This is a genomic window from Novosphingobium lindaniclasticum LE124, from assembly GCF_000445125.1.
Lineage (GTDB): Bacteria > Pseudomonadota > Alphaproteobacteria > Sphingomonadales > Sphingomonadaceae > Novosphingobium > Novosphingobium lindaniclasticum.
Window position 1 is genome coordinate 1 of record NZ_ATHL01000042.1, and the last position, 54,999, is coordinate 54,999.

Below are 54,999 nucleotides of genomic sequence, written 5' to 3' on the forward strand. Positions count from 1 at the left end.
ACCGACCGGGGCCGGATCGCCTTCCGGCCACTTGTGCGCAGAGGAGCCATTTGCCCGCTCGTGCGCTGTTCCATGGTCACCGCCCCGCGTGGCGAGCAACGATCAGGAGAGCGACATGAGCATCAAGGGTCAAGCCAAGGAAGCTGCCGGCTATGTGAAGGAGGAAGCCTTCGAGCACGGCGATTCGCCCGAAAGCAAGCAGAAGGCCCAGGAGGGCCGCGACCTGCGCAACGAGGGCCGCATCGAGGACGGCAAGGCGCCCAAGCCCGGCACCCCCGGCACCGAAAAGCCTTGATCGAGCAGCACCGCCCGGCCTTTACAGGACCGGGCGGTTCTTCGCCGAAGGTCATGAGCAGCCTCTGCGCCGATCCTGCGTTCATCTCCGCATGATCACTGTCCACCACCTAGAAAACTCGCGCTCGCAGCGCGTCCTCTGGCTGCTGGAGGAACTGGGCCTCCCTTATGCGGTCCGCCGCTACGAGCGGGACGAGAAGACCATGCTCGCGCCGCCCCAGCTTCGCCGCGTCCATCCCCTGGGCAAATCGCCGGCGATCGTCGACGATGAGGAAGAGGCACAAGGCTCGCCGCGTACGGTCGCTGAAACCGGCGCCATCATCGAGTATCTCACGGACAAGGCAGGCGGCAGGCTCGGCCCGCCGGCGGAGCGCGAAGAGGCACTGCGCTATCGCCATTTCCTGCATTATGCGGAAGGCTCGCTGATGCCGCCGCTGCTGGTCGGGCTGGTGCTGGGCCGCGTTCCCCTGTTCGGCCGGGCGGCGCGAAAGCGGCTGCAACCGATGATCGACGTCCACCTCGACTTCGTGGAACGAGAGCTTGCCGGGCGCCAATGGTTTGCCGGAGATGCCTTCACCGCCGCTGACGTGATGATGAGCTTCCCCCTGGAGGCCGCCCACGCCCGCGCCGGACTGGGCGGCTCTCGTCCCGCAACGATGGCCTGGCTGGAGCGGATCCATGCTCGCCCGGCCTACCAAGCGGCCCTCGCCAGCGGCGGCCCTTACCGTTACGCCTGAGCTGCGCTTCATCCGCCCGGCGAATTGACAGGCCCGGAAACGGCGGAGCAAAGCGGGATACGGCGCGTTTCAGCGCGTGACGATTTCCAAGGGGGTTCTTCCACACATGACCATGAACCGCGCACGCGTCGAGAACGGGGGCCTGATCCTCTTCCTGGCGGCGATCACCATCGCGCTCACGCTCGTCGTGTCCAGCTTCATCGGCGCCCTGCTCTGGGCGGCGCTTGCGGCGCTGCTGTTCCAGCCGCTGTTTCAGCGGCTGCTGTCCCGTTGGCCCGAACGGCGCAACCTCGCTGCGGCGCTGGCGCTCTTAGTGATCTCGGTGGCGGTGGTGATCCCGGCGCTGATCGTCACCAGCCTCGTGGTCGAACAGGCGGCCGGGGTCTACGCCCAGATGCGCGACGGCCAGATCAACTTCGCGGAGTATTTCCAGAAGATCCACGACGCCCTGCCCCTGCGCATCCAGCAGACGCTGGACGGCTTCGGGTTCAATTCCTTCGAACGCGCGCAGGCCCGCATCAGCGAGGCCATCAGCAACAGCGTCAGCGTGATCGCCAGCCGCGCGCTCGCGATCGGTGCGAACGCGGCCTCCTTCATGCTCGCCTTCGGCGTGGGCCTCTACGTCACCTTCTTCCTGCTGCGGGACGGCGAGCGGATCGGCCCGGCCGTAGTGCGAGCCCTGCCGCTGGAGCACGGAGTTGCCTCGCGCCTGGCCGAGCGCTTCGCCACGGTCGTGCGCGCGACGGTCAAGGGGTCGGGTCTCGTCGCTCTGGCGCAAGGCGCGCTGGGAGCGATCACTTTCGCGATCGTGGGATTGCCGGCCGCCCTGCTGTGGGGGGTGCTCATGGCCATTGCCGCGCTGCTTCCTGCCATCGGGCCGGCCATCATCTGGGGGCCGGTGGCAGTCTACCTGCTGGCCACGGGGGCGATCTGGCAAGCCGCCGTCGTGATCGGCTCCGGCATTCTCGTGATCGGTCTGGCCGACAACGTGCTTCGTCCCATGCTCGTCGGCCGGGACACCGGCATCCCCGATTGGCTCGTGCTGGTGACGACTCTGGGCGGCATCGAACTCGTGGGGCTGAGCGGCATCGTGATCGGCCCATTGGCGGGCGCGCTGTTCATGACCGGATGGACCATCATGACCGAACAGCGCATCGGCCACGAACTTTAAGCGAGCATCGGACGGGGCCTCCGGAAATCCGCCCAAGCGGATCTCCGGAGGCCCCGTCCGATCTCGATCAGTCCACCAGGAAGCTGGTCGTGGCGATACGATGCAGCACGGCGACTTCGCCCACCGACGTGTCGAAAGCGCCTTCGTCCTTCTGCGAACTCGTCAGCAGATAGCGGCCTTTCCCGCGAACGGGCACGGTGACGACGCCCTGCGCATCGGCCCTCAGCGCCTTGGTCCATTTGTCGGGCGAAATCACCGTTACCTCCGCCCCGGCAACAGGCTTGCCGTCGCGGACGACCGTAAAGCGATCACCTCCGGCACTGACCGGAGCGATCTCGAACGGCATGACCGCGCGGGCATCGGCGCGGCCAGCCCGCGCGTAATAGGCGACCGCTTCCTTCTTGCCCTCTTCGCCCCAGGGGTCGAAGACGCTGTCGTCCTGCGCGCGAACGTCACCGGCAGGCACTGCGACTTCCAGATAACCCGCCTTGCGCGCCATCGGGGCCGTGCTCGCGGGAACCAGCTTCGGCGCCTTGAGATGGTCGAACTCCGGATCGCCACCGGGTGGCAATGCCTCGGCCGGCTCGCCCAGATAGATCCGCGCCGGACCGGCACCATCGCGCTCGATCCAGACTTCGTGCGCCTGGGCGGCCGGCGCGAAAACGGCCAGCAAGAGCGGCGCCAGGTACTTTGCCTTCATGTCAGGCTCCTTCGAGTTGCAGGACCGGATTCCGAAATCGTCGCGGCCGCCGAAACCAAGTCGGCCAACCAACGATGCGGCGAATGGCGTGATCGCCCGGTCTTCCCAACGCGGCATAGCAAACGAATTATCGCGAGTCACTCGCAACAACGCGAAAACGAAGCATTCTGTCCAGTTATCAGCGACTTCGAAAGGCAGACCGCTCCGCTCAACGCGCCCCCGCCGATGCTGTTACCAACACCGGTGTTGCTAGCTTTCGGAGAGGTTTTTCCCGGCGTACGCCAGGCGATCCGATTCCCCATGCCCCGCCTTGTACCCCATGACACCCCCTGCAGAGAAGGAACAAGACGGGATCGATTGGGACAAGGTATAGACGACAGAACGCAGGAATTCAGCCCCTTGCGGGACTGCTTTGGGCTGATCTGGATAGATAAGTGGCGGAGAGGGTGGGATTCGAACCCACGGTACGGTTGCCCGTACACTGCATTTCGAGTGCAGCGCATTCGACCACTCTGCCACCTCTCCGCTAGAGATGCGATGCAGCGGACAGGGCCGCCGGGTCGGGAAGCGCGCCACTAGCCTGACCTTTCCGGCTTGCCAACCCCTTCTTTTCAAAAATGGGGATTATCCACAAGCATTCCTTGTGAGCACCCCGCCGGAAACCTATATTTCCCGCATGAACAAGGCCTCATTTTTTTCTCCGACGGCCGGCCGCATCATCGATGCACCGCGTGAAACAAAGGCGCGATTTGGAATCGGCGATGTCGTTCGCCACAAGAATCACGACTTTCGCGGTGTGATCTTCGATATCGATCCGGTCTTCGCGAACAGCGAGGAATGGTACGAATCCATCCCTCTGAACGTGCGTCCGCGGCGCGACCAGCCTTACTACCACCTCCTCGCCGAGAACGAGGAATCGAGCTACGTCGCCTATGTCAGCCAGCAGAACCTGATGGACGATGCGGAGGGCGGCCCGGTCGATCACCCGTCGCTTTCGCAGATCTTCGAGGATTTCGACAATGGCCGCTATCATCTGCGGCGCGGGTTGACGCACTGAGCAGGCATGAAAAACCCCGACCGGAAGTCCGGCCGGGGTCTATTGGGCTATAAGCGCGCAAGGCGACTGATCAGCCCTTGATCTTCCAGCCCGAGCGCAGAACCATGTAGACGATGCCGGCCAGAACGGCATCCAGCAGGCCCATGCCCAGCGCACTGTGCAACACGGCCATGTTGGTGTCGCCGATGTCGCTGACGCCCAGGAAGCCGAAGCGGAAGCCGGAGATGACATAGAAGAACGGATTGAGGCGGCTGATCGCCTGGAAGGCCGGTGCGAGGTTGTCGATCACGTAGAACGTACCGGAAAGCAGCGAGAGCGGCGCGATCACGAAGTTGGTAACGGCGGCGTTGTGATCGAACTTCTCGGCCCAGATGGACGAGAGCAGGCCCAGCAGCGAAAGGAAGATCGATCCTGCCAGGCCGAACCAGACGACGGCCCAGGGATGCGCCATCGAAAGACTGACGCCCGGCCAGAGCAGCATGGCCCCGGTCAGCGCCAGACCGACGAGCACGGCGCGGGTCACCGAGGCGCCGATCATCGCCAGCATGAGTTCCCCTTCGCTGAGCGGCGGCATCAGGTAGTCGATGATCGTACCCTGGATCTTGCCGGCGAGGAACGCAAAGGCGGCATTGGCGAAGGCGTTTTGCATCATGCCCATGACGATGAGGCCAGGCGCCACGAAGGTCGCGAAGTTGACGCCGAGCACTTCGCGCCCGCCCCGGCCCATCGCCACCGTGAAGATCACCAGGAACAGCAGGGTGGTAATCGCCGGCGCCCAGATCGTCTGGGTCTGGACCTTGAAGAAGCGCCTGACCTCCTTCATATAAAGGGTCTTGAGCCCCTCCCAGTTCACCTGATGGATCTGGGGGTCTCCCTTCGCCGGGAACTGGCGGGCCGAAACCGCCCGAGGCGCGATGCTTTCGGGTGCGGTCCTTTCGGACGTCGGCAGTTCGGTCGAATTCGTTTGATCGCGCATGGACCGGCGAGTATCGGCTGCAGCTTTCCAAGGCAAGCCGCGCCACGGAATTTAGAGGCGATTCCCACTTCGCCCGATGAAGAGATGGAACACGAATGAGCTGGACGGACGAGCGGATCGAGAAGCTGACCAAGATGTGGGAGGGTGGTGCCACTGCCAGCCAGATCGCGGACGAGCTTGGCGGCGTCAGCCGCAACGCAGTGATCGGCAAGGCCCACCGCCTCGGCCTCAAGGCCCGCCCTTCCCCGGTCAAGGCCAACGAAAAGCCCGTGCGCCCGGCGCCGGCGCCCAAGAAGCCGAAGCCGGTTGAAGCCGCGCCTGCTGCACCCGAGGCCAAGGTGGAAGCCCCGGTCGTGCGCGCCGCGCCGCCGCCGGTCGCTCCTGCCCCCCGCGCGCCGGAACCCGCTGCGCCCCCAGTCGCTGCCGAGGATGTCGCGCCTGTCGCGCCCAAGGGCCCGAGGGTGGTTTCGGTCGGTCCCGGCGGCTTCCTGCGCCAGGGGCCGGGCGATCAGCAGCAGCCGATCCCGCCGGCTCCGCCGCGCCGCCTGGTGCCCGCCAAGCCGAGCGCCGAAATTGCCGACAAGACCAGCCTGCTCGACCTCAACGACCGCGTCTGCCGCTGGCCGATGGGTCACCCCGGCGAGCCGGACTTCCACTTCTGCGGAGACAAGGTGAACCCCGGGTTCCCCTATTGCGTCGAGCATTGCGGCCGGGCCTATCAGGCCCAGCTTCCGCGCGGCGCGCGCCGTCCTCCTCCGCCCCTGCCCTTCGGCGGCCCGCGGGTCCGCTGAGCTTATGACGAGGGCGCGGCACATGGCTCGGTCGATCCGGCTTGCCGCCGTGTCCTTCGTCGTGGCGGCCTGTGCCGCGCTGGCCGGGGCTGCATCCGCGCAGGATCTTCCCCCGGCGGCCGCTGCGGAAGCGGCCGTGCCGGTCGAGCACGTCTACGTCGCCCTTACCACCAGCACGGGCGTCATCGTCCTGGATCTGGACAAGACCCATGCGCCGCTGACGGTGGCCAACTTCCTCAAGTACGTGGACGGCAAGCGCTTCGACGGCGCGACCTTCTACCGTGCCATGCATCTCGATTGGGGCGATAAGCCCAGCGGCCTCCTTCAGGGCGGTCTTCAAGGCGTCGACGTCTTTCCTCCGGTCGCGCACGAGCCGACCGATGTAACGGGCATCAGCCACAAGGCCGGCACGATTTCCATGGCGCGCTTTGCGCCCGGCAGCGCCACGGCCGACTTCACCATAATGCTGAGCGACATCCCCTCGCTCGATGCGCAGCCGGCATCCGAGAACCCCGACAGCCGCGCCGGCTTTGCTGCCTTCGGCCATGTCGTATCGGGCATGGATGTGGTGCGACGGATCTGGGACGAACCCCGCTCGCCCACCAAGGGCGAAGGGGTGATGAAGGGCCAGATCCTGGAGCCGGCGATCAAAATCGTCAGCGCCCGCCGCGTGCCGGCTCCGCCGCCGGCATCCTGACGAGCCGCACGCCCAACACGTTATGAACCCCGGCGATCGGGTCCGAACCGTCTCTGCAGGAGGCGCTTCTCGGGCCTTTCCGGAGCCGGCCCGCCCCCCTTACCAAATTTTCACCGCCGCACACGACGTCAGCTGCTAGGGACACGCGCTCTTCCGGCCATGCGCGGCGATTCGAATTTCCTGTAATTTCAACGCCGCAAAGCGCCATTAGTCACTCTCAAGCCTGGATTTCCCTGCGGGTAAGAAAGAGTTTACCTTCTTTCTTATGCGATACGGGAAATCCCTTAGTTGGTCCTGATGGTCCGTACAGCCATTGCTCGCGCAGGGGTTGTCTTATCCTCTCAGGTCCGGGGGCACGGACTGCATTTACTCGGTTCGCTGTACTATTGAGAGTGCGATGGTAGAAAATTTACCTTGGAATTGCGCTGGCGAAGCCGGCCCAAATGTCGTTTCGCACGAAGAGTTCTGGTTTTCGCTGAAGGTGCGGGTGGATTCAACATCCCAGCTTTGGCAGGCAGCCGCGCTTCGCTGCATGAGCCATTCGGACATGTCCTATGAGGAGGTCGACGAATTGATCGGCCCGATCGAGGACCCGTCGATCGCCGAGTGCCTGATGGTCCTGGCCCTGCCCGACCGCATACCCGGCTGTACGCGGCTCGACGTGGCACTGCAGGCCTCCGAAAGCCCGCCGCTCGCGACGGTCTCCGGCACGGACAGCTGTCGCAGCACGGTAGGCCAGGCCTGAACAAGAAAAACCCCTGGACCGGATGGCGGTTCAGGGGTTTTGCTTCGCCTTTGCGCCTGCTGCGGGAGAGCCCCCTTCCAGGCACTCTCCCGCTCCGTGTCAGGTGTCGATGTTCGTTCCCGCCGCCGCGATCGCGACGAGGCCGGAGGCCGACATGCGGATACCGTTCACGCCCAGCATGATGTTGCTGCCGTCGGTCACGACGTCGCTGACGATCGCGACCGAATTGATCGTGGTATCCAGCTTGTTGCCCACGCTGTCGGTCGCCTCGACGGAAAGCGTGTAGGCGCCCTCCGCGGCCTTGGAGCCGTCCGCCAGGGTTCCGTCCCACTTGTAGGTGCCCTGCGACTCGGCATCCAGCTTCACCGTGTTCACGACCTTGCCCGACGAGTCCTTGATCGTCGCGGTCAGCGCCGCCGGGGTGCCGTCGACGTAGTAGGTCCAGTGGGCAGGCGCATCGCCCAGGCCCGCCACCGGGGAGTCGAAGCGCGCTTCCCGGCCGATGTAGCTGGAAGCCTGCGACATCTGCTGCGACGCCAGCTGGCTCAGGATATCCTTGAGCTTGCCGGTCTGCTGGATCGACTGCTCGACCTGCGAATACTGCACCAGCTGCTGGGTATATTCCGAGGTATCCATCGGATCGAGCGGATCCTGGTGGGTCATCTGCGTGGTCAGCAGCTTGAGGAACAGGTTGTAGTCCGCCAAGAGGCCGGAATCGGCCGCCGGCGTGGTGCCGTTCGTCGCCGTGGACGAAGTGCCTGAAACGGTCGTCATGTCTGTTCTGCCTTATGCCATGAGATCGACATGGCCGCTGCTTCTCAGCGGCCGATAGATCGGGTCTTCGCTCCCGCCGAAACCGTCACCGGCCCCGCCGTGGGAATGGATGCCGGCCTGTCGCTGGCCCTGCTCTCCCTGCCAGCGCTGACCGCCCTGCCCGCCCGAACGGCTGTCGAAGCGCAGGGACTGCCCGTCGGAACGGATGCCGGCATCGGCCAGGGCGCGGCCCAGATCGGTGCTCTCGCGGCGCAGCATGTCCAGCGAGGAGGCGCTGTCGGCGGAGAGGACCGCGCGAAGCACGCCGTCGTGATCGAAGGAGAGCCGCACGTCGATCCGGCCCATGTGACGGGGATCGAGGCGGATGAGCAAGTCGTCGCCGCCCTTGTCGAGCGCGCGGGCGATTTCCACGCCGATATCGTTGCCGAACTGGCCCTGCTGCACGGAAACCGTGGCGCTCTGCAGCGCCGACTGCGCCGGAGGCGCGTAGGGCAAAGCGGCGGGGCGGCTCGCGGTGCCGGTCAGGGTCTGGCTGAACAGCGGCGCGGAGAGGTTCGCGTCGGACGAAGCCGGGCCCTGGTCGGGCGCGCGCTCGGCGGTCGTGCCGGCACCGGCCGCGGCATTCTGGCTGCGCGCGCCGGATGGCTCCTGCGCAGCCTGCCCGTGAGCAAGGGATGACGCTGCCGCACCGGGCTTGGCAAGCTTGCCGGAGATCCCGGCGCTGCCTTCGCCGTTGTCCTTTCCGGCCTCGGGCTCGGCAGCCCCCTCGCCGTGCGCAGACGGCGGCGCGACCGCGAGCTGCGGCTGGATCGAGGGCGCTGCGGTCGGCTGAGTTTGGGAAACCGGGACCTGGAGAGCCAGTGCGGCGGCGGCGTCACCCTGATCGTGCTTTGCGGCCGGCAGGTCGGCATCGTCCTGCGCGGAGGGATCGTCTGCAGCGCCGTCCGATGGCGCGGTCGATGCCGTGGGCTCGGCGGAAGCGGCCTGCTCGACGAGTTGCGGCAGGATCGGCTGATCCGCGGCGACTTGCGGCTTGATGTGATCGGCAGCGGGAGCGGCATCGGCGTCACCGGGCTTGCTGTCCGCCGGTTTGGCATCCGCAGGTCTGGCCTGCTGTGCGCTCGTCGGCGGCTGGGCCTCGGCTGTCATCGGCGGCAGCAGCGCCGGATCGCCTGCCAGGGTGTCGGCGGGGGTAGCCGGAGCCGTCGCCAGCTCGCTCGCGGCAGCCTGCTCGCTGCCGGAACCTGCCGCCGCCTCGCCGGGCGTTCCGGCGATCGACGACGACGCCTGGGTCATGCCGAGCAGCGACTGGAACGATCCCGCAGCCTGTTTCGCACTCGTCAGGGAGCCGTTGCCGGCAAGACCGTCAGCGGCTGCGGCGCCGCTCGGCTGCGCCATGGGAAACAGGGAACTCACGGAAACCGGCATTACAAGACGTCTCCCGGCCGGCGACATGCGGCCATCACTTCATCATAGAGGAATTGCGGGCGGCCCGGTCGCGCCTGGGCCATTAGCCCAACGTGCCCAGGCTGCGCAGCCGGGCGCGCGGGTGGATCTCGTTCTGAGAGAGCACGACCGTCGCGGGGCGGACGCGTTCGATGATCGAGCGGACGAATGGCCGCAGGGGCGGGCTCGTCAGCAGGCACGGGATCTCGCCCTGCCCCGCGAGGCGGTCGTAAGTGTCGCGCACCGTAGCGATGAAAGCCTGGAGCTGCGAAGGCGCCATGGCGAGGTGACGATCGTCGCCCTGGCCGACAATGGCCTCGCCGAAAGCCTCGTCCCACTCGCCGCCGAGGGTGACGATGGGGATCGTCCCGTCGAACGTCTGCTGCGCCGAGATCTGCCGGGCCAGCCGGGCGCGGACATGTTCGGTCACCTGGGTGAGGTTGCCGGTCATTGCCGTCGCTTCGGCCACGCCTTCCAGGATCGTGGGAACGTCGCGGATCGAGATGCCTTCGGACAGCAGGTTCTGGAGCACGCGCTGGACGCCGGAGATCGAGATCTTGCTCGGAATCAGGTCCGCGATCAGCTTCTCGGTGTCCTTGTGGACCTCGTTCAGCAGCTTCTGCGTCTCGGTGTAGGAGAGCAGGTCCGCGATGTTGTCCTTGACGATCTCGGTCAGGTGGGTGGTGACGACCGTGCCGCAATCGACCACGGTGAGGCCGCGGAAGCCGGCTTCCTGCCGCATGTCGCGGTCGATCCAGAGCGCAGGAAGCTGGAACACCGGCTCCTTCGTCGGCTCGCCGCGGATGCCGACGTCCTGGCCGCCGGCGTTGATCACCAGCAGCTTGCCGATGCGCAGTTCGCCGCGCGCGATCTCCGTCTCCTTGACGTAGACGATGTATTCGTTGGGCTTGAGCGCCATGTTGTCGAGGATGCGGACCGAAGGCAGCACGAAGCCGTAGTCGATAGCCATCTGGCGGCGAAGCGCACGGACCTGGTCGTCCAGGCGCGGCTCGGCCTGGGAATCGTTGATGAGCGGCAGCAGGCCATAGCCCAGCTCGATACGCAGCGCGTCGATGGCCAGCGTGCGCGAGATCGGCTCCTCGGCCTGCGCCTCCATCTGTTGCTGCTCGGCCATGGCCTCCTGCATGCGCTCCTGCGCGGCATTGGCCTCGGCCTTGCGCGCCATCGACCAGGCTGCCCATCCGCAGAGCCCCGCCATCGCCGCGAAAGGAACGAACGGCAGCCCCGGCATCAGCGCCAGCACGCCCATCAGCACCGCGACGATGCCGAACGCCTTGGGATAGCGGCCGAGCTGGTCGCCCAGCGCCGCGCCGGTCTTGCCGACGACGCCGCCCTTTGACACCAGCAGGCCCGCAGCCGTGGAGACGATCAGCGCCGGGATCTGGCTGACCAGGCCGTCGCCCACGGTGAGGATGGTGTACGTGGTGAAGGCTTCGCCGAACGGCACGCCGTGGATGGCGACGCCGATGATCAGGCCGACCACGATATTGATCGCGGTGATCAGCAGACCGGCGACGGCATCGCCCTTCACGAACTTCGAGGCACCGTCCATGGCGCCGTAGAAGCCGCTCTCCGCCTCGATCTCGGCGCGGCGTTCGCGCGCCTGGGTTTCGGTGATGGTGCCGGCGTTGAGGTCGGCGTCGATCGCCATCTGCTTGCCGGGCATGGCATCGAGGCTGAAGCGCGCCGCCACTTCGGCGATCCGGCCCGCGCCCTTGGTGATGACCACGAAGTTGATGACGATGAGGATCGCGAAGATGGTGAGGCCGATGACGGTCTCGCCGCCCATGAGGAACTCGCCGAAGGCCGCGATCACGCCGCCCGCCGCCTGGTGCCCCTCGTGCCCATGGCCGAGGATCAGGCGAGTCGAGGCGAGGTTGAGGCCCAGACGCAGCATCGTCACGATCAGCAGGATCGTCGGGAAGCTCGAAAGTTGCAGCGGCTTCTCGATGAACAGCGCCGTCATCAGGATCAGCACCGAGGCGGTGATCGACAGGGCCAGGCCCATGTCCAGCATCCAGCCCGGCATCGGCAGGATCAGCATGCCGATGATGGCACTGACGCCCAGCGCCAGCGCGAGATCACGGCTGGGGCCGAGGCGGGTCAGCAACTGCTCCAGCCTTTGAGAGACGATTGCGTTCATCGCTTAACCGGGTTCCGAAAGTTCAGTGACGGATCAGGCCGGGCGGCACCGGAACGCCGTCGGACAGGAAAGTGCGCAGCTTGTTGCGCATGGTGCGAACCGAAATGCCGAGCATGGACGCTGCACTGGTGCGGTTGCCCCGGCAATGCTCCAGCGTCTTGAGGATCAGTTCCCGCTCGACGTCGGCGATGTTCTGGCCCACCAGCTCGGAGACCGCCATGCCGACCGAAGGCGCGGCCGAAGCTGCACCTTCGCGAGAAAGCCGCTCCCCGCGCAGGCGGGAAAGGACGTCCTCCAGGTTCACGGCGATATCGACGACCACCAGGTCATCGCGCGCCCGGTGCCAGTCCTCCAGCACCGTGGATGTGGCCGTGCCCACGGCGATGCTGGCGGCGGAACCGCGCACCATCTCCACCGCGAGACCCATCGCGTTTCCGAGATCGCCGACCAGCATCAGCCGGGTGGGATCGGTTTCGGAAACGGGCATCATGCCTCCTGCCGGACGATTTCGGTGAGCGTGATGCCCAGCGTGCTGTCGATCAGCACGACTTCGCCGCGCGCGATCAGGCGGTTGTTGACGAAGATGTCCACCGGCTCGCCGACGCGGCGGTCGAGTTCCACCACCATGCCCGGCTTCAGGCGCAGCAGTTCGCCGATGTCCATCCGCGAACGGCCGAGCACGGCCTGGACTTTCACCGGCACGTCGAACACGGCCTGGAGATCGTCAGGGGTAGGCGGCGTGGTCGGACGCGGCGGAATGGCCGTCTCTTCCAGGTTCACGTCTGCGGGCATTTCGTCGGTCAGGTGAGCAGGCGCCAGTTGGCGCGGCTCGAGCTCGTCGCTCATGGTCATACCTTTCAGCTGTTCATCCACTGACGGATTACGGATGCGGATTCTGCGGGACTGGCCGAGATGGCGTCACCTATGCGGCGCAGGGCGGAGAGCTTGATACGCCCGTCCACTTGCGCCAGCGCGATTTCCTGGTCGAGCATCTCGCCCTCGGCCGCGCGCTTTTCCTCAAGCTGGCGCAGGGCCTCCTCGTCGCCTTCGGCGGCACGCTCGTTGAGCGCCATCAGTTCGGCCTCGTCCGCCGTCAGGCGCTGCTCGACCACGCCTTCGACCAGCGGCGGCGGGGCCAGCTTGGGCTTCAGCATCTTGATGGCGAAGAGGATCACGCCGCCGACGATCAGGACCTTCAGAACGTCGAAGATGCGCTCCCAGGTGAGGCCGAAGGGCAGGCCGCCGCTCGCACCCTCAAGGTCGGTCGGCGCATTGAAGGCCATGTTCTCGACCACGACGCTGTCGCCGCGCTCGGCATCGAAGCCCACCGCGTTTTCGACCAGGCGCTGGAGGCGCTGCACTTGCGCCGCCGGCAGGCCCTGCGGGCCGCCGTCGACCATGACTGCCACGGTCAGGCGCTTGACCTGGCCGGGCGTGCGCACCGCGACCTTCTGGGTGCGGCTGTTCTGGTAGGTGACGTCTTCCGAAGTCTCGTTCTGCGCCGAACGGCGCGCGTCGCCGCCATTGCCGTTGACGTTGCCCTGGTTGTCGGGAAGCTGCGCGCCCACCGTGACGCCTTCGGCGCCCGCGGAGTTCTCGTCGCTTTGGTTGCTTGATTCCACGGTGGTCTGATGCGCGATGACCTGGGTGTCGGGATCGAAGACTTCCGATTCCTCGCGCACCTGGTCGCGTTCGAGCACGGCGGCCACTTCGGCGCGCACTTTGCCCTGGCCGACGATCGGCTCGATCATCGACTCGATCTCGCTGCGCAGGCGCGCTTCGACCGAGTTCTGGCGATCTTCCAGATTGCCCGCGCCGGCGTCGCCGCCCTCGCCCGCCCGCGCCAGCAGCGCGCCGGTCTGGTCCACGATCGAAACCGCCTCGGGATTGAGATCGGGCACGGCGGAGGCGACGAGGTAGCGAATCGCCTGGATCTGCTCGCCGGAAAGGCGGCCGTTGGTCTTCACCGTAACGGCGGCGCTGGCCTTGCGCGGATCGGTTTCGAACATCGCGCGCTCGGGCATGACGACGTGGACGCGGGCCTTGCTGACCTTTTCCAGGCTCTCGATCGAACGGACCAGTTCGCCTTCGATGGCGCGCGTCTCGTTCAGCTTGGCGCGCGACGAGGAGATGCCGAATGGCTCCTCCGCGTCGAGCACGTCATAGCCGATCTTGCCGCCGAGCTGCTCCGACGCCATCGACATGCGCAGCTGGGCGAGCTTGTCGACCGGGGCCATGACGGCGGTGCCATCGGCCGAGATCTGGAAGGGAACGTTCTGCCCCTTCAGCTTCTCGGTGATCGACTGGGCGGCCGAGGGATCGAGGTCGGTATAGAGATAGCCCATCTCCGCCGCAGGACTGCGGAAGGCCATCCATCCAAGCCCGACCAGCATGGCCAGGGCCACGCCGCCCATCAGCAGGGCCCGACGGGGGCCGATCTGCTCGATAAAGTTCCGCAACGGGTTCAAAAGTCGCCTCGTATGTCAGCGGCGTCACCCCGTGGTGTCGCCCCTGACATTATAGGATAATCGGCTAGGCAACTCTTGCCGGTATCGCGAAAAGTTTATTCGCCCGCTTCCTGCCCCGATCGGTCGCCCGTTTGCGGCGCCAGAACGCCGGCCAGTTCGGCCAGGACCGCCGCGCGTCGCGCGCCCGCATCGACGTTGAGACCGCCTTCCGCCCAGCCAATATGGGCATCGCCCAGGGGCAGGGCATCATCGTCGACGACGACGATCGACATCGACCGACGCTCACGCGCGCGGCGCTCCTCGACGAGGCGCTCGATGTCCTCGCGCATTGCCGGATTGGCGCGGATTGCCAGCGCGGTATCGCGCGAGACCTGATCGAGCGCGCGCGTCAGCGCCTCGTCGATGGCGCGGGCGGGCTGCGCGGCGATGACATGGCCGGCCAGCAGTTCCGCCGCCTGAAGCGCGATCGCTCCCGCTTCGGCGACGACCTGGTCCATCACCGCATCGAAGCGGCGCTCGACATCGTCGATCGAGGCATGGAGCGCATCGGTGGCGGCCAGCATGGCTTCCGCCCGCTCGCCACGCGCCTGCTCCAGCCCGGCTTCGAAACCGTCTACCCGTGCCCGCGCGAGTTCGGCGACGTGATCCTCGTGCAGGCGTTCGATCCGCGCCTGGAGTTCCTCGACATGTTCGCGCAACGCGTCATGCCGCCCCTCGTCGACAACCGGCTCGTTGGTATCGAAACGGAATATCCTGTCGAAACCGAATGGCTGAATGGTCATGGGATCCTCCATCATCGCCGCACCCTCGGAATTCGTGAACGGTATCATTAGCCTAGCTCGCGCCAGGACGAAACAGGCATCCGCCTGTCTCGAGCGGCGTGAGCTTGGACAAAGACATCAATAAATCATCGCGTCGTCGCTCTTGGGATCGACGAGCATGATCTCGCCGCGGTCGCCCAGCGACTTGGCCAGACGCACGAGCGAGGTCTGCGCTTCCTCGCATTCGCGTGCGCGGACCGGGCCCATGGCGGCCATGTCGTCGCGCATCAGCTTGGCGGCGCGCTCGGTCATGGCACCGAAGAACATCTTCTTCATCTCGTCCGGCGCGCCCTTGAGCGCCAGCGCCAGTTCGCGCTTGTTGCAATTGCGCACGATCGTCTGGATCGCGCCCGGCAGCAGGTTGCCGAGGTCCTCGAAGGTGAACATGAGCGCGCGGATGCGTTCGGCCGATTCCGGCGCCTTCTCGTCGAGCGCGCCGAGCATGGCTTCCTCGGTTGAGCGGTCCAGCGCGTTGAACAGTTCGGCCATGGTCTCGTGCGGATCGCGGCGCTGGGCACGCGACAGATTGGTCATGAACTCGCTCTTGAGCGTCTGTTCGACCTGGACGATCACGTCCTTCTGCACGGTGTCCATGCGCAGCATGCGCATGACGACGTCGGTGGCGAATTCGCGCGGCAGTTCCGACAGCACGCGCGCGGCATGGTCCGGGCGCAGCTTGTGCAGGATCACCGCAACGGTCTGCGGATATTCGTTCTTGAGATAGCCCGCGAGCACCGCCTCGCTGACGTTGGACAGCTTGTCCCACATCGTGCGACCGGAAGGACCGCGAATGTCCTCCATGATCTCCTTGACGCGATCTGCCGAGAGAATGCCTTCGAGCAGGCGCTCGGTCGTCTCGTAGGAGCCGTGGAGCGAGGCCATGCTCGACACTTCGCCGGAGAACTGCACCAGCAGATGCTCGACCACGACCGAGGGCACCCGGCCGAGCTGGGCGATCGTGGCGGACAGCTCCTTGATCTCGTCGGTATTGAGCTGCTCCCAGATCGGACCGCCATGGTCGCGGCCGAGAGCGAGCATCAGCGCGGCGGCGCGCTGCATTCCCGAGTATTTCTTGAGCTCCGGCGGCTCAACCACCGCGGCCATCATGGTCACTTCGATACCCCCGAAAAATTGCTCGATTCCGCACGGTTTGGGCGTTGTTCCCTCTATTTATAGGAGGAAGACGAAGCGCAACTGCCCGATGGAGACAGAATTGGCGATAAATATAAACAATGGGTTGATCGGCCTGTCGATTCTCGGCGGAGCGAGTTCCTATTCCGCCCTGTCCTCCTCCCTCGCCAGCATGGAAAGCGCCGCGGTGCTCAAGGCCAAGAAGGCGTTCACCACCGCCCTGCCGAGCACCACGCCGCCCTGGCAGGAAGATGCCGACACCCGCCCGGTCAGCGCGCAGATCCTGGCGATCAAGAAGATGCTGTCGATCGTCGACACCAAGAAGGACGGTTCCCTCGAAGACCTTCCGGACGTCCAGACCGCCTTCACCACCTACAAGGCGCTGGATCGTCTTCGCATCCTGGCCGAAAGCGCGGCCAAGGCCTCGACCTCCTCTTCGGAACGCGCCTCGCTCCAGAAGGCTTTCGCGCAGGGCCTGCGCGATCTCCAGTCCTTCCTGGGATCGGCCGACAGCGATCTCGTCACGCTGAACTTCGGCACCCAGACCAGCAATGCCAAGTCGGTCGCCGTCAAGGCGGGGAACTCCAGCGGAACCGTCGTCGGCGAAGGCGTGTCCAAGACGCGCGACGCCGCGCTCGCCGGGATGACCGGCGATGAAGTGCTGCAGATCAAGCTGACCAGAGGCAGCACCACCGAGACGGTGACGGTCGATCTGTCCCAGACGACCAAGCCGCCCACGCTCGATTCGGTGGCTGCGGCGCTGAACGCGGCGATCGCGGGCACCCAGGCGACGGACACGAGCGGCAGTCCGGTAGTGGATGCCGATGGAAATCCCGTCAGCAAGTGGAAGTCGAACTTCACCGTCGCCAAGAACGATGGCAAGTGGGGCCTCGTCTTCAACCCTTCGGGAAGCGAGAAAGTCGCGATCGACCAGGTCGGCGGCAGCGATGCCCTGATGATCGCCAGCGGCGAGACGGCAAAGGACGGGCCGACCGCCGCGCGCGTCTACCGCGTGGAGGACCTTGCCGATTCGCTGTCCTGGCAGCGCCTGAGCAAGCTCAACGCCATCGACAGCACGGCCACGGCGGAAGCCAAGGCCTCCGCAACGCCAAGCGATTTCGAGGGCAAGGACTACACGGTCACCTCCCCCACGCAGGCCAAGGCGATCGCGACCGACGCCGAAGGCTTCAGCTATGTCGTCGGCACTACGGCCGGCGATGTCGGCACGCGCATTTCGGACGGCTCGGACGACCTCTTCCTCACCAAAGTGGACAGCGAAGGCCATGTCGTCTGGCAGCGCAGCCTGGGCGCCGCCGGCAGCGCCGAGGGCGCGGCGGTGACGATCGCGGCCAACGGCGATATCGTCGTCGCCGGCACCGTCAGCGGCGCCTACAACGGCGGCGACGACAGCCAGACCGACATGCTGGTCGCGCGCTACAACATCAAGGGCGAGCAGCTCTCGTCCACGGTCATCCGCCAGGTCGGCAACGAGACCGCAAGCGCGGTGACGGTGGGCGACGACGGCAGCATCTACGTCGCAGGCAAATCCTCCACCGGTGGCGGCGACGCCTTCATCGCCAAGCTCGATGCCGCCGGTAAATTCCAGGAACGTCGTACGATCGACAGCGGCGGCCCGGATTCAGTCACCTCGCTCGCCATCGACAACGACGGCAACCTGCTGGCGCTCACCAGCGAGAACGGCATGGCGACCATCCGCCGGATCGATTCGACTTCGCTCGGCAACGACCTCGGCTCGATCGCGCTGGGGAACGTGACGGCGCGCGCCATCGCCATTTCCGACGCGGGCGAGATCGCCGTCGTCGGCACCACCAGCACGGCGGTGAACGGCGCCCAGGTCAACGGCATCAACGGCGGGCAGGACGCCTTCGTCACCCGCATCGATGCGGCGATGTCCTCGGCCAGCACGACCTATATCGGCACTTCGGCGACCGACCAGGCCGACAGCGTCACCTACCTGAACGGCACGCTCTATGTCGGCGGACGCACGGCGGGCGACCTGTCCGGCGCCAAGTCCGGCAGCGTCGACGGCTTCGTCGCGCGCATCGACGCCGCCACCGGCACGATCGAGAAGGTTTCCCAGTGGGGCCTGCATTCCGCCACCACCGAGCCGGTGAAGATCTCGGCCGTCGCGGGCGGATCGACCGTGCTCGGCGCGCTGGGCCTCAACCGGGGTACGCTCAACGACCAGGAGTCGACCACCCTCTTCTCCCAGACCAGCCTGCAGGCGGGCGACCAGTTCACCCTGCGCGTGGATGGCGGTGCCACCCGCACCATCACGATCGCCAAGGACGAGACGATGGCCACGCTGTCGCAGAAGATCCAGCGGATCACCGGCACCAAGGCCACCATCACCACGCCGCGCGTCGATGGACAGAGCACGCTCAAGATCCAGGTCAAATCCGGCTTCAAGATCGAGCTCGGCTCCGGGGCCGACGGCAAGGATGCGCTGTCCAAGCTGGGGATAGACCCGGTGCGCCTCGTCTCCTCCAAGGCGCCCGATCCCGATGGGCCGAAAGTCACCCCCGGCGGCAACTACAGCCTGGGCCTTGCCAATACGCTCTCGCTGACGGACGCCAAGACGGCCGCCGTGGCCCTGTCGAAGATCAATTCGGCTCTCTCCATGACGCAGTCCGCCTATCGTTCGCTCTACTGGGACTCCACCAAGGCGACACTGGTGGACGGCGCGATCACCGGCGGCGGCACCGCCTATCAGCAGAAGCAGCTCGCCAACTACCAGGCCGCGCTTTCGCGCCTTACCGGCTATTGAGGAAATCCTTCATGTCTTCTCTTCCTCCTATTTTCGACGGCATGGCCCAGTCGATGAAGTTCATGGCCGAGCACCAGCGCGTGATCGCCGAGAACATCGCCAACAACGAAACGCCCGGCTTCAAGGCACGCACGGTGGAGGCGCCGGACTTCTCCTCGCTCGTCTCGCAATATGGGGGAGCAGGCGGCACCCCGCGCGTCTCGCGGCCCAAGGTGGAGCTGTCCGGCGGCATGACGGCGCTCGGCGCGCGGCCACCCCAGGCGGGGAGCCGCGTGATCGCCGATAGCAATACGACCGAGACGAAGCCGGACGGCAACAACGTCACTCTGGAAGACCAGTTGCTCAACCTCGGGCAGGTCCAGGCCGATTTCGCGGCGATGACCAACCTCTACCGCAAGCAGATCGGCCTGATGAAGACGGCGCTCGGCCGAGGCTGATCCCGATTTGCCGACGATTTGAAGGAAGGGCGCGGTTCGGTGGAACTGGCGCCCTTTTTCGTTCGTGCATCGGCGCGGCACCGTTCATCCTGCCTTCAACGGGAATCGATATTATCCCATAAAATCGACGAACCGAGTGGATAGGATGGAACTGGATGAGCGCGGACGACGTTCCCTGAATAAATATATCATTCCAGCTTTTTAACACCGCCCTTGCGGGACGAGGATTCTCCCGGACAGCCAGAACTTGGTAGGAAAGTTTTTCCTGCAATGAAACTGCGTTCTCCTGGAAACACGACAGAACTAGCCAATATGGTGCAAAACAGGGAGCCAAATGGTGGAAGTTATTGCCGAGAATGACAATTCGACCCACTTTGGTACGATATACATAATGGTTTATTGACCAAGTGTCCGATCCGTGGAAAAAATTCGGCGTCCATAGCCAAGTAAGAGCTTCAATGACCCACAAACCGCTTGGCCAAAAAGCGCTTTCCCACAAATCGCCGGAATTGCAGAAGCGGGGCGCGAAAGCGCTTGCCGCGGTGCCTGCGGCGATCGAGATCGATGCTTATCGCACGCTCGTGTTCCCCAACCGCATCCGCAAATTCCGCAAGCAGCTTAATATTGGATCGCTGCTCGAATTGTCGGAGAAGCTTCCAGCGATAACCTATATCCGGCTCTCGAAGATCGAGCGGGGAGAAATCTTCGCGCGCGCCGGCGAGTTGCGGGACATTGCAGGCGCCTTGGGCATCGATGCCGAAGAATTGCTGATCGACATCGACGATACGGATTTCGACATCGCTGCCTGGGCCGATCCACTGCATGGCGGAGACCGGACCGACCCGGAAGCCGAACGCTTCGCCGTGCTGCTGGCGGCCGCCCTGCGCCGCCGCCGCGCGGCCGACGATACGCTGACCATCGCCGCGCTCGAACAGGAATATGGGATCGCTCCTGTGATCCTGTCGCGCATCGAGAATGCGCTGAAACCCTTCGAGCGCTGGAACGAAGAGATCCGCACCTCCCTGCGCCGCCTGTTCGCCGCTTCGGACGATGCCGAACTGGTCGCGATCGTCAACGATGCGCACATGCGCGGCGATCTCGACGCGGTTTTGCCCATGGTGGCGAACCCGCAGCTTCGCATCACCAAGTCGCGCAACCGCATCGCCGCCCTGCGGAACGAACTGTCCGCTGCACCGCGCGAAGACCTGGAATCCCCGGCACCGGCGGGCACGGGCGGCCTGCGGGCGGCACCGGGCGAACGCGGCGCTTCCCGTCGCACGGCGCTGGAACGGCCGCTTCTCGATCAGCCTCTCGGCAAGCGGGCGGCACCCTCGCCCGCCGTTTCCGCGGAAGAGATCGCCGCACAGCATGCCCCGCTCCACCTCGTCCCGGTATATGGCAGCCCGCTTCCCGATGGCCTGATCGCGCGCACGCCCGCCGGCACGCAAGTCGAAGCCCCGCGCAGTTCGGGGCCGCGCACCTATGGTCTGCGGCTGGGCCGCCCCACGCTCGGCGCCGGACTGCCCGGACGGTCGATCCTCCTGGTCGATCCCGATCGCTTTCCCTCGGCCGGCGGCCTTGCCGTCGTCACCGAAGAGCAGGGGTTGCGGGTTCTGTCGGTCACGCTGGACCGCCAGGGCCGCATGCTGGGCTATAGCGAAAACCCCGATCTCGAAATCGCGATAGACGAGATCGATCCCGTCAACCTCGGCACGGTCGTAGCCGCTCTGTTCGAATAAGTGACAGCAATTGACATGAAGCCGGGCCCGTAGCACGGGGCGGCGCCATATAATGGTATGTCGGACGTCCCGGAAGGCATGATGCGCATACCGAATCTGTTGAAGCCGAAGGGCAAGCGGCGCTCGCCGTCGCCCGCGGCCGGTCTGGCGCCGTCACTTTCGAACGCGCGTGGATCCCCGCTGCGCCTGATCGAGCAGGCCCTGGCCGGCGTTCAGGCGGCCTCACCGCAAGGCGCCGCGCTCGCGGCAACCGACGGCGGAGCCGGCGTGGATGGCAATGCCCTCTCCCGCCCCGCCGTGCTGCTGATCGTCAATCTCGATCGCTTCAAGCTCATCAACGACCTCTGCGGCCCTGCCGCCGGCGACCGGCTGATCGAGATCATCCATCACCGGCTGACCGGCATCCTCGATCGCTCGCCCGTCATCCATCTCGGCGCCGACGAATTCGCATGCCTGCTGACAGAGCCTCCTTCGCAGGACCGAGCCGAGCAACTTGCGGCCACGCTGCTGGCGGCGATCGGCGATCCCGTCAGCCTTGGCCGCCACATGGTCCATCTCACCGCCTCCATCGGCATCGCCAGCGGCACCTCCCATGTCATGGCGGCCGAGGAACTGCTGCGCGCCGCCTCCATCGCCCTGTCCCACGCCAAGGACGCGGGCGGCGGGCACATCCTGCGCTTCTCGCCCGAGATGTTCTCCAGTCTCGCCGAGCGGGCCGCGCTGGAGGAAGACTTGCGCGGCGGTCTGCTGCGCGGCGAAATCAGGCCGTACTACCAGCCCATCGTCGCGCTCCCTTCCGGCGAAGTCATGCGCTTCGAGGCTCTGGTGCGCTGGCACCATCCGCAGCGCGGCATGCTCGGACCCGGCCGCTTCCTGTCGATCGCCGAGGATGTCGGCCTTGACGACGACCTGCTCTACGCCATGGCCCGCCAGTCCTGCCGCGACGGGCGCGACTGGCCGGAGCGGATCGGCCTGTCGCTCAACATGTCGCCCCGCCAGATCTGCAACCCTTGCGTCGTCGCGCAGGTCATGCGGATCGTCTTTGCCAGCGGCCTGGCCCCGGAGCGGCTCACGATCGAAATCACCGAGGATGCGGTGATCCACAATGTCGCCGCCGCGCAGGCCGCTGTGGCCACCTTGCGCCAGGCGGGGGTCGGGATAGCGCTGGATGACTTCGGCACCGGCTACGCCAGCCTCAGCCGGATCTGCACGCTGCCGCTCGACATGATCAAGATAGACCGCACGCTCGTGCAATCGCTGGATGACGACGCCGGGCGCAAGCTGGTCAAGGTCGTGATGGATCTGGGCCAGAGCCTGTCGATGCCGGTGACCGCCGAAGGGATCGAGACGGCGCGGCAGGCGCGCGACCTCACCGCTCTGGGCTGCACTTTCGGACAGGGCTATCTGTTCGGTCGGCCGGCATCCGCCAGGGATACGGCGGAACTGCTCGCGAGTAGCGAAGCGGTCAGCATCGACTGCTGAAGGTGTGAAGAGAGGGCTGCCCGATCCCGATCACGGGAAACCTTCTCCCATTGCGTTTCAGGCGCTCAATACTCGCTGTTGAACGAGATGGGCGTGGTCAGGTCGAGCCGCGCGATGTCGCCTTTCGATCCATAAGTGTATGTGCGGTTGCCCGAAAGACGCTTGGCCTCGCTGGCGATGGCGCCCATCATCTCCATCGACAAGTCGATCTGCCGCTCCAGCAGCGCGGAATTGACCAGCGAGGCGGCCCGCAGTTCGCCCAGGGCTTCGGCCAGGCGCTCGCGCGTCTCGTCGTCCATCTGCTCGGTCCACTCCGGCTCGAGCCGGTTGCGACGCGCCAGCACTTCTTCCAGCGACGCCACGAGCCGGGTCTTCGCCGCCGCGAGTTCCGCCAGATCGAGCGCGCGTTCGCGGCCTTCCAGGCGCTCCGTCTCCTCGCGCATGACCATGGACAGCGAGGTCATGATCTCGATCAGTTCATTCGGCACTGCGGCTACCTCCCTGCATACGGATGATCTGGGCCTCCACGGCCGAGGCGATGCCCAGGCCCCTGCCCTTGGCGATCTGGTTGCCCAGCTGCTCGGCCAGCACCCCGCGGAACATCTCCTCACCGTGACCGCCCGAGAATTCATCGCCCCGTTCGACGGTTTCCAGCATGATCTTGGTGATCTGGCCGGCGAAGACACCCTCGAACTCGCGCGCGACTTTGGCCGGGCTGCGGTCTGGCGTCTGCACCACGGGACGGGACGGAAGCGAGCGAAGAACCGGATCTGCCATCTTACTGTACCGCGATTTCGGCCTGCAGGGCGCCTGCGGTGCGCAGGGCCTGGAGGATAGTGATGAGGTCGCGCGGGCTGACGCCCAGCGCATTGAGCCCGGCCACGAGCGTCTGCAGCGAGGTTCCGCCGTTCAGCACTGCCAGATGCGCGCCGCTGCCGTCGTCCGCCTCCACGCGGGTGCGCGGCACCACGGTGGTCTCGCCATTGGAGAAGGGCGCGGGCTGCGATACGATCGGCGTCTCGGTAACGCTGATGGTCAGGCCGCCCTGGGCGATCGCCACCGGGCTGACGCGCACGTCGGCGCCCATGACCACGGTGCCGGCCGCCTCGTTGATGACGATCCGCGCGACCTGGTCCACCTGGACCGGCAGGTTTTCGACGCGGGTGATGAGATCGATCACCGAACCGCCGGCCGGATTCAGCTCCACCGTGCCGGGATCGAGCACTTGCGCCGCGCCGGGAGCTTCCCGGTTGATGGTGGCCGCGATCTGGCGCGCCGTGGTGAAATCGGGGTTCTTCAGCGCCAGCTTCAGCGTCTGGGCGGAACGCAAGTCGTAAGGGACTTCGCGCTCGACGATGGCACCGCCGGCGATGCGCGCGGTGGTCATGACGCCGCGGCTGAGCTTGGCCGCCGCACCCTGGGCCTTGAAGCCCGACACCGCCACCGGTCCTTGCGCCACGGCGTAGATCTCGCCGTCCAGCGCGCGCAGCGAGGAGACGAGCAGGATGCCGCCTTGCAGGCTCGTGGAGTCCCCGAGCGCGGAAACCTGCACGTCGATCGAGGACCCGGCGCGGGCATAAGGCGGCATCGTGGCCGTCACCGTCACGGCGGCGACGTTCTGCGTCAGCATCTGCGTGCCGCGGATGTTGACGCCCATGCGTTCCAGCATCGCCTGCAAGGTCTCCTCGGTGAAGGGGATATTGCGGATGCGGTCGCCGGTGCCCTGAAGGCCGACCACAAGCCCGTAGCCGACCAATTGGTTCGGCCGCACGTTCTCGACATCGACGATGTCCTTGATGCGCGGCTGCGGTCCCGCGACCGCCGCCGTTGGCGCGAGCGCCAGTGCCAGCGCCCCCAGCCCCGTCGTCAGGGCGAAAAGCGGACCGGACATCCTCGATTTGAAACGCTGGGGCATCACTGACCTTATAGGATGGTTGAAGCGACAGACGGCGGGCAGGTTTGGGATTTTCACCTCAGTTCCGTCCGGTCCTGGCGAGCCGCATGACGTAGCCGATGATCTCGGCCACGGCGGCGTAGTGCTCGATCGGAATCGGCCGGTCGATGTCTACGGCGGCGTAGAGCGCGCGGGCGAGCGGCGGGCTCTCGACAATCGGCACCTTGGATTCGGTGGCGATTTCGCGGATGCGCAGGGCGATCGCGTCCACGCCTTTCGCCACCACCACCGGCGCCGCCATGGCGCCGTGGTCGTACTTGAGCGCAATGGCGTAGTGCGTCGGGTTGGTGATGATCACGCTGGCCTCGGGCACCGCCGCCATCATACGCTTGCGAGAACTCTGCATCTGGATCTGGCGGATCTTGGCCTTGATCTTGGGATCGCCGTCGCTCTGCTTGTGCTCGTCCTTCACTTCCTGCAGCGTCATCATCATGCGCTTCATGAAAGCACGGCGCTGGTAGATGAAATCGAACAGCGCCAGCGCGACCACCAGCAGCAGCACGGCACGGATCGCCTCGAAGGCCATCTGCCCGGCTGCCGCGCCGACCGCCCCCGGCGTAAAGCCCACAAGCTGGTCGAACCCGGTCATGCGCGGCTTCAGCACCAGCAACACGACGAGGCCGATGGCGCTGAACTTGGCCAATGTCTTGGCGAACTCCACCATCGCCCGCATGCCGAAAATGCGCTTGATCCCGCTGGCCGGGTTGAGCTTGGACCATTTCGGCTTCAGGCGCGACCAGCTCAGCATCGCGCGGCTCTGGAGGAAGATGGTGGCGACGGCACAGGCGAAGAGCACGCCAAGCACCGGCAGCAGCGAAAATGCGAAATGACGCGCGACGCCTGTCATCAGGTTCTGCGCACCGTCCGAATCGAGCGGATAGTCCTCGGCACTGCCCCAGAGGCGCGTCATCATCATGCCGAGATGGCGCATCGTGGAAATGCCGACCCAGCCGGTGACGATCAGCGCGCCGGCCATCATCGCGGCATGGCGCACTTCCGGCGCCATCGCCACTTCGCCGCGCTTGCGGGCATCCTCAAGCTTCTTCTGGGTCGGCTCGTGTGTCCGCTGGTCCTTGTCGCTCTCGGCCATGGCGCTAGAGGCTCCATCCGTTCTGCATGAAGCTGCCCATGGCTGTCGCAAAAGCCGTCAGCATCGTGCCCAGGGTCATCGCCAGCACCGAAATGCCGAGCAGCAGGTTCAGCGGCTGGGTGATGAAGAAGACCTGGATCGAAGGCGCCACGCGCGCCGCCAGGCCGAGGCCTACGTTGAACAGCGCGCCATAGAGGATCAGCGGCGCCGACAGGCTGACGCCCAGTGCCAGAGACTGGCCGGTGACTTTCACCGCAAGGTCGGCAAACTGCGCGGCGGGCGGAAGGCCCCCGACCGGGAAGACGCTATAGGACTGGAAGATCGAGGCGATCCACAAGTGGTGGACGCCCAGGCTCATGCAGACGATCACCGCTGCAATCCCGAACAGGCGCGAGAGCAGCGGCGCCTGGCCGCCCATCGAGGGATCGGCGACGAGCGCGGAGGCCAGGCCGACCTGCTGGCTGGCGATGGACCCGGCGATGGCGGCGGCGCTGAACAGGATCTTCACGATCATGCCCATGGCGATGCCCACCAGCATTTCCCCGATCACCAGAAGCGGCAGCGAAACGTCCGACTTTACAGCTTGCGCGACCGGTCCCTGCAGCATGCCGTAGAGGCCGAGCGTGAAGCCAAGCGCCATCACCAGCCTGATCTGCGGCGGAATGGAATCCTCCGAGAATGCAGGCAGCAGCATGATCACCGCACCGACCCGGCAGAACAGGATGAGGAAGGTCGCCGCGTCGATCGGCAGCGCCGCCAGCGTGGCCATGTCGAGGGAAGCGCCGCCCATGACGTCAGCCGGTGATGATGGCGTCGGCGATGCGGTCCATGAAGGCGCCGAGCGCATGGCCGATCATCGGCAGCGAAAGCAGCATGACGACCCCCAGGACCAAGATCTTGGGCACAAACGTCAGCGTCATCTCCTGCACTTGCGTAAGCGCCTGGAGCAGGCCGATGACGACGCCGACGATCAGCGCGGCGATCAGCATCGGGCCGGCGATGGTCAGCACCAGCACCAGCGCCGCGCGCGCGATCTCGATGGCTTCGGGTGAGGTCATGATGGCCGACTCTCGTGAAACTACGTCAGGACAGGACTAGATCTGCATCCGCATGATGTCGGAGTAGGCATTCACCACGCGGTCGCGCACGGCGACCACGGTGTCGAGCGCGGTCTCGGCGGCGCCGATCGCGGTGACCACATCGATCAGGTCGCCCTTGCCGGCCACCTGCTTGGCGCTTTCCGCCTCGGCGGTGCGCAGCGAGGTCGAGGCGTCGGTCACCATGGATTCCACCATGCCGGCGAAGTTGCCGCCAGTGCCGGCACCAGCCGCGGACAGGCCGGCGAGGCCGCCTGCGGCGCCGCTCGAGGGCGCAGCCGTCTTCATCGCGCGGCCGTAGGCGGCCGCGGCGTCGAGTGCTCCGATTGCCATGGAAGTGTTCCTTACTTGAGCAGGTCGATCGTGCGCATGGTCATGCCGCGCGCGGATTCGATCGCATTGAGATTGGCTTCGTAGGATCGCTGCGCGGCCTTCATGTCGGCCGCCTCGATCAGCGGATTGACGTTGGGCTGGCTGACATAGCCCTGCACGTCGGCGGCCGGGCTGCCCGGCTGGTAGACACGCCCGAACTGGCTCTTATCGCCTTCGATCGACTTGACGGCCACCTGGGTGGCGCCGCTCGCACGGTCGACTTCGGCAGTGAACGTGGCGACCCGGCGGCGATAGGGATCGGCATCCGGCGTCTTCGCCACGGAGTCCGAGTTCGCCAGGTTTTCCGCGATCACGCGCATCCGCAGCGACTGGGCGCGAAGGCCCGATGCCGAGACGCCGATCGAGTTGTTCAGTTCCATCAAGACAGCTCCTGCCCTGCCTTCGTGGCAGTCAGCATCCTTATAGGCATTTTTTGCCTAGTCGCGGCATGATCCTATAAATTTAATTCCTATAAGCAGGCTTGAAAGGAGACGCGCCATGTCCGTCCTCGAAGGCATTCCCATCGACATGTCGATCGTACTCGGATCGACCAGCATCCCCATCCGCCAGGTCCTCAAGATGAGCCGAGGCGCGATGATCCCGCTCGACTGCGGTCACAACGATCCGACCCGCGTCTACGTCAACGACCAGCTTGTGGCCGAAGGCAAGATCCTGATGAACGGCGAGATGATGTCGCTGGAAATCACCAAGGTCGTCGAGCGCGAGCGCTGAACGCATGGACTTTCTCTCTCTCCTGCGGACTCTCGGCGCGCTGGGCGTGGTGCTCGGCATGCTGGTCGGCGCGCTATGGCTGGTGCGCCGCTACGACCTGAAGCTGCCGCAGAAGTGGCTTAACGGCCAGCTTTTCGCCGGCATCGGTTCAGACCGGTCCGACCGGCGGCTCGAACTGATCGAGCGCCTGGCCATCGACCCGCGCCGCTCCGTCGTCCTCATTCGCCGCGACTACCGCGAGATCAGCCTGCTGATTTCGCCCGAAGGCGTCGTCATGCTCGATTCCGCGCCGTGCATCGGCCCGATCACTCCGAAAGCTCCTGCCGATGCGTAAGTCTTATGCCGTCGCCGCCGCACTCTGCGGGGCGACCGTTCTTGCCTTCCTGCCCGAAGCCGCCATGGCGCAGAAAGTCGCCGGTGCGCTGGGTGAAGGCGCCCTGTCCGGCCCTATGTCAGGACGCGTGATCCAGCTTGTCCTGCTGATGACGGTGCTGAGCCTGGCGCCCGGCATCCTGATGACGATCACCTCGTTCACGCGCATCATCGTCGCCCTGTCGCTGCTGCGCTCGGGCCTTGGCGTGCAGGGCGTCCCGCCCAATCCCGTGGTGATCAGCCTGGCACTGTTCCTGTCGTTCTTCGTCATGGCGCCGACGTTCGACGCGGCCTGGAAGGACGGCATGGTTCCCTATAACCAGGGCCGCATCAACGAGACCCAGGCGCTGGAGCGCGCCAGCAAGCCGTTCCACACCTTCATGCTCAAGCAGGTGCGGGAGGACGACGTGAAGCTGTTCGTCCAGCTCTCCGGCAAAGTGCCCGCCTCGCGCGCGGAACTGCCGATGACGACGCTGATGCCGGCTTTCATGATCTCCGAACTGCGCCGCGCCTTCGAGATCGGCTTCCTGCTGCTGCTGCCGTTCCTGGTGATCGACCTCGCCGTAGCCGCCGTGCTGATGGCCATGGGCATGATGATGCTCCCACCCGCGACGATCTCGCTGCCGATGAAGATCATCTTCTTCGTGCTGGTGGACGGCTGGGCCTTGATCGCCGGGTCGCTGGTGAAGAGTTTCGGTGTGCCGGGATAGCGGTATTTCGTCGTCCCGGACTTGATCCGGGACGACGGATATGAGGCCTCATTCGCCGTAGCGCAGAGGGCGATCAATCAGCCAAGCGCCGAAATCTGCGAAAGCCAGCGGCTCCAGGAACGAGAGGCCATAGGCGCCCTCGCCTACCCAGCGCACCGCAGCCTCCCGCTCGCCGAGGCCGGGCACCGCCAGCGTGACGATGCTGTCCTGCGCCAGATGCACCTCGGCGACGAAACGGGCGCCGCCCTGCGAGAGGTCGATCAGGCGACCGTCATGCCGCTGATGGGCGGCGCGCAATTGGGCGGCGCAATCGACATCGAATCGAGGGCCGCGGGCGACACCTTCGGGACCGACGCGATTGGCGACATGGCCGAGCAGTCCCGCAACGTTCACCGGCGTGTCGAATTCCATGCCGATGCGACCATTGAGCGCCCACCGCACTGTGCCGCGTAAAACGTCGCCTGCCTTCAGGGTTACGTGAACCTGCTGGTCTACAGCGAAGATGCCGTGAACTTCGGCCATGAGATCGAGATCGGAGATGTTGCGGATGCGGCAGATCGTCTCGCCGGACCGGCTCGCCAGCTTGCCGATCAGCAGGATCGTCGTGACCCGCGGCCCGCGCGGAGTACGAGGCGCGGCAAGCGGCATGGGGCCGCCGCTCTGCGACAGGGCGGAAGAGGACGCGGGCATCGCTTTCTTCGGCTCCTCGACGCTCAGACCGGCGCGGCCTGGGTGACGACCACGCGCCGCACCAGGTCCTTGCCGTAGACTTCGACGGCGGCATCCATCACCACGCGGCGGAATGCCTCGACACCCGGGATCAGGCCGTCCGGCCCGCTGGCCAGAGGCGTGCGATAGGTGCGCATGTTCACGGCATTGAGCAGCAGCGGAAGCTGGCCGGTGACGTCCTCGGCCTTGCCCTTGGCGACTTCGACCTGGCACTCGAACGAGACATAGCCGGAGAGCCGGCCATCGGGGAAGGTCAGGGGCGCCAGGATGGTGCCGGTGGGTACGAATTCCGTTTCCACTTTGGTCGGCCCCAGGTCCGGCATCGCCTGCGGAAGGAATTGCCGGGCGGCATAGGCCCCGCCGATGCCGACGCCGGTTCCGGCGGCCAGCGCCGCCAGGCCGATCACGATCCGCTTGATCACGGTATTCTCCGATCCAGATTGCTCGATTGCCCGCAAGTCCGCCCGGACTGGGCCGCATCGCGGGGAAGAGTCGTCATCTTCAGAACTTAAAGCTCGCGTCGCGGGGCAGCGCGGAAGGCTCTGCCATGACGACGATGGTGATGCGGCGGTTCTCGGGCCGGTCCGGACGGTCGGGATAGACCGGCTCGGTGCCGGCCTTGGCCACGACTTCGGCAAATCGGTCCGCCGGAAGCCCCGCCGCGATCATCGCCGCGCGGGCGGAAAGGGCGCGCTGCGCGGACAGGTTCCAGTTGGCCTCGCTCTGGCCGCCCGAACTGTCGGTATGGCCTTCGATGGCGACCTGCGCCCCGGTGCCCGCCAGCTTCTGCGCGACGCGGCCCAGCAGATTGCGGGCATAGTCGTTGAGCTGCGCCGTCGGACCCTTGAACATCGAGCGATTGGCATTGTCCATCAGATGGATGCGGAATCCGTCGCGATCGGGCTGGACGTCGATGCTGCGCTTGCCCTGATCGGCATCGACCGGTGGGTCGAGCGAGAGCTGCATTTCCTGCGCCATCACGCGCAGCGCCGCTTCGGGTATATCCGCCGTACCGCCGCGCGCAGCGCCTTTGGTGCCGGCTTCGGCCGAGGGCTGCCCCACGGATACGGTGTCGGCCGACTGGGCGCGGCGGCTATGCCCGCCCATGCCGGGCTGCGATCCGGGCTGGTTGGTCAGCGTGGTCGCCGGAGAAGACCGATCGGCATTGGGCGAGAAATACTCCGCCAGGCCCTTGAGCTGCTCCTTGTCCGGATTGGCCAGCAGCCAGAGCAGCATGAAGAATGCCATCATCGCCGTCACGAAGTCGGCATAGGCGACTTTCCAGGCGCCGCCGTGGTGCCCCCCGTGCGCGTGCTTCTTGACCTTGCGGATGACGATCGTGGGATGATCGTCGTTGGCCCGTGCCACGTTCTAAGTCCTCAATCCAGAGCGGCGCGCAGCCGGTCCTGCATGACGCTGAGCCGGACGGCTCCAACGGCATCGTCGGGGCTTTGGCCGCCGGCCACACGGTCCAGGAGGGCGGCGCTTTCGTCCACATGCTGGGCGATCAGATCGAAAGCCTGCAGCTGGTCGATGTAGTCGAGCACGAAGCGCTCGTCGTTCACCAGCACGCCGGCGAGTTGCTCCAGCAGCTCGCGGGCGACGCGCATTTCCTGCGCGAGCGCCTGCCAGAGCGGCGCCGCCGCCGATCCATCGGCCGACGCTTCCATCGGAATTGTCATTACTTCCCCCTGAATATCGATCCGCTGCGCCATGATCAGAACAGCTCCAGCTCGCCGGTCGGCTGGGACACCGGAACCGGTTTCGGCCGTTCGACCGGCGGCAGCGGCTGGTCCTGCACCAGCGTCGCGCGCACGCGCCCTTCGAAGGGCATGAACTCCACCTTGCGCGCCTGGGTGCCGCCGAGATCGCAGTGATCCAGCGCGATGCCTTCTGTCTGCATGAAATTGCGGGCGAACTGCGCGTTCTTGGTGCCGATGCCGCCGAGCCCGGCGACGATGTTGGCGCCGCCATAGAGGTGGCCGCGCAGCCGCGTGCGCTGCGCTCCGTGCTTCATCAGGGCGTTGATCAGCAGTTCCATCGCATGAACACCGTAGCGCTGCATGTCCGCCGGGTTGACCGGGGCGTCGGCGCCCGGCTCTCCCAGCAGGAAATGGTTCATCCCGCCGACGCGCGCGACCGGATCCTGCAAGCAGGCCGCGACGCACGAGCCCAGCAGCGTCGAGATGACGACGCCGGACTGATGGACGACGTGATATTCCCCCTGAACGATGGCAACGCGGCGCATGACTTCAGACCAGTTCGCCGAAGACGCGTTCGATCTTTTCCTTCAGTGCCGCCGGCGCGAAGGGCTTCACCACGTAGTTGTTCACGCCCAGGGCCGCGGCCTTCTGAACCACTTCCTTGTCCGCCGAACCGGTGAGCATGATGAACACGGTCTTGCCGATCACCGGATCGTTGCGAACCGCTTCCAGGAACTCGAGACCGTCCATCTCGGGCATGTTGTAGTCCGAGATGACGAGATGGACGCGATCGGTCTTGATCGACGCCAGCGCTTCCACGGCGCCGCCCTTGTCGCGAATGTCCTTGAAACCCAGATCCTGTAGCGAGCGACGGATCATCGCGCGCATGGACGTCTGATCGTCGACCACCATTACTTTTATTGCAGACGCTGCCGGCATGAACCGCTCCATTTATCGCCGACACGCGCCGAGGATAGCCTCGGGCATGGCGGACAAACTGAATTCCTTTTCCACCGCACCCGCCTCGAGGGCGGAACGCGGCATTCCGTAGACCACGCAGGTCTCGCGATTTTGTCCCAGCGTGCGGGCTCCGGCATCGCGCATGGCCTTGAGGCCCAAGGCGCCGTCCGAGCCCATCCCGGTCAGGATGACGCCCACCGCGCGCGAGCCGAGCCGGGCCACCGAACGGAACAGCACGTCCACCGAGGGACGATGCCCGCTGACGGTATCGCCCGCCACGAGCTTGATCTGCCCGCTGGTGCCGCCCAGCAGTTCCATGTGCTGGCCGCCGCCCGGCGCGAGATAGACCGTGCCCCGGCGCAGGTTCATGCCGTGCTGGGCTTCCAGCACCTGCACCCGCGCGGCCTTGTCGAGCCGGGTCGCGAAGCTGCCGGTGAAGGCCGCGGGCATGTGCTGGACCACCAGGACCGGCGGGCAATCGGGCGGAAGGGCGCCGATGATCGAGAACAGGGCTTCCACCCCGCCGGTCGAAGCACCCACGGCGATGACCACGTCGCGCAAGGTGCCCTGCGCCACATTGACCGGCGCGGGCGGGCTGGCGGTGCGGCGCACCGAGGACCGCGCCGCGGCCTTGACGATCTTGCGCAGCAGCGCACCGTCCTGGGCGATTTCCAGCGGATTGCCGGAAGGCTTGGCGATGCAGTCCACGGCGCCGAGACGCATGGCCTCGATGGTGGACTCGGTGCCGCGCGCGGTCAGCGTCGAGCACATGACCACCGGCATCGGACGCAGGCGCATGATGCGTTCCAGAAAGGACAGGCCGTCCATCCCCGGCATCTCGATATCGAGCGTGACCACGTCGGGATTGAGCGACTTGATCATCTCGCGCGCGGCATGCGGCTCGGGCGCCATGCCGACGACCTCGATGGCGGGATCGTGGCTCAGCAGCTTGTTCAGCAGCGCACGCATCGCCGCGCTGTCGTCGACGATAAGAACACGGGTCTTCTCGGGAGCCACCGTCATGCGGGGCCGCCATCGTTGCGCGCGTAGATCGTCTGGCCCACCGGCTTCATCAACCGCGCAGCGGGGCCGATCAGGCGTTCGGAATGGCCGATGTAGAGCGTGCCGCCAGGCGCCAGCATCTCGACGAATCGCGCCTCCAGCTCGGCCTTGGCGGTATCGTCGAAGTAGATCATCACGTTGCGGCAGAAGATCACGTCGTACTTGCGCCGCATCGGCCAGGTATCGAACAGGTTGAGCACCCGCGCGGCGACGAGTTCCCGCAGAGGATCGGCCACCACATGGTCGCCGTTCGCTTCGGCGCGCATCCAGCGCCTGCGGTAGCTTTCCGGGATCGGCTCCACGGTGGCGGCGGAATAGCGCGCATCGCGCACCGCCTGGACGACCGGCGGCGAGATGTCGGTGGCAAGCAGGCGCACGTCGCCCTGCTGCAGCCAGGCCGCGCTCGTCGGTCCGTCGCCCGCAAGGCACATGGCGATCGAATAGACTTCCTCGCCGCTGGAGCAGCCCGCCGACCAGATCCGCACCTTCTCACCCCTGCGCGCGCGGTCCTGCAGCTTGGGCAGGACTTCGCGGCGCAGATGGTCGAAGTGGTGGTTCTCGCGGAAGAAGTGCGTGTGGTTGGTGGTCAGCGCCACCACCATGGCATGGCGTTCCTCGGCATCGCGCTCCACCAGCGCGACGTAATCGACAAAGCTGGTCAGCCCATGTTCGCGCAGGCGGCGGCTCAGGCGCGAGTGGACGAGGGTCGTCTTGGCCTCGACCAGATGGATGCGCGCCTCTCGCTGCATGATCGCGGCGATGTCGCGGAACTGGGCGGAGCGCAGTTCGGCCGTAGCCCCCAGCGTCCCGCCCGTTCCTTCAGAGGAAGCCAGCACGGTCATCAGGCGACAAAGTCCGGGATCTGGCGCGTCAGGCTCAGCGCGTCCAGGTCGAGCAGCAGGCACATGGCTTCGGCATTGGCGGCGTCATGGGTGCGGCGCTCGATCTTGACGAGACCGGCGATGGCGCCCTGCTCGTTGATCTCGACATCCGGCGCGGGCTGGATCTCGCTGCCCTGAATCACGACGATGTCCTGCACTTCGTCCACCAGGAAACCGGCATGGCGGCCATTGATGGTGACCACGAGGATGCACGAGCGCGCATGCAACTCGCTCGGTGCCCAGCCGAGACGCTCTGACAAACCGACGACAGGAACGACCGAACCGCGAAGGTTGGTGACGCCCTTCACATAAGGCGGCACGCTCGGCAGCGGCGTGGGTTCCTCCCATTCGCGGATCTCGATCAGCGAGCGCATGTCGATGCCGAACAGGCGGCTGCCCAGCGTGAAAGTGACGATCTTGCGTTCGTCGAGTTCGGTGTCTTCGGTGCTCATGCTGCCATTCCTTTCAGCGCATACTTGGACGAGCCGCCGGTCGCGACCAGGGCGTCGATGTCGAGGATCAGCGCGATCGAGCCGTCGCCGAGGATGGTGGCGCCGCCGAGGCCGCGGATCGGGTGGAGGTTGTCCTCCAGGCTCTTGATCACGACTTCGCGGCGGTTATCGATCGTGTCGACCATGAGGCCGACGTTGCCCGCCGTCTCGCTCTCGACGATGATCACGAGCGAGTCCTCGGGCGCCCGCTCGGAGCGCATGCCGAACATCTCGCCCACGCGGCGCACCGGCAGGTACTGCCCGCGCAGCTCGATCACTTCGGAGCTGGGCGACGTGGCCTGGACCTGGCCCGGCTCCGGCTGGACGGTCTCGACCACATTGGCGAGCGGCAGCACGAAGCGCTGGTCGCCGAGGCGCACGATCATGCCGTCGAGGATCGCCAGGGTGAGCGGCAGCGCCATGGTGAAGGTCGTGCCCTCGCCCGGCACCGAGTTGATTTCCAGACGGCCGCCCAGCGCCTCGACGTTGGAGCGGACCACGTCCATGCCGACGCCGCGCCCCGAAATGTTCGAGATCGTCTCGGCAGTGGAGAAGCCCGGCGCACAGATCAGGCCGTCGATCTCCTCGTCGGACAGCGCGGCGTCGGCGGAAATGATGCCGCGCTCGATCGCCTTGGCCCGCACCCGCTCGCGGTTGATGCCGCGACCATCGTCGCGCACGCGCACGATGATGCGCGCACCCTTCTGCTCGGCGGAGAGATGGATGGTGCCCTCTTCGGGCTTGCCGGCGGCGAGGCGTTCCTCGGCGCTTTCGATGCCGTGGTCCACCGCGTTGCGAATCATGTGGGTGAGCGGGTCGCCGATCTTCTCGATCACGCCCTTGTCCACTTCGGTCATCTCGCCGATGGTTTCCAGCACGACCTTCTTGCCGGTTTCCGCCGAAAGGTCGCGCAGCATGCGCGGCACGCGGGAGAAGGCCTGCTTGATCGGCTGCGCACGCAGCGACATGACATTGTCCTGGATCTGCCGCGTCAGGCGCGAGAGTTCAGGCAGTTCCACCCGCTCCTGGTCGGCGGGCGAGAGCCGGTCCGACAGGATCGAGCCGCGGATCACCAGTTCGCCCACGAGGTTCAGAAGCTGGTCGAGCTTGGACAGGTCGACACGGATCGACTGCGCCACTTCGACACTGCCCTGGCGGGTCTCGGCCTTCGGCGCAGGCGTGGGCACGGCGGCGAGGACGGGAGCAGCGGAAGCGGGCGTAGCGGCTGCGGCCGGGACCTGGGCCGCCTCGGCGGCAACCGGCACCAGCGTCAGGACGGCGTCTGACGGCGCTTCGGAAACGATCGGCAGAGGTTCGAACAGGCCGAAACCGTCGAATTCGTCGGCCGCCGGTTCTTCCACGATGGCGACCACCGTTTCCTGGCGAGCGATGTCCACCAGCGATGCGGGGTCCACGAAGTCGAAGCAGTCGCGGATGTCCTGCTCGGCAACCGTGCCCGGAACGCGCAGGGTCCAGACGAAGTAGCTGTCCTCCGGGTCGAGATCGCGCAGGCCCGGAAGAGTTTCCAGATCGACGTCGGTGACCGAGGCGCCCATTTCCTCCAGTTCGCGGATCACCAGCATCGGCTCGCCGCCGTTGCCCAGCGCGCCGCGGGAAGGACCAAAACGGATGGTCCATCCTGCGGGCTCGGCGGGTTCCGGCGACGTCAGGTCGTCGAGCACCACCGCCACCGGCTCGAAGCCGAAAGGATCGAAATCATCGATTGTCGCCGCGAGCGGCGTAAAGCCGAAGTCGTCGAGCTGCGCCGCGGGCTCGGGCGCGGTTTCCACCTGAGGAGCTGCCGCGACGGCACCCTTGCTTTCGAGGATGGAGTCGAGCTGCTCGAGCATGGCGGCGTCGGCCGGCGGTTCGGTGCCGCCCTGCGCCGCCGCGACGTGATCCGACAGGATGTCGAACGCGCCGAGCATGGTCTGGGTCACTTCGGGGCTGGCAACGATGCGGCCGGCGCGCACTTCGTCGAGCACATTCTCGAACCGGTGCGAAAAGGCCAGCAGCGCGGCATGGCCGAAGGCGCCCGAGCCGCCCTTGATCGAGTGGACGGCGCGGAACACTCCGGCGATCGTTTCCGCCGAGACATCGCCCGCCGCCATGGCGGAAAGACCGGCCTCGGCAACCGCCAGGCCTTCGGTGCACTCCTCGAAGAAGATGCCCTGGATTTCGTCGAGTTCGTCGCTCACGGGCAGACGCGGCGGACAGCCGCTCCCAGCTTGGCCGCTTCGAAGGGCTTGGTGATCCAGCCGGTTGCGCCGGCTTCACGGGCCCGGGTCTTCTTCTCGTCCGAAAACTCGGTGGACAGCACCAGGATGGGGGTGCCGCGGAACTCGGGCACCTGGCGAACCGCCTCGATCAGTTCGAAGCCGTCCATTTTGGGCATGTTGATGTCGGTGATCAGCAGGTCCGGCTTGACCTCGTGCATGCGCTCCAGGCCATGCTCGCCGTCGTCGGCGGCTTCGACGCGGAAGCCCTGCGCGGCCAGCGAGGCCTTGAGAAGCATCCGCATCGAGGCGGAATCGTCGACGGTCAGGATGAGTTTGCTCACGACGGGAATTCCTCTTCAGAAAGGCCGACGGCTTCCGCCAGCCCGCAGGCCTGCACGCGCTCGACGAAGGCGGCGCTGGGATTGACGATTTCGAAATCATGGCCGGCTTCGCGCGCTTCGGCGCGCGCGGCGACGAGGAGCTGGAGCACGGCCTGGCCGACGGTCTCGACCCGGCTGGCGTCGATGTGCAGGGCGCCATCGAAGTCGCAGGCCAGGACCATGCGGACGCGCAGGTCTTCCGCCGTCACCGTCGATCCATGAACGGGCAACTGCAGCGAGCGGTCTTCGACCTCGGGCTCGGAGATCGGCGATGGAGAGAGATCGAGGTTGGCCATGTCAGGCTGGCTTGGCATTGAGCTGGTCCTTCACTTCGTCGAGCGCGGTCTCGAGCTGCGTGAACGAGGGGGCATAGGGCGAGGGTGTCATGCGGCGCGCCAGTTCGATGGCGACTTCGGTCGGCTGGCCCTGGGCGTGGCCGACGATCGCCGTCTTGACGATGAGATAGGGCTTGAAGTCGGAATCGATGATCTGCTGGAGCTTCTGCGCGATCGGACCGACCAGGCAGTAGGCCAGAAGCACGCCCAGGAACGTGCCGACCAGAGCGCCGCCGATCATGGCACCGAGGATCTCGGTGGGCTGGTCGATCGAGCTCATGGTCTTGATGACGCCGAGAACGGCGGCGACGATGCCCAAGGCGGGAAGGCCGTCGGCCATCATCTGGAGAGCGTGCTGCGGCGCCAGTTCTTCGGCATGGTGGCGCTCGATGTCGCCCTCCATGGCTTCGGCGAGCTGATGCGGATCCTCGAAGTTCACGGTCATCATGCGCAAGTAGTCGCAGATGAACTCGATCAGCCCCTCGTCGCCCAGCAGGCGCGGATAACGCATGAAGATGCTGCTTTCCTCCGGCGCATCGAGGTGCTTCTCGATCGAGTTCGCACCTTCCTTGCGGAACGTGGCAAGGAGCGTGAAGAGCAGCGCCAGCAGGTCGCGGAAGTCGACCTCCGTCCAGCGCCCGCCCTTGAAGACGCGCTGGATCCCGGCCCAGGTCTTCTTGACCGTGGTCATGGAGTTGCCGAGGATGAACGCACCCACCGCGGCGCCGGCGATGGCCAGCATTTCGTGCGGCAGGGCGTGAGCGATGACCATGATATTGCCGCCCGACATCAGGAAGCTGCCGAAGACGCACAGCAGAATGACGACAAGGCCGATGGCGTTGAGCATGAAGAAGATCCGCGATTGATGGCCGCAACAGGTTGGTGGGCCGAAGCCCTGCGTTAGTTATAGGATGCTCTCGCCGGAGCCGGTGCCAGCCGACGGAATTTAGGCACCGCCCCTCTTGTCAGGGCGGCCCACCGCAAAACGAGCACCCCCCGCGACCGGTACGCCCCGCTTTGTCCTATATGAGAGGGGCGGACGTCCTTGCTGGAGCCATCATGTCACTCAATGCCTACCAACGCGTGCAACAGATCGCCGCTACCCCGCGCCGGAACGAATACCGGCTCATGAGCCAGATCACCGGCGAGATGATCGCCGCGCGCGATGCCGGCCTGAGCGGAGCCCAACTGGCGCCGGCGCTCCACCGCAATCGCGTGGCCTGGTCCACCTTTTCCTCGATGTGCGCGGCCCAGGGCAATCAGTTGCCCGACGACTTGCGCGCGCGGATCATCTCGATCGGACTGTGGGTTGATAAGTATACGTCCGAGGTAATTACCGGACACGATACCATAGACGACCTGATCGTAGTCAACCGGGCGATCATCGAAGGTCTGGCAAACGAGAACGGCACCGGCAACTAAGGGCAATCACTTAAAACCAGCTCTCCATAATTTTTAGAACCGGTAATCAAGCGCTTATTGCCGAATTGCCGGAACCGCGAGGGATCGGCTGGTATACCGTCTATTTACAAAAACGTACAAAAGTCTATTCGCCGGACCGCCTTGGAGCCTTGAACGCAAGGTGCAATAAACGGGTCGGAATGCAGGAACTGAATCCACCGCCGCAGCGCTTGGGCGGGTCGCTTCCTGTGAGGATGACTCCGATCGTTCCCGCCCTTGTCCTGGCGGCGCAACTTGTCTGCGTCCTGGCCTTGTGCGGCTGGGCCTTCGGGCTTGCGGGGCTTTCCGGCGGGTTCTTCGGCGGCTACCGGATGCAGCCGCTGACCGCCGTCGCCTTCATGACCATAGGCTTCGGCATCCTGCTGAGCGGCACGTCGCGGCGCGGCTTCACGGGCTGGGTCATGGCCCTTCCCCTGCTGATCGGCTGCTCCGCCCTGGCGCAGGAGCTTTCCGGCCTGTCGCTGGGCATCGACCGTCTGCTGTTCCCCGGCAGCGTCGTCCATCAGTTCCGGTCCTATCCCGGCCGCCCCGGCGTTTTGCCTGCGCTGGGCATCCTGCTTCTGGCCCTCGCCTCGCTGGCGGTCATATCTCGCGCGCCAGCCGTGCGCCGTCTCTCGGTGGTATTCTCCTGCGTCGCCATCGCCGCCGCCGCGATCTCCGGGACGCTGCTGCCGCTGGGCATGAGCACGCCCGGTCCCGAAACGCGTTATGCGCTCATGTCCCTGCCCAGCGCCCTGACGATCTGCCTGCTGGCCATCGCCGTGGTCGCGTTGCGGCGTCAGTACGCCTGGCCGGGCAGCCCCGATTGCGGCTTCGGCTCCGCGACGATCCAGACCTGCCTCCTGCTCTGCGTCTCGATGCCGGTGGTTTCGGCCCTCGGCCATTTCTGGGCCGAGCGCGCCGGCCATGCCTCGGCGGAGATGATCGAGATCGTCCAGGCTGTTGCTCAAGTGGCGTTGTCGTGCGGGCTGATCGCCTGGGCCTGGATGCGCATCGCCCGCGAAAGCGGCGCGCGCTCGGCGGTGAACCTGGCTCTCGACTCCGCGCCGGTCTCGATCACCGATGTCGACGGCCGGATCCTGCGCTGGTCGGCCGGTTGCGAGCGGCTCTACGGCTGGACCTCGGAACAGGCGCTGGGCCGCTTCCAGCAGAAACTGACCGGCACGCCGCCGATCTCCGCGGCCGGTATCGAAGCACTGCTCGGCGGCGCCCGTCACGAGAACGAAGTGACCGCCTATCGCCGCGACGGCAGGGCCCTGCGCGTGCTGCATAGCTGCCAGGCGGTGCAGCCAAGGTCCGACCTGCCGCCGATGGTGGTCCATTCGATGACCGACATCACTGCCCGCACCCAGGCCGAGCGTGCGGTCCTGGCCAGCGACGCGCGCCTTTCGCTGGCGATCGACCTGCACGAACTCGGCATCTTCGAGTGGTCGCTGGCCACCGACCGCTTCGTCTTCCACGGCCATGCCGAGCGGTTGTTCGCCTTGGCGCCGGGCGCGTTCGAAGGCGGGATCGAAGCCTGGAAGCAGCACTTGCGCGCCACCTTCGGCACCACTTTCCACACGCCCGGACCACCCGAGACCTGGCCCGCCGGCCGCCACCCCTTCCGCCTCGTCGCCGTGGAAGGCGGTATCGCCAAAGTGGTCGAGGGCACCGCCCATATCCATCACGGCCCCGGCGAGGGCGATATCTCGATGATCGGTATCGTCATGGACGCCACCGAGCGCGAACAGCGCGCCGAGATGCTCAAATCGCGGGAATCCGAACTGCGCTCGATCCTGGAGACCGTGCCGGAAGCGATGATCACCATCGATGGCGACGGGCGCATCCGCTCGTTCTCGGCAACGGCGGAAACCCTGTTCGGCTATGCGGCCACCGAAGTGCTGGGCCAGGACGTCCGCCTGCTCCTGCCCCGCTACGTGCGTCCTTCCGGCAAGCCGGTCGTGCCGGGCCAGGACGGCGCCGCCGAGACGCGCATTACCGCCGGGCTGGACCGCCACGGCAACGAGTTGCCGATCGAGATCGCCATCGGCGCGGCCGAAGTCGGCAACCAGCGCATCGCCATAGCCTTCATCCGCAACTTGCGCGAGCAACTGGCGGCCCAGGCCCGCATCAACGAACTGCGCGAACAGCTCCTCCATGCCTCGCGGGCCAGTGCCATGGGCGAGATGGGCGCGGGCTTGGCGCACGAGCTGAACCAGCCCCTGACCGCGACTTCCAATCTGCTGGGCGCCATCGACCTGATGATGGCCCGCGAGGGCGATCCCGAGCAAGTGCGCTGCATGCTGGAACTCGCGCGCCAGGAAGTGTTGCGCGCCGGGTCGATCATCCGCCGCATGCGCGCTTTCGCGGCGAAGGGCGAACTCGACATCCAGGCCGAGCCGCTTGAGGAAGTGATCGGCGAAACCCTGCAACTCGCGCGATCGCGCCGCCGCGCGCCGGGCGTGCGGCTCCGCTATCGCCCCAGCGTCGCGGCGCCATCCGTCCTTGCCGATCGCATCCAAATACAGCAGGTGCTGGTGAACCTCCTCAACAATGCCTTCGACGCGCTCGCGGGCCTCAACGACAGGCAGCCGGAAATCATCATCTCGACCCGCCAACTGAACGATGGTCACATCATGGTCAGTGTTATCGACAATGGCCCCGGTCTGCCCGAGGCCATCATAAATCGCCCGTTCGAGACCTTTTCCTCCACCAAGGTGAACGGCATGGGCCTGGGCCTGTCGATCTGCCGACGCATCGTCGAGGCACATGGCGGCTGCTTTTCCCTGCGCAACGTCCCGGACGGTGGCGCGGCGGTGGAATTCACCCTGCCGACTTTCGCGGAGCTGGAGTTGAAGGCAGGATGACCACCCGGCGCATCTACATCGTCGACGACGACCTCGCCGTGCGCACGTCGCTGGAGTACCTGCTCTCGATGATCGGCGAGAGCGAGATCCGCTGCTTCGATTCCGGCGACAGCTTTCTAGAATCGGCCCCCCTGCTGGAACCGGGCTGCCTGCTGCTGGATCTGCAGATGCCGGGCGCCTCGGGCCTCCAGGTGCTGAGCACCGTGGGCGGGCGGCCGACCCGCTTCGTGCCCATCGTCCTCACGGGCGAGGGCGACGTGTCGGTGGCGGTCCAGGCAATGAAGCTGGGCGCGATCGACTTCATCGAGAAACCCTGCGATCACCTCAAGCTGATGACCGCGGTGGAAGCCGCCTTCACGCAGCAGGCCGCCTCCACGGCCGAGGAGCAGCGCAAGGCGAAGGCCATTTCGCTGCTGGAACAGCTCTCCTCGCGCGAGCTGGACGTGCTGCGGGGGCTGATCGACGGGCAGTCGAACAAGATCATCGCCCACGCTCTCGACATCAGCCCGCGCACGGTCGAGATCTACCGTGCGAAGCTGATGGAGAAGCTGCAGGTCCGCAGCCTCTCCGAAGTCCTGCGCATCGCCTTCGCGGCCGGCCTGGTGCCGATGGACTGAGCGATCGTTTGATTTTCAGAAGGTCCCTGGGCGATCCAGCGACCGTGAACGGCCTCTGGATCTACTGCCCCGGAGATTTGGTCAGAAGTCGAAATAGAGGTCGACGTAGCCGTACCTCGTGTCGCCGGTCTGCGGCGCGTTAGGTGCACGCTCCAGGAAGCGGCCCTTGGCGAGATAAGCGACGCCGGTATCGACGCGCAGCACTTCGGGGATGAGCGTGCGGCGGTAGCGCGCTTCGATCTGATGCGCGCCGAAGCTGCCGCTCTTCCCGGAGGCATCCCTCACCCCGGTGTTGGAAAAACTGTCCGTGGCCGAGTCCAGCCAGAGCGCGCGGTACATGATCATGATGTCGGACTTGCTGTCCGGCTTCACTTCCACGCGGGCACCGCCGGAGATCGTGTTGAACCGGCCGACAGCGCCGAACAGGCCGGTGGGGCCGAAGTCGAAGCGGCGCGCGCCGAACAGCGTGTCGAAGCGATTGAAGGTCTTCCCGTCCGAACGGTCGCCGCTGGCGATATCGAAATCGAGCGACAGGCGCGGCTTCCAGCCTGCCGCGAAAGTCCTGCCGGCCTCGGCATGGATGAAGTAGGCGGAAACGTCGAGGTCGGTGCGATCGGTCGGGGCGGTCGTCGCGCGGGTCCGGCCGAACTGGTACGCGCCTTCCACATCGTAGTCGAAGCGGCCCGTCTTGGGCGCGCGGAAAGCGCGCAGGCCGGGGGTGAAGATGTGGCGGTTGCGGGTAGGCCGATCGGCACCGTCGCGTTCCGCCAGGCCATAGCCGTAGATCTCCAGCGAGCCGCCGAGGACGCCCACCTTCGTCAGCGAGCCGCCGAAGAACTGGAGCCCAGTGGTCTCCTTGTCCCACTTGACCGAATTGTCGTGGACGCCCTCGATATCGTCGGGCAGGCGCAGCTGCGGCATGGCCCAGAGCAGAGTCAGCTGATCACCGCCGCGGCCCTTCCACTGGAAGTTGACGCCGGTGAACGCATTGGTGGTGTTGCGGAAGGCCTGCCGCGCCACCAGTCGGCGCGATCCCAGGTTCATGGTGAAGCGCCCGGCCGTCACTTGCGCCTTGGAGCCGCCGCCCAGGCCGAAGTCCAGCCCGACGTAGGCCTGGACCATTTCCATCGCGTCCACTTCGCCCGTCCCGGCGGAGGAATTGGATTTCTCGCCATAGGCCCGCGCGTCCCAAAGCTCCCCGCCGATGCGCCATGGGCCGCCGTCATATTCCACCTGAAGCGTGGTCTTGAGCGAGAACATGGCGTCGTCCGTCGCTATCCGGGGGCGGAACTGGCCGTCGATACCCTCGGCGCGGGCACGGACTTCGCCCTTGATCGTCAGCCCTTCCGGGCTCCCCACCGCCTTTTCCAGCAAGCCGTCGGCGCGGGCGGCGGTGCTATGCCCCGCCAGAGCCAGAAGCATCCCTCCACCCGTCAGTACCGCCAGCGCACGGGCGCGAAACGGTGGGAGCGAAGGAGCCCGATCCTCGTGGACCGGGTGGAACAGGCAGGCAGTCATCACGATCTCCAGAAGTTGCCGCTCATTATAGGATAATGACGGTAGCTGCAGCGTCCGAAGATCGGTTTTTACCAGCAGTGCTGTCTAATTTTCCCAACTTCGCTTCGAGCACATTCTGCAAGGAGATGACAGGCTTTCCGGCAGCGTGCCTTGGCCGCCGCCGGCCTTTCGGTCAATGCGCGGCGGCAGGAGCGGCCAGCATCGCCTGGCGATATTCGGCCATCATCGTGAAGCGCGGATCGGCGCCGGCAAGATCGCCCATGGTCTTGGCAGCACGCTTGGCGATCTGGCGCACCCGCTCCTTGGCGACGCCGCTGTCGTCGTCGCTCATGTCGAATGCCGAGGTCTCGAAAAGACGCCCCTCGACCACGCGGCGATTGTGCTCAAGACGCTCTTCCAGCTCGGCCAGTTCGGCGGGATCGAGGCCTGCCTTGCCGGCGCGCCACACGGAACGGCGGGCGCCCGCTTCGGCACGCGGCGCCTTCTTCGGCTGCGCCTTGCGGCGGATCCGCTCGACGCCGATGTTGCGCAGATGATCGACGTAGCTGTCGGTGAGCGATGCCATGGCCTGGCGTGCGAGATAGTCCGAAGCGCCGGATTCCGTGCGTTCCAGGGCGTCTTCGTCCTCGATGGACGCCACGATCGACTGGCCTTCGCCGTCTTCGCCCACGCCGATGGCATCCAGCGAAACGGTAACCGCTTCCACCTTCTTGGCGGAAGGACGCTGGTCGGTCATCAGTCGGAAGCGCAGGCTCTGAAGCTCGCCGCGGATCTGCCAGTTCACGAAAGTGGTGAACTGCGCCTTCTCCGGGTCGTAGGCCTGGATGCCGCGATGGACGGCGATGGCGCAGACCTGCTCGGCGTCGTCCCAATGGGCGACGAGGCCGTACTGGCGAATGAAATGACGGATGCGCGGCGCGATCAGCTTGATGATCTGCGCGAAGGCGCGATCCACGATGACGCGCTGACGCGCCGTCTGTGCCTGCCCTTCGGCCGGCATGTTCGCCCGGACGGTCGCAACCGCCGTTTCCAGAGCGATGGTGATCTTCGACATGTGAACCCCCGGTCAGAGTGGAGCCCCGGGCGCCCATCGCCGCTGCTCCGCTTCAACGAAGTCCGTTGTCTCGCGAATTTCTGAATGGAAGGTTAATCCTATAAACCGTTTTCCTACATTTCCTATAATTTTGCCCGGTTCGTCGGAAAATCGAGGCATTCCGGCCCGCAATTATGCCGAGAAGCGTTCCGGGCGGATGTTGCGGCCGACGTAATCGAGCAGCCACGAACGGTGCGCGGCAACGGCGCTGCCCGCCATTTCGATCCGGCGATTCGCGTTCGACGTCCCGACTTGTGCGTTCAGCAAAGTGCGCGCCCGTTCAGGCGAGAGCCCGCCTTTCAGAAACCGCGTGGCGTCGCCAAGTCCCAGATGATGGCCAAGGTAGGCGGCCTGCGCGAGTTCGATCACGCCGCCGCCGATGCGCACGCCGGAGCCGCGGAGGGAATCGAGGTTGGTCCGGGCATAGTCGGCGATCGTCTCGATCGAAGCCTGCGGATCGTAGCGCAGCGCCAGCAGCGCGCCCCGGCTCTCGCTGCGAACCTGGCCGCGCGCGTTCAGCCACCCGTTCTGCTGCGCGTAGGCATGAAGCCAGGTGCCTTCGCGCTCGGCCTGACCTTCCCAGGTCTTGTTGAGGAACTGGCCGATACCCGCCGCGCTGGACCGCGGGTTACGGGAATAGGGCAGCCAGCGCCCGTCCGAGCCCTTGGCCGCTTCGGCATTGACGATGGTGGCCAGGGCCGCCGCAGGGATCCCGGTGCGCGATGCCGCCGAGCCGAGAATGCCGGAATAGCGCGCATTGGGGCTGCCCTGCATCGACAGGGCGCCCTCGGAACCACTGCCGGAACTGCCGTTGCCCTCGCTATCCTGCTGCCGGGCGAAGCGTTCCCAGACGCCGACCTGCGAATTACAGGAGGGATCTGCGGCGGGGGCTCTCGGAAAGCCCTGCTCCGATGCGGCAGGCTGGCCGGTGGCCGCCTTGGTCCGTTCGTCGAGCAAGGCCAGCAGGCCGTCGAGGCTCATCGGATCGGAACGCTTGTCGACAAGAGCTCCAGCCCGCTTCTCGTCCTCGCCGCCGCCGAGCGCCGCGCGCCACAGGCGGCCCGAGAGTTCGCTGCGTGCCTGCGTATAGATCACTTGCGCTTTCTGCGCCGGCGTCAGCCCCTGAAGGCTGGCCTGCGACCCGAGAACCGACGCGGTGCCGCCTTCGATCATCACGAATCCTCACGGCGCACCGCGCGCCGCGCCTTGATGAACGACATGGCGGCGAAATCGTCGATCCCCGCCTGCTCGGCATTGGCGATCACGCGCTCGGCATCCTGCCGGTAGCCGCTGGCCGCCGTCTCGATCGCGCGGAAGGTGCCATAGGCATCCACCGCCATGTCGCGCAGTTCGTCCAGCCGGGCCTTCAGCACGCGTTGCCGCGTCGCCAGTTGCCGCCGTTCGCCGCGCATCCGCTGGAGATAGGCATGGGAGCAGACCGCCAGGTCGCCGGCCGCCAGATCGGCTTCTCGGGTCATCGACATCGAGACGCGGTCCCGCGCCCTCTCGACTTCGCTCAGCACACCCGAATGGGTGCTGATCGCCGCGCTCATCTCGTCGATCTCGCGCTGCTGCACCCGCAGCGCGGCGTCATAGGGTGTCTTCATCCGGGACCTCCATCAGCGCCGCCAGCGCTTCGAAACTCTCCTGCGCGAAGCCCCGGTCCTGCTTGCCCTGCTTGAGCAGATCCTCGATGCGTGGGGCCAGCGCCACGGCACGGTCGACTTCCGCGCTAGACCCGGCGCGGTATGCCCCGAGGCGGACCATTTCTTCCATGTCCTTGTAGGTCGCCATCTCACGCCGCGCGGCGAGGCGGATATGGTTCTCTTCCTCGCCCAGGCAGTGCGGCAGGGTTCGCGACACCGACTTGAGCACGTCGATCGCGGGATAGCGGCCGCGCTCGGCGATCTGGCGAGTGATGACGATGTGCCCGTCGAGAATGCCGCGCACGGCGTCCGCCACCGGCTCGTTGTGATCGTCGCCATCCACCAGCACGGTGAACAGGCCGGTGATCGCGCCCTGCCCCGGCAGGCCCGGGCCGGCCCGCTCCAGCAGGCGCGGCAGTTCTGCGAAGACGGTGGGCGTATAGCCCTTGGTCGCGGGCGGTTCGCCGCTGGCGAGGCCGATCTCGCGCTGCGCCATGGCGAAGCGGGTGACCGAATCCATGAGGCACAGCACGTTGAGACCCTGGTCGCGAAAGTGCTCGGCGACGGTCAGGGTGGTCCAGGCGGCCTGGCGCCGCATCAGCGCGGGCTCATCGGAAGTGGCGACGACGACGACGCTGCGGGCCAGGCCCTCCTCGCCGAGATCGTCCTGCACGAATTCCTGCACCTCGCGGCCGCGCTCGCCGATCAGGCCGATCACCGCCACGTCGCACTCGGTCCAGCGCGCCAGCATCGAAAGCAGCACCGACTTGCCGACGCCCGAGCCTGCAAAGAGACCGAGGCGCTGGCCCCGGCAGAGCGGCGCGAACAGATCCAGCGCGCGAACGCCGGTGGAAAGGCGCTCGCCAACCCGCGCCCGCGCCGAGGCGGGCGGCGGTGAGGCCTTGATCTTGCGCAGCATCGCGCCTTGTTCGAGCGGCCCCAGGCCATCGACGGGGCGGCCCAGGCCATCGACCATGCGGCCAAGCCATCCGCTAGAGGGCCGCAGGGCGAACTGGCTGGCGGAAAGGTCGGCGCGCGATCCCGAGGCGATGCCCTGCGGCTCGCTGAACGGCATGCAATGGGCAATGCCCCGATCGAGACCGGTCACTTCCGCCTCGACCTGCCCGGTGGGCGAATTGAGCGTGACGCGGGAGCCGATCTGGGCGGCGCCCGAGAGCCCCTCCACCTCGATCAGCGCGCCGCGCACGGCCACGACCCGGCCGTAACGCCGGTCGGGCGTGAGCAGGCGAAGACCCGCGGCAGCGGCGGCGAGACTGGCCATGGCGCCCTCTTCCGGCTCAGGCGGCAGGCGCCGATTCGGCGGCGAGCTGCGGCGCGTCCGAAGACGGGGCCGAAGCGGCCTCCAGGCGCGAGAGCGCGTCGGATTCGTAGCCGATCAGCCAACGGCAGTCCGCCAACGCATTATAGAATTGCCCGGTCGCCACTTTCTGCGCGAAGCGGATGCACACCGCCTTGGCCTCGGCCGTCTCCAGCGCCGTCATCAGCGCCTCCAGCCGCGCCAGCAGAACCTGCTGGTGGCGCGAGAGGTCGGCCGGATCGATATAGGCCATCATGCAGGCGAAGTAGAGCTGGCGCGCCGGAGAAGTGGCTTCTTCCGGCTTCATTACGTCGCGTCCGCGCAGGATCGTGGTCTCGTTCTCGACCACCAGGTCGGTACGACCGACGGCGCGCAGAACCGCGCCGTTCACGATGACCGGCTCCCCGTTGCGAAGCGAAATGCGAAGTGTCATGTCAATTGCCCCCGTGACATCTGCCTCAATTATAGGATGACCGCGTCAAGTCCGTGGCGGAAGACCATAAATTTTCCAAGCCGCGATCCGCCCGGCGCGACATTCTTCCTACAATGCCTCTGTTCGGTGGCCGGTACGCCATACCTTGCCGGCCGACACGCACAGGAGAATGAAATGAGCCTTTATTCAGCTCTTTACGCCGGCGTTTCCGGTCTTGGCGCGCAGGCGAGCGCCATGGCGACCGTCGCGGACAACATCACCAACGTCAACACCATCGGCTACAAGGGCGTTTCCGCCCAGTTCCAGACGCTCGTCACCGACGGCAAGATGAAAAGCAGCTATTCGGCCGGCGGCGTCACGGCCGCGCCCAAGGCGCTCATCTCCAAGCAGGGCCTGCTTCAGGCGTCCAGCAGCCTGACCGACATCGGCATCGACGGCGCCGGCTTCTTCGTCGTACGGTCCAGCGCCGACACCAGCGGCCAGATCGCCTATACCCGCGCCGGTTCGTTCACGCCTGACGCCGACGGCTATCTGCGCAATACGGCAGGCTACTACCTGACCGGCTGGCCGCTCGACGCCAGCGGCAACTACACCAACAACGGCAGCTTCACCTCGCTGGAGCCGATCCGGCCGAACGCGCTGACGGGTGCCGCGCTGCCGACCACCAAGATCGCGATGCGTGCGAACCTCGATTCCACCGCAACGCCGATCACCGGCGCCTACGTGCGCGGTTCGATGGCCTCCGGCGCACTCTCTCCGCAGTTCTCGCGCTCCGTGGAAGTCTACGACGCACAGGGAACGGCGCACAGCCTGACCTTCAACTTCGTCAAGACCGCCGCCAACGAGTGGGTTGCCGAAGTTTCGGGCGATCCTGCCCAGATCGCCAGCTCGAACGGCACGGCGATCACCGACGGCGTGCTCGCCAGCGGCTCCGTGAAGTTCAACGCCGACGGCAGCCTCGACCTTGCTGGTTCGGACCCTGCGCTCTTCGCCAACCTCGATATCGGCTGGTCCAACGGCGCCGGCTCGACGCCGATCACGCTCGGCCTCGGCACCGATGGCGGGCTGAACGGCCTGACCCAGTTCGGCAGCGATTCCGCCCTGCTCTCATCGAGCGTGGACGGCGGCGTGCTCGGTACCGTGGCCTCCGTCGAGATCTCGGACACCGGCATCGTCAGCGCCGTGTTCGACGACGGCACCACCCGCGCGATCTACCAGCTGCCCATCGCCACCTTCCAGAACCCGGACGGCCTGACCCGCACCAGCGGCAATGCCTATGTCGCTTCGGCCACTTCGGGCAACGTCGCGATCAACCAGCCGGGAGCTCTCGGCGGCGGCTCGATCGCGGCGGGCGTGCTGGAAGCCTCGAACGTCGATCTGGCGTCCGAGTTCTCCAACATGATCCTGTTCCAGCGCGCCTACAGCGCCTCGTCGAAGATCATCACGACGGTCGACGACATGCTCCAGGAAGTCAGCAACCTGAAGCGCTGATCCGGAAAAGCGCCGGTTCCGGCGCTTTTCACCCGACTTTCGACCTTCCCTCCCGAGCGATACATTCAGGAAGACCAGACCCGTGTCCCTCAACCAGATACTCAATTCCGCTATGTCCGGCCTCTCGGCCTCTCAATCCGGAATGGCGACGGTTTCCAACAATATCGCCAACGTCAATACGGTGGGCTACGCAAGGCAGAAGCCGGCGCTCTCCACCGGCGTGGCCGGCGGGAAGGTCAACGGGGTCGTGGTCGGCGAACCCTCGCGCGTGGCGGACAAGTTCCTGGAGAACGCCGTCTACCAGCGCGCGGGCAATGCCGGGCGGACCGAGGCGACTTCGAACTACCTCGACCGCCTGCAATCGCTGCTCGGCTCCACCGATTCCAAATCCGGCATCGCCGCGCGCCTGACCGCCATCACCACGTCGGTCTCGCAGATCGCCAGTCTCCAGGGTTCGGCACAGTCGATCGCCCTGTTCACCGGCAATGTATCCGACACGATCCAGGGCATCAACCAGCTCCAGAAGGACGTCTCCAACCTTCAGGCCGACGTCGAGAGCGAAGTGTCCGACACCGTAGACCGGGCCAATGTCCTGCTGAAGAAGATCCACGACCTCAACAGCGAAGTCGCTCGCCTCCAGGGCCTCGGCAAGAGCGTTTCCGGCCCCGCCGACGAGCGCATGTCCGCGCTGGAGGAACTGAGCGGCATGATGGACGTGACCGTGCGCGAACAGAGCGACGGCCGCGTGACCATCGACACCGCCTCGGGCCAGGTGCTGCTCGACAAGCGCCTGCGCCAGCTCAGCTATCCTTCGGGCGCCGCCGCCTCGCAGGCGACTTATCCGGCCATCGACATCCGCTTCGCCTCGGACAACGGCGTCATGGGCGCTTCGACCGGAGAGAAGATCGATTCCACCGCCGTCGGCGGCAAGCTGGGCGGATTGCTCGACATTCGCGACCGCGCCCTGCCCAACTTCTCGGAACAGCTCGGCCAGCTTTTCAGCGGGCTTGCCGAGACGCTGAACAAAGTCGCCAACGAGGGCACCACCATGCCCCCGCCGCAATCGCTCACCGGTGCGCCGAACGGCCTGATCGGCACCGACCGCCTCGGCTTCACCGGCAAGGCGACTTTCGCCGTCGTCGCCAAGGACGGCACGCTGGTGTCCAAGACCACGATCGACTTCGACGCGCTCGGCCCCACGGCGACGGTCGACGACGCCGTCGCCGCGATCAATGCCGGGCTCGCGCCTGACGGCAGCGCCAGCTTCACCGACGGCGTGCTTTCGATCGGCACGGCTTCCAGCGCGAACGGCATCGCCATCGCGCAGGATCCGACGACGCCCAGCAGTCGGGGAGGCGTGGGCTTCTCGCAGTTCTTCGGACTCAACAACATGATCCGCTCGGACACCAGCGCCTTGACGCCTCCGGGCTTCTCCGCAAGCGATCCGCATGGCTTCGGCCCCGGCGAAACCGCGCAGATCGTCCTGCGCGATCCCACCGGCAAAGTCCTGAAAGAATACACCCTGACGGGATCGACGGGATCGACCTGGGGCGATCTGGTGAGCGAACTCAACGCCAGTCCGCTGTCGGCCTACGGCAGCTTCGCGCTGGACGACAAGGGCCGCGTCCAGTTCAACAGCAATTCCGCCAGCGCCGGCTCGACGATCTCGATTCCATCCGATTCGACCAATCGCGCCGGCACCGGGCTCTCCTTCTCCGCGCTTTCGGGACTGACCGGCGCGGCCAGCGGTCTCGGCTCGGCCGAAGTGCCCGCGGGCATCCTGGCGGACCCGACCAAGCTGCCGCTGGCGCTGCTGCAACTGAACGCAGCCGTGGGCGAAAAGGCGATCGGCTCCGGCGACATCCGGAACGTCTCGGGTTTCGTCGATGCCCTTTCGGCGGCGGCGGACTTCGGCAAGGACGGCAGTTCCACGATCGGCAATTTCGCCAATCGCCTGCTCGGCAGTGCCGGTTCGCAAGCCTCGCTTGCCCAGACCAACTACAAGGACGCCTCCTCGCGGCTCGGCGACGCGCTGGACCGCCGCGATTCCTTCTCGGGCGTCAATGTCGACGAGGAGCTGGCGCAGATGGTCGTCCTGCAGAACAGCTATTCGGCCGCGGCCCGCGTCATGACCACGGCCTCCGACATGTACGACACCTTGCTCGGCATGATCCGCTAAATTCGAAAGACGAGGACCAGACGATGACCCGCGTAGCGACGATCCCTCTCCAGCGCACGCTTGCCAGCGGCATAGCACGTTCGCAGGAAAACCTCGCGACCAGCCAGCTCCAGCTCAACTCGGGCAAGAAGGCGACGGACTATGCCGGCCTCGGCCTCGATGCCGTGCGCACCCTGTCGGCCCGCTCGATGATGGCCCAGCAGGAAGCCTACAAGAGCAATGCCGGCCGCGTCTCCACGACGCTCTCGCTCTACGACGCGCATCTCAACCAGATCGATTCCTCACTGTCCGACCTCAGCAAGCAGTTGCTCGATGCGATCGGCACCGGCGATTCGCCCGGCCTCCAGGCCGCCATCGAAAGCGCCTTCGGTGACGTACGCACCGCGCTCAATTCCGGCGAAGGCGGCGTGCCGCTCTTCGCCGGATCGCAGACCTCCAGCACGCCTTTCGTGCCCAAGACGCTGCAGGACACGATCGGCCTCGATGCCGCCGATGCCTTCACCAACGACAACGTGCGCCAGTCCACCCGCGTCGGCGAGAACATCGACCTTGAACATGGCATCGGCGCCAGCGAGGTCGCCGGAAACCTGATCCCCGCCTTCCGCACCCTGGCCGAAGCAGGTCCGTTCGGCGAGAAGCTGACCGATGCGCAGAAGCAAGCGATCACCGATGCCCTGTCCCAGCTCGACGTCGGCCTCAAGGACGTCCGCACGGTCAATGCCACCAATGGCCGCAACCAGAACAAGCTCGACAACCTGACGGACCGCGCGGACGACCGCATCGATCTCTTCAAGGAGCTGATCGGTTCGGTCGAGGATGCGGATCTGGGGCAAGTCGCCATCGACATAACCCAGCGCAAGACCATCCTGGAAGCGAGCTATTCGGTCTTCGCCCAGCTCAATTCCATGTCGCTGGCCAGTTTCCTGAAGTAGTCGCCTCCGGGCGACATTCCAGCCTGACGGAAAAGGGCGCCGGGATCTCTCCCGGCGCCCTTTTCTTGGTTCGTTGTACCGCATTCAAGAGACGGGGTGCTCGACCGTCAGCCTTTCGGTGCGGCGCTGCCCGGCGCGCGTTCGAGCAAGTCGGCGAATTCGCCCGCCGGGCTGGCCGAGGGCATGGCCGCCATGGCCCGGGCCAGTTGCGGGCCGTTGGCCTCCTGGGGATTGCCCGTCAGCATCTCGAAGATCGGCGCGGAAGGCAGCCCCCGGAACGCGCCCGCATAGCGCGCGTGAAGCCCGGCAAGGCCCTCCTCGCGGCCGAGCATGGCCAGCGAGATCGCATGGCGAAGCACCACGGCCTGTGCCACGGCGTCCAGCGCGCGGCCTTTGGGCAGACCTGCGGCGGAAGCTTCCGCATAGCGGCTCCAGTCGCGCTGCTTCCACAGGATCTCGGCCCGCAGGGTATCCGCGTCGGGCACGTCCTGAAGCACTGCCATGGCCTCGTCGATGCGGCCGATCTGGCTGAGCGCGGCGGCCTCGACGCGCTTGCGCGCGGCAATCATGGCATCGGGGAACGACGGATCGTCCGACTTGCGCAAAGTCTCCAGCGCGCGGTCGGGACGGCCCGCCAGAATGAACAGCGTCGCCACCCGCGCCGAAAGCGGACCGCGCGCAAGGTCGCCCGCGCGCACGAAGAGCTGATAGGTCAGCAGGTCGCCGGCGCGTTCGTAGAGGCCGGCCTGCTGCAGCCGTTCGGCGAGGTGGCTGGCCATGAGGTCGCCCTCGGCCCCGCCGGGCGCGATATCGCGGTAGTCCCAGTAGAGCCCCGCAGCCTTGTCCAGCGGCAGCTTGCGGGCAGGATCGAGCGCCGTGGCCAGCTTCGTGCGCAGGCCCGGCACGAAGTCCGGGCCCTGGCGCGCGGCATCGTGATAACGGAACAGCGCCGCTCCTGCCGCGAGTGCGCCCGACAGATCGCCGCGCGCATCGTAGAGCTTGTAGGTCAGGCGCAGGGCGCGTTCCTCGATGGCATCGCCGCGCCAGGCATAGCGTATCGCGTCGAGCCGCTTCAGCGCCGCCTCCGGCCCGACGGCCTTGTGCGCCACTTCGGATTCCACCTCGCTGAGCCGCGCATCCATGCGCTGCTCCATCGTCCCGGAGCGCTCGACCCGCGCAAAACGCAGGCGGGCCTGGTCGGCATGGCCCTGCGCCAGTTCGGCGCGGCCGCGGTAGAGATTGGCTGCCGGATCGCGATCGGGCAGCGGGGCGAGCCATTGCATGGCCTTCTCCGGTGCTCCGCCTTCCACCGCCGCCCTGGCAGCGGCCAGCACGAAGGCCTTGGGCCGAGGAGTCGCGAGAGCCGGACGCGCGCAGCCGAGTTGCTGCAGCGCCTGTTCTCCCATGGCGCTCTGGGCCAGGGCACGAAGCCGCCAGGCACAGGCCTCCGGATTCACGCCCAAGCCCGGCGCGCCGAGCGCGGACAGCGCATCCGGATAGCGTCGGAGCAGTGTCAGGGCCGCGCCCTGGGCCAGGCGGAAGGTGTCGACCATCTCCAGGTCGGGATCGTCCTGCCGCATGACCTCCAGCACGCCGAAGGCTTCTCCGCCGCGCTCCTGGCCGATCAGGCTGCGCGCATAGTTCCAGCGCGCCTGCTGCCGTTCGGGTCGAGGCACGCGGGCAAGGCGCTCCCAGGCTTCCGCCTCGGACAGCTTCGCCCAGGCCGCCGGTCCCACGACCGCCGGCTGCTGGGCAAGGTCGGCGGCGAAGCCCGGAAGGCGCGGGGCGGGCGGCAATGTCACGGCTTTGGCGCCCGGCCGGGCGGGCGGCTTGGCGGTCGGTGCCGGCGCCGGAATGGGAGAAGCCACAGGTGCGGCGAGCAGCGCGGCGCTGGGCAGGAGCGCGGCGGTGGCAAGCAGTCGGGCAAGGATCACAACAGGGCTCCCGGGAACAGGAC

Annotated in this window: 59 protein-coding genes and 1 tRNA gene (1 of these 60 only partly in view); 20 read left to right on the forward strand and 40 right to left on the reverse strand. The window is 66.2% G+C overall.

Annotation, left to right across the window (positions count from 1 at the left end; all coding sequences use genetic code 11):
* Window positions 1–115 precede the first annotated feature (115 nt).
* From L284_RS30005 to L284_RS30015, 3 genes are all read left to right on the forward strand, one after another.
* Window positions 116–295 carry a hypothetical protein gene (locus tag L284_RS30005; protein WP_031341603.1) on the forward strand — a complete coding sequence of 60 codons (180 nt, stop codon included), beginning with the start codon at window positions 116–118 and terminating at the stop codon, window positions 293–295.
* Between the two features lie 91 nt (window positions 296–386).
* Window positions 387–1,031 carry a glutathione S-transferase family protein gene (locus L284_RS30010; RefSeq protein WP_021233005.1) on the forward strand — a complete coding sequence of 215 codons (645 nt, stop codon included), beginning with the start codon at window positions 387–389 and terminating at the stop codon, window positions 1,029–1,031.
* A gap of 106 nt (window positions 1,032–1,137) precedes the next feature.
* Entirely contained in the window at window positions 1,138–2,202 is a 1,065-nt protein-coding gene (locus L284_RS30015; protein WP_021233006.1) for an AI-2E family transporter, read from the forward strand.
* Window positions 2,203–2,269: 67 nt separating this feature from the next.
* Here L284_RS30015 and L284_RS30020 read toward each other — a convergent pair whose 3' ends face one another.
* Window positions 2,270–2,902 carry a DUF4198 domain-containing protein gene (locus L284_RS30020; RefSeq protein WP_031341604.1) on the reverse strand — a complete coding sequence of 211 codons (633 nt, stop codon included), beginning with the start codon at window positions 2,900–2,902 and terminating at the stop codon, window positions 2,270–2,272.
* A gap of 435 nt (window positions 2,903–3,337) precedes the next feature.
* Window positions 3,338–3,427 (reverse strand) — tRNA-Ser (locus tag L284_RS30025).
* Between the two features lie 151 nt (window positions 3,428–3,578).
* Here L284_RS30025 and hspQ point away from each other — a divergent pair.
* Window positions 3,579–3,959, forward strand: coding sequence for a heat shock protein HspQ (gene hspQ / locus L284_RS30030; protein ID WP_031341605.1), 381 nt, complete (start codon window positions 3,579–3,581; stop codon window positions 3,957–3,959).
* A 70-nt stretch (window positions 3,960–4,029) separates the two neighbouring features.
* Here hspQ and L284_RS30035 read toward each other — a convergent pair whose 3' ends face one another.
* Window positions 4,030–4,935, reverse strand: coding sequence for an ABC transporter permease (locus L284_RS30035; protein ID WP_021233009.1), 906 nt, complete (start codon window positions 4,933–4,935; stop codon window positions 4,030–4,032).
* 95 nt (window positions 4,936–5,030) lie between these two features.
* Between L284_RS30035 and L284_RS30040 the strand changes: the two genes are divergently transcribed.
* From L284_RS30040 to L284_RS46790, 3 genes are all read left to right on the forward strand, one after another.
* The gene (locus L284_RS30040; RefSeq protein ID WP_021233010.1) at window positions 5,031–5,726 is read left to right on the forward strand and encodes a GcrA family cell cycle regulator; all 696 of its coding nucleotides are present in this window, start codon (window positions 5,031–5,033) and stop codon (window positions 5,724–5,726) included.
* Between the two features lie 22 nt (window positions 5,727–5,748).
* A complete protein-coding gene (locus L284_RS30045) occupies window positions 5,749–6,423 on the forward strand; it encodes a peptidylprolyl isomerase (RefSeq protein WP_021233011.1) in 675 nt (224 codons plus the stop codon).
* 487 nt (window positions 6,424–6,910) lie between these two features.
* On the forward strand, window positions 6,911–7,168 hold the full coding sequence (locus L284_RS46790) for a hypothetical protein (protein ID WP_152524611.1): 258 nt from the start codon (window positions 6,911–6,913) through the stop codon (window positions 7,166–7,168).
* Window positions 7,169–7,267: 99 nt separating this feature from the next.
* Here the strand turns inward: L284_RS46790 and L284_RS30050 are convergent, their stop codons facing one another.
* The 8 genes from L284_RS30050 to L284_RS30080 form a co-directional block, all read right to left on the reverse strand.
* The gene (locus tag L284_RS30050; protein WP_021233013.1) at window positions 7,268–7,942 is read right to left on the reverse strand and encodes a flagellar hook assembly protein FlgD; all 675 of its coding nucleotides are present in this window, start codon (window positions 7,940–7,942) and stop codon (window positions 7,268–7,270) included.
* 12 nt (window positions 7,943–7,954) lie between these two features.
* The gene (locus L284_RS30055; RefSeq protein WP_160172095.1) at window positions 7,955–9,358 is read right to left on the reverse strand and encodes a flagellar hook-length control protein FliK; all 1,404 of its coding nucleotides are present in this window, start codon (window positions 9,356–9,358) and stop codon (window positions 7,955–7,957) included.
* 94 nt (window positions 9,359–9,452) lie between these two features.
* The gene (flhA, locus tag L284_RS30060) at window positions 9,453–11,552 is read right to left on the reverse strand and encodes a flagellar biosynthesis protein FlhA (RefSeq protein WP_021233015.1); all 2,100 of its coding nucleotides are present in this window, start codon (window positions 11,550–11,552) and stop codon (window positions 9,453–9,455) included.
* A 22-nt stretch (window positions 11,553–11,574) separates the two neighbouring features.
* Window positions 11,575–12,039, reverse strand: a complete 465-nt coding sequence (locus L284_RS49010; protein WP_031341607.1) for a helix-turn-helix domain-containing protein — start codon at window positions 12,037–12,039, stop codon at window positions 11,575–11,577.
* Window positions 12,039–12,398, reverse strand: a complete 360-nt coding sequence (fliN, locus tag L284_RS30070; protein ID WP_031341608.1) for a flagellar motor switch protein FliN — start codon at window positions 12,396–12,398, stop codon at window positions 12,039–12,041. The genes L284_RS49010 and fliN overlap by 1 nt, the downstream gene beginning before the upstream one ends.
* Window positions 12,399–12,409: 11 nt before the next feature.
* Window positions 12,410–14,020 (reverse strand): flagellar basal-body MS-ring/collar protein FliF, encoded by a 1,611-nt coding sequence (gene fliF / locus L284_RS30075; protein WP_031341609.1) that lies wholly within the window; start codon window positions 14,018–14,020, stop codon window positions 12,410–12,412.
* A gap of 95 nt (window positions 14,021–14,115) precedes the next feature.
* Window positions 14,116–14,802: a FliH/SctL family protein gene (locus tag L284_RS0123785; protein ID WP_235054309.1), complete on the reverse strand. Its 687-nt coding sequence runs from the start codon at window positions 14,800–14,802 to the stop codon at window positions 14,116–14,118.
* A 117-nt stretch (window positions 14,803–14,919) separates the two neighbouring features.
* Window positions 14,920–15,948, reverse strand: coding sequence for a flagellar motor switch protein FliG (locus L284_RS30080; protein ID WP_021233021.1), 1,029 nt, complete (start codon window positions 15,946–15,948; stop codon window positions 14,920–14,922).
* A gap of 106 nt (window positions 15,949–16,054) precedes the next feature.
* On the opposite strand from L284_RS30080, the gene L284_RS30085 reads away from it, so the two are divergent.
* From L284_RS30085 to L284_RS0123790, 4 genes are all read left to right on the forward strand, one after another.
* Window positions 16,055–18,760, forward strand: a complete 2,706-nt coding sequence (locus tag L284_RS30085) for an NHL repeat-containing protein (protein ID WP_031341611.1) — start codon at window positions 16,055–16,057, stop codon at window positions 18,758–18,760.
* A gap of 11 nt (window positions 18,761–18,771) precedes the next feature.
* Window positions 18,772–19,197: a flagellar biosynthesis protein FlgB gene (locus tag L284_RS30090; RefSeq protein WP_031341612.1), complete on the forward strand. Its 426-nt coding sequence runs from the start codon at window positions 18,772–18,774 to the stop codon at window positions 19,195–19,197.
* A gap of 458 nt (window positions 19,198–19,655) precedes the next feature.
* The gene (locus L284_RS30095) at window positions 19,656–20,936 is read left to right on the forward strand and encodes a helix-turn-helix domain-containing protein (protein WP_021233024.1); all 1,281 of its coding nucleotides are present in this window, start codon (window positions 19,656–19,658) and stop codon (window positions 20,934–20,936) included.
* Window positions 20,937–21,017: 81 nt separating this feature from the next.
* Window positions 21,018–22,418: a putative bifunctional diguanylate cyclase/phosphodiesterase gene (locus L284_RS0123790; protein ID WP_160172096.1), complete on the forward strand. Its 1,401-nt coding sequence runs from the start codon at window positions 21,018–21,020 to the stop codon at window positions 22,416–22,418.
* A gap of 65 nt (window positions 22,419–22,483) precedes the next feature.
* Here the strand turns inward: L284_RS0123790 and L284_RS30100 are convergent, their stop codons facing one another.
* The 8 genes from L284_RS30100 to flgC all read right to left on the reverse strand — a co-directional run bounded on the left by L284_RS30100 (window position 22,484) and on the right by flgC (window position 27,311).
* Window positions 22,484–22,906, reverse strand: a complete 423-nt coding sequence (locus tag L284_RS30100; protein WP_021233026.1) for a hypothetical protein — start codon at window positions 22,904–22,906, stop codon at window positions 22,484–22,486.
* A complete protein-coding gene (locus L284_RS30105; RefSeq protein ID WP_021233027.1) occupies window positions 22,896–23,195 on the reverse strand; it encodes a rod-binding protein in 300 nt (99 codons plus the stop codon). The genes L284_RS30100 and L284_RS30105 overlap by 11 nt, the downstream gene beginning before the upstream one ends.
* 1 nt (window position 23,196) lies before the next feature.
* Window positions 23,197–24,309 (reverse strand): flagellar basal body P-ring protein FlgI, encoded by a 1,113-nt coding sequence (locus L284_RS30110; RefSeq protein ID WP_021233028.1) that lies wholly within the window; start codon window positions 24,307–24,309, stop codon window positions 23,197–23,199.
* Between the two features lie 82 nt (window positions 24,310–24,391).
* Window positions 24,392–25,462 (reverse strand): flagellar biosynthesis protein FlhB, encoded by a 1,071-nt coding sequence (gene flhB, locus L284_RS30115; RefSeq protein ID WP_021233029.1) that lies wholly within the window; start codon window positions 25,460–25,462, stop codon window positions 24,392–24,394.
* A 4-nt stretch (window positions 25,463–25,466) separates the two neighbouring features.
* Window positions 25,467–26,252 (reverse strand): flagellar biosynthetic protein FliR, encoded by a 786-nt coding sequence (fliR, locus tag L284_RS30120; RefSeq protein WP_021233030.1) that lies wholly within the window; start codon window positions 26,250–26,252, stop codon window positions 25,467–25,469.
* A gap of 4 nt (window positions 26,253–26,256) precedes the next feature.
* A complete protein-coding gene (locus L284_RS30125) occupies window positions 26,257–26,520 on the reverse strand; it encodes a flagellar biosynthetic protein FliQ (RefSeq protein WP_021233031.1) in 264 nt (87 codons plus the stop codon).
* 36 nt (window positions 26,521–26,556) lie between these two features.
* A complete protein-coding gene (locus L284_RS30130) occupies window positions 26,557–26,892 on the reverse strand; it encodes a flagellar hook-basal body complex protein FliE (RefSeq protein ID WP_021233032.1) in 336 nt (111 codons plus the stop codon).
* Window positions 26,893–26,903: 11 nt separating this feature from the next.
* Window positions 26,904–27,311, reverse strand: coding sequence for a flagellar basal body rod protein FlgC (flgC, locus tag L284_RS30135; RefSeq protein WP_021233033.1), 408 nt, complete (start codon window positions 27,309–27,311; stop codon window positions 26,904–26,906).
* Between the two features lie 118 nt (window positions 27,312–27,429).
* On the opposite strand from flgC, the gene L284_RS30140 reads away from it, so the two are divergent.
* From L284_RS30140 to fliP, 3 genes are read left to right on the forward strand one after another with little or no spacing between them, the layout of a single operon-like run.
* On the forward strand, window positions 27,430–27,663 hold the full coding sequence (locus tag L284_RS30140; RefSeq protein WP_021233034.1) for a FliM/FliN family flagellar motor switch protein: 234 nt from the start codon (window positions 27,430–27,432) through the stop codon (window positions 27,661–27,663).
* 4 nt (window positions 27,664–27,667) lie between these two features.
* Complete coding sequence (locus tag L284_RS30145; protein WP_021233035.1) at window positions 27,668–27,997, forward strand: FliO/MopB family protein; 330 nt, start codon at window positions 27,668–27,670, stop codon at window positions 27,995–27,997.
* On the forward strand, window positions 27,990–28,745 hold the full coding sequence (gene fliP, locus L284_RS30150) for a flagellar type III secretion system pore protein FliP (protein WP_021233036.1): 756 nt from the start codon (window positions 27,990–27,992) through the stop codon (window positions 28,743–28,745). Before L284_RS30145 ends, fliP begins: the two co-directional genes overlap by 8 nt.
* Window positions 28,746–28,793: 48 nt before the next feature.
* On the opposite strand, the gene L284_RS30155 is transcribed toward fliP, so the two are convergent.
* The 13 genes from L284_RS30155 to motA all read right to left on the reverse strand — a co-directional run bounded on the left by L284_RS30155 (window position 28,794) and on the right by motA (window position 38,352).
* Window positions 28,794–29,435 (reverse strand): PilZ domain-containing protein, encoded by a 642-nt coding sequence (locus tag L284_RS30155; RefSeq protein ID WP_081673911.1) that lies wholly within the window; start codon window positions 29,433–29,435, stop codon window positions 28,794–28,796.
* A 23-nt stretch (window positions 29,436–29,458) separates the two neighbouring features.
* On the reverse strand, window positions 29,459–29,896 hold the full coding sequence (locus tag L284_RS30160) for a hypothetical protein (RefSeq protein WP_021233038.1): 438 nt from the start codon (window positions 29,894–29,896) through the stop codon (window positions 29,459–29,461).
* 79 nt (window positions 29,897–29,975) lie between these two features.
* Window positions 29,976–30,842, reverse strand: coding sequence for a flagellar motor protein MotB (locus L284_RS30165; RefSeq protein WP_021233039.1), 867 nt, complete (start codon window positions 30,840–30,842; stop codon window positions 29,976–29,978).
* A gap of 11 nt (window positions 30,843–30,853) precedes the next feature.
* Window positions 30,854–31,156, reverse strand: a complete 303-nt coding sequence (locus L284_RS30170) for a hypothetical protein (protein WP_235054310.1) — start codon at window positions 31,154–31,156, stop codon at window positions 30,854–30,856.
* A 35-nt stretch (window positions 31,157–31,191) separates the two neighbouring features.
* Complete coding sequence (locus tag L284_RS30175; RefSeq protein WP_021233041.1) at window positions 31,192–31,722, reverse strand: chemotaxis protein CheD; 531 nt, start codon at window positions 31,720–31,722, stop codon at window positions 31,192–31,194.
* Between the two features lie 4 nt (window positions 31,723–31,726).
* A complete protein-coding gene (locus L284_RS30180) occupies window positions 31,727–32,116 on the reverse strand; it encodes a response regulator (RefSeq protein ID WP_031341617.1) in 390 nt (129 codons plus the stop codon).
* Between the two features lie 12 nt (window positions 32,117–32,128).
* Entirely contained in the window at window positions 32,129–33,160 is a 1,032-nt protein-coding gene (locus L284_RS30185; RefSeq protein ID WP_021233043.1) for a protein-glutamate methylesterase/protein-glutamine glutaminase, read from the reverse strand.
* Window positions 33,157–34,041, reverse strand: a complete 885-nt coding sequence (locus tag L284_RS30190) for a CheR family methyltransferase (protein ID WP_021233044.1) — start codon at window positions 34,039–34,041, stop codon at window positions 33,157–33,159. The genes L284_RS30185 and L284_RS30190 overlap by 4 nt, the downstream gene beginning before the upstream one ends.
* Window positions 34,041–34,532 (reverse strand): chemotaxis protein CheW, encoded by a 492-nt coding sequence (locus L284_RS30195; protein WP_021233045.1) that lies wholly within the window; start codon window positions 34,530–34,532, stop codon window positions 34,041–34,043. The genes L284_RS30190 and L284_RS30195 overlap by 1 nt, the downstream gene beginning before the upstream one ends.
* Window positions 34,529–36,769, reverse strand: coding sequence for a chemotaxis protein CheA (locus L284_RS30200; protein ID WP_021233046.1), 2,241 nt, complete (start codon window positions 36,767–36,769; stop codon window positions 34,529–34,531). The genes L284_RS30195 and L284_RS30200 overlap by 4 nt, the downstream gene beginning before the upstream one ends.
* Window positions 36,766–37,131, reverse strand: a complete 366-nt coding sequence (locus L284_RS30205) for a response regulator (RefSeq protein ID WP_021233047.1) — start codon at window positions 37,129–37,131, stop codon at window positions 36,766–36,768. The genes L284_RS30200 and L284_RS30205 overlap by 4 nt, the downstream gene beginning before the upstream one ends.
* Window positions 37,128–37,484: an STAS domain-containing protein gene (locus L284_RS30210; RefSeq protein ID WP_327194202.1), complete on the reverse strand. Its 357-nt coding sequence runs from the start codon at window positions 37,482–37,484 to the stop codon at window positions 37,128–37,130. Before L284_RS30210 ends, L284_RS30205 begins: the two co-directional genes overlap by 4 nt.
* Window positions 37,468–38,352 (reverse strand): flagellar motor stator protein MotA, encoded by an 885-nt coding sequence (gene motA, locus L284_RS30215; RefSeq protein WP_021233049.1) that lies wholly within the window; start codon window positions 38,350–38,352, stop codon window positions 37,468–37,470. The genes L284_RS30210 and motA overlap by 17 nt, the downstream gene beginning before the upstream one ends.
* 212 nt (window positions 38,353–38,564) lie before the next feature.
* On the opposite strand from motA, the gene flaF reads away from it, so the two are divergent.
* The 3 genes from flaF to L284_RS30225 all read left to right on the forward strand — a co-directional run bounded on the left by flaF (window position 38,565) and on the right by L284_RS30225 (window position 42,432).
* A complete protein-coding gene (gene flaF / locus L284_RS30220; RefSeq protein WP_021233050.1) occupies window positions 38,565–38,927 on the forward strand; it encodes a flagellar biosynthesis regulator FlaF in 363 nt (120 codons plus the stop codon).
* A 233-nt stretch (window positions 38,928–39,160) separates the two neighbouring features.
* A complete protein-coding gene (locus tag L284_RS46795; protein ID WP_160172097.1) occupies window positions 39,161–41,815 on the forward strand; it encodes a PAS domain-containing sensor histidine kinase in 2,655 nt (884 codons plus the stop codon).
* Entirely contained in the window at window positions 41,812–42,432 is a 621-nt protein-coding gene (locus tag L284_RS30225; RefSeq protein WP_021233052.1) for a response regulator transcription factor, read from the forward strand. Before L284_RS46795 ends, L284_RS30225 begins: the two co-directional genes overlap by 4 nt.
* A gap of 81 nt (window positions 42,433–42,513) precedes the next feature.
* Here L284_RS30225 and L284_RS30230 read toward each other — a convergent pair whose 3' ends face one another.
* The 6 genes from L284_RS30230 to L284_RS30255 all read right to left on the reverse strand — a co-directional run bounded on the left by L284_RS30230 (window position 42,514) and on the right by L284_RS30255 (window position 48,440).
* On the reverse strand, window positions 42,514–43,950 hold the full coding sequence (locus L284_RS30230) for an alginate export family protein (RefSeq protein WP_081673912.1): 1,437 nt from the start codon (window positions 43,948–43,950) through the stop codon (window positions 42,514–42,516).
* Between the two features lie 172 nt (window positions 43,951–44,122).
* Window positions 44,123–45,004, reverse strand: a complete 882-nt coding sequence (locus L284_RS30235; RefSeq protein ID WP_021233054.1) for a sigma-70 family RNA polymerase sigma factor — start codon at window positions 45,002–45,004, stop codon at window positions 44,123–44,125.
* A gap of 171 nt (window positions 45,005–45,175) precedes the next feature.
* Complete coding sequence (locus L284_RS30240; protein ID WP_021233055.1) at window positions 45,176–46,216, reverse strand: hypothetical protein; 1,041 nt, start codon at window positions 46,214–46,216, stop codon at window positions 45,176–45,178.
* Window positions 46,216–46,650 carry a hypothetical protein gene (locus tag L284_RS30245; protein ID WP_021233056.1) on the reverse strand — a complete coding sequence of 145 codons (435 nt, stop codon included), beginning with the start codon at window positions 46,648–46,650 and terminating at the stop codon, window positions 46,216–46,218. Before L284_RS30245 ends, L284_RS30240 begins: the two co-directional genes overlap by 1 nt.
* A complete protein-coding gene (gene fliI / locus L284_RS30250) occupies window positions 46,634–47,971 on the reverse strand; it encodes a flagellar protein export ATPase FliI (protein WP_021233057.1) in 1,338 nt (445 codons plus the stop codon). Before fliI ends, L284_RS30245 begins: the two co-directional genes overlap by 17 nt.
* A 16-nt stretch (window positions 47,972–47,987) precedes the next feature.
* A complete protein-coding gene (locus tag L284_RS30255; RefSeq protein WP_021233058.1) occupies window positions 47,988–48,440 on the reverse strand; it encodes a flagellar biosynthesis repressor FlbT in 453 nt (150 codons plus the stop codon).
* Between the two features lie 174 nt (window positions 48,441–48,614).
* On the opposite strand from L284_RS30255, the gene flgE reads away from it, so the two are divergent.
* From flgE to L284_RS30270, 3 genes are all read left to right on the forward strand, one after another.
* Window positions 48,615–49,931 (forward strand): flagellar hook protein FlgE, encoded by a 1,317-nt coding sequence (flgE, locus tag L284_RS30260; RefSeq protein WP_021233059.1) that lies wholly within the window; start codon window positions 48,615–48,617, stop codon window positions 49,929–49,931.
* An 82-nt stretch (window positions 49,932–50,013) separates the two neighbouring features.
* Window positions 50,014–52,110: a flagellar hook-associated protein FlgK gene (gene flgK, locus L284_RS30265; RefSeq protein WP_031341622.1), complete on the forward strand. Its 2,097-nt coding sequence runs from the start codon at window positions 50,014–50,016 to the stop codon at window positions 52,108–52,110.
* Between the two features lie 23 nt (window positions 52,111–52,133).
* Window positions 52,134–53,042 carry a flagellin gene (locus L284_RS30270; RefSeq protein ID WP_021233061.1) on the forward strand — a complete coding sequence of 303 codons (909 nt, stop codon included), beginning with the start codon at window positions 52,134–52,136 and terminating at the stop codon, window positions 53,040–53,042.
* 107 nt (window positions 53,043–53,149) lie between these two features.
* On the opposite strand, the gene L284_RS30275 is transcribed toward L284_RS30270, so the two are convergent.
* Window positions 53,150–54,976 (reverse strand): hypothetical protein, encoded by a 1,827-nt coding sequence (locus tag L284_RS30275; RefSeq protein WP_021233062.1) that lies wholly within the window; start codon window positions 54,974–54,976, stop codon window positions 53,150–53,152.
* Window positions 54,973–54,999 carry the 3' end of a hypothetical protein gene (locus L284_RS30280; RefSeq protein WP_021233063.1) on the reverse strand. The gene runs 246 nt beyond the window's last position, so the window shows 27 of its 273 coding nt (coding positions 247–273); the start codon falls outside the window, past its right edge; the stop codon is at window positions 54,973–54,975. The genes L284_RS30275 and L284_RS30280 overlap by 4 nt, the downstream gene beginning before the upstream one ends.

Bases quoted from the DNA above. Each gene is read 5' to 3' on its own strand.
- L284_RS30005 (WP_031341603.1), top strand. From the start codon at position 116: ATGAGCATCAAGGGTCAAGCCAAGGAAGCTGCCGGCTATGTGAAGGAG.
- L284_RS30010 (WP_021233005.1), top strand. From the start codon at position 387: ATGATCACTGTCCACCACCTAGAAAACTCGCGCTCGCAGCGCGTCCTC.
- L284_RS30015 (WP_021233006.1), top strand. From the start codon at position 1,138: ATGACCATGAACCGCGCACGCGTCGAGAACGGGGGCCTGATCCTCTTC.
- L284_RS30020 (WP_031341604.1), bottom strand. From the start codon at position 2,902: ATGAAGGCAAAGTACCTGGCGCCGCTCTTGCTGGCCGTTTTCGCGCCG.
- hspQ (WP_031341605.1), top strand. From the start codon at position 3,579: ATGAACAAGGCCTCATTTTTTTCTCCGACGGCCGGCCGCATCATCGAT.
- L284_RS30035 (WP_021233009.1), bottom strand. From the start codon at position 4,935: ATGCGCGATCAAACGAATTCGACCGAACTGCCGACGTCCGAAAGGACC.
- L284_RS30040 (WP_021233010.1), top strand. From the start codon at position 5,031: ATGAGCTGGACGGACGAGCGGATCGAGAAGCTGACCAAGATGTGGGAG.
- L284_RS30045 (WP_021233011.1), top strand. From the start codon at position 5,749: ATGGCTCGGTCGATCCGGCTTGCCGCCGTGTCCTTCGTCGTGGCGGCC.
- L284_RS30050 (WP_021233013.1), bottom strand. From the start codon at position 7,942: ATGACGACCGTTTCAGGCACTTCGTCCACGGCGACGAACGGCACCACG.
- flhA (WP_021233015.1), bottom strand. From the start codon at position 11,552: ATGAACGCAATCGTCTCTCAAAGGCTGGAGCAGTTGCTGACCCGCCTC.
- L284_RS49010 (WP_031341607.1), bottom strand. From the start codon at position 12,039: ATGCCCGTTTCCGAAACCGATCCCACCCGGCTGATGCTGGTCGGCGAT.
- fliN (WP_031341608.1), bottom strand. From the start codon at position 12,398: ATGAGCGACGAGCTCGAGCCGCGCCAACTGGCGCCTGCTCACCTGACC.
- L284_RS0123785 (WP_235054309.1), bottom strand. From the start codon at position 14,802: ATGACCATTCAGCCATTCGGTTTCGACAGGATATTCCGTTTCGATACC.
- L284_RS30080 (WP_021233021.1), bottom strand. From the start codon at position 15,948: ATGATGGCCGCGGTGGTTGAGCCGCCGGAGCTCAAGAAATACTCGGGA.
- L284_RS30090 (WP_031341612.1), top strand. From the start codon at position 18,772: ATGTCTTCTCTTCCTCCTATTTTCGACGGCATGGCCCAGTCGATGAAG.
- L284_RS30095 (WP_021233024.1), top strand. From the start codon at position 19,656: ATGACCCACAAACCGCTTGGCCAAAAAGCGCTTTCCCACAAATCGCCG.
- L284_RS0123790 (WP_160172096.1), top strand. From the start codon at position 21,018: ATGCGCATACCGAATCTGTTGAAGCCGAAGGGCAAGCGGCGCTCGCCG.
- L284_RS30105 (WP_021233027.1), bottom strand. From the start codon at position 23,195: ATGGCAGATCCGGTTCTTCGCTCGCTTCCGTCCCGTCCCGTGGTGCAG.
- L284_RS30110 (WP_021233028.1), bottom strand. From the start codon at position 24,309: ATGTCCGGTCCGCTTTTCGCCCTGACGACGGGGCTGGGGGCGCTGGCA.
- flhB (WP_021233029.1), bottom strand. From the start codon at position 25,462: ATGGCCGAGAGCGACAAGGACCAGCGGACACACGAGCCGACCCAGAAG.
- fliR (WP_021233030.1), bottom strand. From the start codon at position 26,252: ATGGGCGGCGCTTCCCTCGACATGGCCACGCTGGCGGCGCTGCCGATC.
- L284_RS30125 (WP_021233031.1), bottom strand. From the start codon at position 26,520: ATGACCTCACCCGAAGCCATCGAGATCGCGCGCGCGGCGCTGGTGCTG.
- L284_RS30130 (WP_021233032.1), bottom strand. From the start codon at position 26,892: ATGGCAATCGGAGCACTCGACGCCGCGGCCGCCTACGGCCGCGCGATG.
- flgC (WP_021233033.1), bottom strand. From the start codon at position 27,311: ATGGAACTGAACAACTCGATCGGCGTCTCGGCATCGGGCCTTCGCGCC.
- L284_RS30140 (WP_021233034.1), top strand. From the start codon at position 27,430: ATGTCCGTCCTCGAAGGCATTCCCATCGACATGTCGATCGTACTCGGA.
- L284_RS30145 (WP_021233035.1), top strand. From the start codon at position 27,668: ATGGACTTTCTCTCTCTCCTGCGGACTCTCGGCGCGCTGGGCGTGGTG.
- fliP (WP_021233036.1), top strand. From the start codon at position 27,990: ATGCGTAAGTCTTATGCCGTCGCCGCCGCACTCTGCGGGGCGACCGTT.
- L284_RS30155 (WP_081673911.1), bottom strand. From the start codon at position 29,435: ATGCCCGCGTCCTCTTCCGCCCTGTCGCAGAGCGGCGGCCCCATGCCG.
- L284_RS30170 (WP_235054310.1), bottom strand. From the start codon at position 31,156: ATGACAATTCCGATGGAAGCGTCGGCCGATGGATCGGCGGCGGCGCCG.
- L284_RS30175 (WP_021233041.1), bottom strand. From the start codon at position 31,722: ATGCGCCGCGTTGCCATCGTTCAGGGGGAATATCACGTCGTCCATCAG.
- L284_RS30180 (WP_031341617.1), bottom strand. From the start codon at position 32,116: ATGCCGGCAGCGTCTGCAATAAAAGTAATGGTGGTCGACGATCAGACG.
- L284_RS30185 (WP_021233043.1), bottom strand. From the start codon at position 33,160: ATGACGGTGGCTCCCGAGAAGACCCGTGTTCTTATCGTCGACGACAGC.
- L284_RS30190 (WP_021233044.1), bottom strand. From the start codon at position 34,041: ATGACCGTGCTGGCTTCCTCTGAAGGAACGGGCGGGACGCTGGGGGCT.
- L284_RS30195 (WP_021233045.1), bottom strand. From the start codon at position 34,532: ATGAGCACCGAAGACACCGAACTCGACGAACGCAAGATCGTCACTTTC.
- L284_RS30210 (WP_327194202.1), bottom strand. From the start codon at position 37,484: ATGCCAAGCCAGCCTGACATGGCCAACCTCGATCTCTCTCCATCGCCG.
- motA (WP_021233049.1), bottom strand. From the start codon at position 38,352: ATGCTCAACGCCATCGGCCTTGTCGTCATTCTGCTGTGCGTCTTCGGC.
- flaF (WP_021233050.1), top strand. From the start codon at position 38,565: ATGTCACTCAATGCCTACCAACGCGTGCAACAGATCGCCGCTACCCCG.
- L284_RS46795 (WP_160172097.1), top strand. From the start codon at position 39,161: ATGACTCCGATCGTTCCCGCCCTTGTCCTGGCGGCGCAACTTGTCTGC.
- L284_RS30225 (WP_021233052.1), top strand. From the start codon at position 41,812: ATGACCACCCGGCGCATCTACATCGTCGACGACGACCTCGCCGTGCGC.
- L284_RS30230 (WP_081673912.1), bottom strand. From the start codon at position 43,950: ATGACTGCCTGCCTGTTCCACCCGGTCCACGAGGATCGGGCTCCTTCG.
- L284_RS30235 (WP_021233054.1), bottom strand. From the start codon at position 45,004: ATGTCGAAGATCACCATCGCTCTGGAAACGGCGGTTGCGACCGTCCGG.
- L284_RS30240 (WP_021233055.1), bottom strand. From the start codon at position 46,216: ATGATCGAAGGCGGCACCGCGTCGGTTCTCGGGTCGCAGGCCAGCCTT.
- L284_RS30245 (WP_021233056.1), bottom strand. From the start codon at position 46,650: ATGAAGACACCCTATGACGCCGCGCTGCGGGTGCAGCAGCGCGAGATC.
- fliI (WP_021233057.1), bottom strand. From the start codon at position 47,971: ATGGCCAGTCTCGCCGCCGCTGCCGCGGGTCTTCGCCTGCTCACGCCC.
- L284_RS30255 (WP_021233058.1), bottom strand. From the start codon at position 48,440: ATGACACTTCGCATTTCGCTTCGCAACGGGGAGCCGGTCATCGTGAAC.
- flgE (WP_021233059.1), top strand. From the start codon at position 48,615: ATGAGCCTTTATTCAGCTCTTTACGCCGGCGTTTCCGGTCTTGGCGCG.
- L284_RS30270 (WP_021233061.1), top strand. From the start codon at position 52,134: ATGACCCGCGTAGCGACGATCCCTCTCCAGCGCACGCTTGCCAGCGGC.